The sequence below is a fragment of the Microcystis sp. M049S2 genome, assembly GCF_020245625.1.
Lineage (GTDB): Bacteria > Cyanobacteriota > Cyanobacteriia > Cyanobacteriales > Microcystaceae > Microcystis > Microcystis ichthyoblabe_A.
The window spans coordinates 1-50,097 of sequence record NZ_JADBUN010000141.1 but is presented as its reverse complement, the minus strand read 5'-3'; the positions used below and the strand labels follow the sequence as shown (position 1 = coordinate 50,097).

At 43.3% G+C, this 50,097-nt stretch carries 44 protein-coding genes and 2 pseudogenes; 30 read left to right on the top strand and 16 right to left on the bottom strand.

The window, feature by feature from the left end; all coding sequences use genetic code 11:
- Positions 1 to 401: 401 nt before the first annotated feature.
- Both IM496_RS12205 and IM496_RS12200 read right to left on the bottom strand, forming a co-directional pair.
- Entirely contained in the window at positions 402 to 1,919 is a 1,518-nt protein-coding gene (locus IM496_RS12205) for an NAD(P)H-hydrate dehydratase (protein ID WP_287662046.1), read from the bottom strand.
- 28 nt (positions 1,920 to 1,947) lie between these two features.
- Positions 1,948 to 2,181 (bottom strand): hypothetical protein, encoded by a 234-nt coding sequence (locus tag IM496_RS12200; protein WP_287662045.1) that lies wholly within the window; start codon positions 2,179 to 2,181, stop codon positions 1,948 to 1,950.
- 174 nt (positions 2,182 to 2,355) lie between these two features.
- On the opposite strand from IM496_RS12200, the gene IM496_RS12195 reads away from it, so the two are divergent.
- The 3 genes from IM496_RS12195 to IM496_RS12185 are packed head-to-tail and all read left to right on the top strand — an operon-like array spanning position 2,356 to position 4,656.
- Positions 2,356 to 2,907: an alpha/beta hydrolase gene (locus IM496_RS12195; protein ID WP_044034764.1), complete on the top strand. Its 552-nt coding sequence runs from the start codon at positions 2,356 to 2,358 to the stop codon at positions 2,905 to 2,907.
- Positions 2,904 to 4,244 carry a 16S rRNA (cytosine(967)-C(5))-methyltransferase gene (locus tag IM496_RS12190; RefSeq protein ID WP_287662044.1) on the top strand — a complete coding sequence of 447 codons (1,341 nt, stop codon included), beginning with the start codon at positions 2,904 to 2,906 and terminating at the stop codon, positions 4,242 to 4,244. The genes IM496_RS12195 and IM496_RS12190 overlap by 4 nt, the downstream gene beginning before the upstream one ends.
- Position 4,245: 1 nt before the next feature.
- On the top strand, positions 4,246 to 4,656 hold the full coding sequence (locus tag IM496_RS12185; protein ID WP_002754429.1) for a tellurite resistance TerB family protein: 411 nt from the start codon (positions 4,246 to 4,248) through the stop codon (positions 4,654 to 4,656).
- A gap of 68 nt (positions 4,657 to 4,724) precedes the next feature.
- Here IM496_RS12185 and IM496_RS12180 read toward each other — a convergent pair whose 3' ends face one another.
- Together IM496_RS12180 and pruA are read right to left on the bottom strand one after the other, a co-directional pair.
- A complete protein-coding gene (locus IM496_RS12180; protein WP_194016853.1) occupies positions 4,725 to 6,359 on the bottom strand; it encodes an alpha-D-glucose phosphate-specific phosphoglucomutase in 1,635 nt (544 codons plus the stop codon).
- Positions 6,360 to 6,839: 480 nt separating this feature from the next.
- Entirely contained in the window at positions 6,840 to 9,809 is a 2,970-nt protein-coding gene (pruA, locus tag IM496_RS12175) for an L-glutamate gamma-semialdehyde dehydrogenase (protein WP_287662043.1), read from the bottom strand.
- Between the two features lie 513 nt (positions 9,810 to 10,322).
- Between pruA and IM496_RS12170 the strand changes: the two genes are divergently transcribed.
- Positions 10,323 to 11,507: an NAD(P)H-quinone oxidoreductase subunit H gene (locus IM496_RS12170; RefSeq protein WP_002760089.1), complete on the top strand. Its 1,185-nt coding sequence runs from the start codon at positions 10,323 to 10,325 to the stop codon at positions 11,505 to 11,507.
- Positions 11,508 to 11,592: 85 nt separating this feature from the next.
- Here IM496_RS12170 and IM496_RS12165 read toward each other — a convergent pair whose 3' ends face one another.
- Positions 11,593 to 11,772, bottom strand: a complete 180-nt coding sequence (locus IM496_RS12165) for a hypothetical protein (RefSeq protein WP_045358933.1) — start codon at positions 11,770 to 11,772, stop codon at positions 11,593 to 11,595.
- 126 nt (positions 11,773 to 11,898) lie between these two features.
- Between IM496_RS12165 and IM496_RS12160 the strand changes: the two genes are divergently transcribed.
- The 20 genes and pseudogenes from IM496_RS12160 (at position 11,899) to IM496_RS12065 (ending at position 28,152) form a co-directional block, all read left to right on the top strand.
- Positions 11,899 to 13,278: a hypothetical protein gene (locus IM496_RS12160; protein WP_287662042.1), complete on the top strand. Its 1,380-nt coding sequence runs from the start codon at positions 11,899 to 11,901 to the stop codon at positions 13,276 to 13,278.
- A complete protein-coding gene (locus IM496_RS12155; RefSeq protein ID WP_287662041.1) occupies positions 13,260 to 14,231 on the top strand; it encodes an AAA family ATPase in 972 nt (323 codons plus the stop codon). The genes IM496_RS12160 and IM496_RS12155 overlap by 19 nt, the downstream gene beginning before the upstream one ends.
- Before the next feature lie 8 nt (positions 14,232 to 14,239).
- On the top strand, positions 14,240 to 16,963 hold the full coding sequence (locus IM496_RS12150; RefSeq protein ID WP_287662039.1) for a formylglycine-generating enzyme family protein: 2,724 nt from the start codon (positions 14,240 to 14,242) through the stop codon (positions 16,961 to 16,963).
- A gap of 510 nt (positions 16,964 to 17,473) precedes the next feature.
- Positions 17,474 to 17,689 carry a hypothetical protein gene (locus IM496_RS12145; RefSeq protein WP_071846534.1) on the top strand — a complete coding sequence of 72 codons (216 nt, stop codon included), beginning with the start codon at positions 17,474 to 17,476 and terminating at the stop codon, positions 17,687 to 17,689.
- Positions 17,677 to 17,892 (top strand): DUF2283 domain-containing protein, encoded by a 216-nt coding sequence (locus IM496_RS12140; RefSeq protein ID WP_046663375.1) that lies wholly within the window; start codon positions 17,677 to 17,679, stop codon positions 17,890 to 17,892. Before IM496_RS12145 ends, IM496_RS12140 begins: the two co-directional genes overlap by 13 nt.
- Before the next feature lie 137 nt (positions 17,893 to 18,029).
- Positions 18,030 to 18,209, top strand: coding sequence for a hypothetical protein (locus tag IM496_RS12135; RefSeq protein ID WP_079209363.1), 180 nt, complete (start codon positions 18,030 to 18,032; stop codon positions 18,207 to 18,209).
- Positions 18,163 to 18,606 (top strand): hypothetical protein, encoded by a 444-nt coding sequence (locus IM496_RS12130; protein ID WP_287662038.1) that lies wholly within the window; start codon positions 18,163 to 18,165, stop codon positions 18,604 to 18,606. The genes IM496_RS12135 and IM496_RS12130 overlap by 47 nt, the downstream gene beginning before the upstream one ends.
- Positions 18,607 to 18,940: 334 nt before the next feature.
- Complete coding sequence (locus IM496_RS12125; RefSeq protein ID WP_287662036.1) at positions 18,941 to 21,289, top strand: HD family phosphohydrolase; 2,349 nt, start codon at positions 18,941 to 18,943, stop codon at positions 21,287 to 21,289.
- Positions 21,286 to 21,753 (top strand): annotated as a pseudogene (locus IM496_RS12120) (DUF29 domain-containing protein). Before IM496_RS12125 ends, IM496_RS12120 begins: the two are co-directional and overlap by 4 nt.
- 38 nt (positions 21,754 to 21,791) lie before the next feature.
- Positions 21,792 to 22,439 (top strand): Uma2 family endonuclease, encoded by a 648-nt coding sequence (locus tag IM496_RS12115; RefSeq protein WP_287662035.1) that lies wholly within the window; start codon positions 21,792 to 21,794, stop codon positions 22,437 to 22,439.
- A gap of 101 nt (positions 22,440 to 22,540) precedes the next feature.
- Positions 22,541 to 23,185 carry a Uma2 family endonuclease gene (locus tag IM496_RS12110; RefSeq protein ID WP_194013333.1) on the top strand — a complete coding sequence of 215 codons (645 nt, stop codon included), beginning with the start codon at positions 22,541 to 22,543 and terminating at the stop codon, positions 23,183 to 23,185.
- A gap of 5 nt (positions 23,186 to 23,190) precedes the next feature.
- Complete coding sequence (locus IM496_RS12105; RefSeq protein WP_228009456.1) at positions 23,191 to 23,367, top strand: hypothetical protein; 177 nt, start codon at positions 23,191 to 23,193, stop codon at positions 23,365 to 23,367.
- 2 nt (positions 23,368 to 23,369) lie between these two features.
- A pseudogene (locus IM496_RS12100) lies at positions 23,370 to 24,617 on the top strand (RNA-guided endonuclease InsQ/TnpB family protein).
- A gap of 246 nt (positions 24,618 to 24,863) precedes the next feature.
- On the top strand, positions 24,864 to 25,106 hold the full coding sequence (locus IM496_RS12095; protein ID WP_016515139.1) for a type II toxin-antitoxin system HicB family antitoxin: 243 nt from the start codon (positions 24,864 to 24,866) through the stop codon (positions 25,104 to 25,106).
- Complete coding sequence (locus tag IM496_RS12090; protein ID WP_194013331.1) at positions 25,103 to 25,315, top strand: type II toxin-antitoxin system HicA family toxin; 213 nt, start codon at positions 25,103 to 25,105, stop codon at positions 25,313 to 25,315. The genes IM496_RS12095 and IM496_RS12090 overlap by 4 nt, the downstream gene beginning before the upstream one ends.
- Before the next feature lie 149 nt (positions 25,316 to 25,464).
- Positions 25,465 to 25,905 (top strand): DUF29 domain-containing protein, encoded by a 441-nt coding sequence (locus IM496_RS12085; protein ID WP_287662034.1) that lies wholly within the window; start codon positions 25,465 to 25,467, stop codon positions 25,903 to 25,905.
- A gap of 341 nt (positions 25,906 to 26,246) precedes the next feature.
- A complete protein-coding gene (locus tag IM496_RS12080; RefSeq protein ID WP_287662033.1) occupies positions 26,247 to 27,020 on the top strand; it encodes a hypothetical protein in 774 nt (257 codons plus the stop codon).
- Positions 27,021 to 27,230: 210 nt separating this feature from the next.
- Positions 27,231 to 27,506, top strand: coding sequence for a hypothetical protein (locus IM496_RS12075; protein WP_272103288.1), 276 nt, complete (start codon positions 27,231 to 27,233; stop codon positions 27,504 to 27,506).
- Positions 27,507 to 27,722: 216 nt separating this feature from the next.
- Positions 27,723 to 27,932, top strand: a complete 210-nt coding sequence (locus tag IM496_RS12070) for a type II toxin-antitoxin system HicB family antitoxin (protein ID WP_002734849.1) — start codon at positions 27,723 to 27,725, stop codon at positions 27,930 to 27,932.
- Entirely contained in the window at positions 27,925 to 28,152 is a 228-nt protein-coding gene (locus IM496_RS12065; RefSeq protein WP_159297141.1) for a type II toxin-antitoxin system HicA family toxin, read from the top strand. Before IM496_RS12070 ends, IM496_RS12065 begins: the two co-directional genes overlap by 8 nt.
- Positions 28,153 to 28,306: 154 nt before the next feature.
- Here IM496_RS12065 and IM496_RS12060 read toward each other — a convergent pair whose 3' ends face one another.
- The 4 genes from IM496_RS12060 to IM496_RS12045 form a co-directional block, all read right to left on the bottom strand.
- A complete protein-coding gene (locus IM496_RS12060; RefSeq protein WP_194013325.1) occupies positions 28,307 to 29,254 on the bottom strand; it encodes a PRC-barrel domain-containing protein in 948 nt (315 codons plus the stop codon).
- Positions 29,255 to 29,518: 264 nt separating this feature from the next.
- Positions 29,519 to 30,778 (bottom strand): dihydrolipoamide acetyltransferase family protein, encoded by a 1,260-nt coding sequence (locus IM496_RS12055; RefSeq protein WP_002777508.1) that lies wholly within the window; start codon positions 30,776 to 30,778, stop codon positions 29,519 to 29,521.
- A gap of 318 nt (positions 30,779 to 31,096) precedes the next feature.
- Positions 31,097 to 31,840, bottom strand: a complete 744-nt coding sequence (locus tag IM496_RS12050; protein WP_194018361.1) for a DUF561 domain-containing protein — start codon at positions 31,838 to 31,840, stop codon at positions 31,097 to 31,099.
- Between the two features lie 92 nt (positions 31,841 to 31,932).
- A complete protein-coding gene (locus IM496_RS12045) occupies positions 31,933 to 32,100 on the bottom strand; it encodes a hypothetical protein (protein ID WP_002801704.1) in 168 nt (55 codons plus the stop codon).
- Between the two features lie 191 nt (positions 32,101 to 32,291).
- On the opposite strand from IM496_RS12045, the gene glmU reads away from it, so the two are divergent.
- Both glmU and IM496_RS12035 read left to right on the top strand, forming a co-directional pair.
- Positions 32,292 to 33,635 (top strand): bifunctional UDP-N-acetylglucosamine diphosphorylase/glucosamine-1-phosphate N-acetyltransferase GlmU, encoded by a 1,344-nt coding sequence (glmU, locus tag IM496_RS12040; protein WP_194018362.1) that lies wholly within the window; start codon positions 32,292 to 32,294, stop codon positions 33,633 to 33,635.
- A 239-nt stretch (positions 33,636 to 33,874) separates the two neighbouring features.
- Complete coding sequence (locus IM496_RS12035; protein WP_194018327.1) at positions 33,875 to 34,456, top strand: thioredoxin family protein; 582 nt, start codon at positions 33,875 to 33,877, stop codon at positions 34,454 to 34,456.
- Positions 34,457 to 34,625: 169 nt separating this feature from the next.
- On the opposite strand, the gene IM496_RS12030 is transcribed toward IM496_RS12035, so the two are convergent.
- Positions 34,626 to 35,876: an FGGY-family carbohydrate kinase gene (locus IM496_RS12030; RefSeq protein WP_194016234.1), complete on the bottom strand. Its 1,251-nt coding sequence runs from the start codon at positions 35,874 to 35,876 to the stop codon at positions 34,626 to 34,628.
- A gap of 2 nt (positions 35,877 to 35,878) precedes the next feature.
- On the opposite strand from IM496_RS12030, the gene IM496_RS12025 reads away from it, so the two are divergent.
- Positions 35,879 to 36,937, top strand: coding sequence for a tocopherol cyclase family protein (locus IM496_RS12025; RefSeq protein WP_194016232.1), 1,059 nt, complete (start codon positions 35,879 to 35,881; stop codon positions 36,935 to 36,937).
- A gap of 96 nt (positions 36,938 to 37,033) precedes the next feature.
- Here IM496_RS12025 and IM496_RS12020 read toward each other — a convergent pair whose 3' ends face one another.
- The 3 genes from IM496_RS12020 to crtH form a co-directional block, all read right to left on the bottom strand.
- Positions 37,034 to 37,519 carry a DsrE family protein gene (locus tag IM496_RS12020; RefSeq protein WP_002777498.1) on the bottom strand — a complete coding sequence of 162 codons (486 nt, stop codon included), beginning with the start codon at positions 37,517 to 37,519 and terminating at the stop codon, positions 37,034 to 37,036.
- Between the two features lie 142 nt (positions 37,520 to 37,661).
- Entirely contained in the window at positions 37,662 to 39,341 is a 1,680-nt protein-coding gene (locus IM496_RS12015) for an ABC1 kinase family protein (RefSeq protein WP_194016230.1), read from the bottom strand.
- A 228-nt stretch (positions 39,342 to 39,569) separates the two neighbouring features.
- Positions 39,570 to 41,081: a carotenoid isomerase gene (gene crtH / locus IM496_RS12010; protein ID WP_194016228.1), complete on the bottom strand. Its 1,512-nt coding sequence runs from the start codon at positions 41,079 to 41,081 to the stop codon at positions 39,570 to 39,572.
- A 384-nt stretch (positions 41,082 to 41,465) separates the two neighbouring features.
- Here crtH and IM496_RS12005 point away from each other — a divergent pair, with 384 nt between their 5' ends.
- Positions 41,466 to 43,370 carry a polysaccharide biosynthesis protein gene (locus IM496_RS12005; protein ID WP_287662032.1) on the top strand — a complete coding sequence of 635 codons (1,905 nt, stop codon included), beginning with the start codon at positions 41,466 to 41,468 and terminating at the stop codon, positions 43,368 to 43,370.
- Between the two features lie 47 nt (positions 43,371 to 43,417).
- Here the strand turns inward: IM496_RS12005 and IM496_RS12000 are convergent, their stop codons facing one another.
- On the bottom strand, positions 43,418 to 43,606 hold the full coding sequence (locus IM496_RS12000) for a hypothetical protein (protein WP_194016225.1): 189 nt from the start codon (positions 43,604 to 43,606) through the stop codon (positions 43,418 to 43,420).
- Between the two features lie 203 nt (positions 43,607 to 43,809).
- Here IM496_RS12000 and cobW point away from each other — a divergent pair, with 203 nt between their 5' ends.
- Complete coding sequence (gene cobW / locus IM496_RS11995; RefSeq protein ID WP_194016223.1) at positions 43,810 to 44,844, top strand: cobalamin biosynthesis protein CobW; 1,035 nt, start codon at positions 43,810 to 43,812, stop codon at positions 44,842 to 44,844.
- A 1,056-nt stretch (positions 44,845 to 45,900) separates the two neighbouring features.
- Here the strand turns inward: cobW and IM496_RS11990 are convergent.
- Together IM496_RS11990 and IM496_RS11985 are read right to left on the bottom strand one after the other, a co-directional pair.
- The gene (locus IM496_RS11990; RefSeq protein WP_194016221.1) at positions 45,901 to 46,584 is read right to left on the bottom strand and encodes a YdcF family protein; all 684 of its coding nucleotides are present in this window, start codon (positions 46,582 to 46,584) and stop codon (positions 45,901 to 45,903) included.
- Between the two features lie 3 nt (positions 46,585 to 46,587).
- On the bottom strand, positions 46,588 to 49,332 hold the full coding sequence (locus IM496_RS11985) for a DNA gyrase/topoisomerase IV subunit A (protein ID WP_287662031.1): 2,745 nt from the start codon (positions 49,330 to 49,332) through the stop codon (positions 46,588 to 46,590).
- 82 nt (positions 49,333 to 49,414) lie between these two features.
- On the opposite strand from IM496_RS11985, the gene IM496_RS11980 reads away from it, so the two are divergent.
- Positions 49,415 to 49,819 carry a response regulator gene (locus IM496_RS11980; RefSeq protein ID WP_287662029.1) on the top strand — a complete coding sequence of 135 codons (405 nt, stop codon included), beginning with the start codon at positions 49,415 to 49,417 and terminating at the stop codon, positions 49,817 to 49,819.
- Positions 49,820 to 50,097 lie beyond the last annotated feature (278 nt).

Sequence of the window (50,097 nt, the reverse complement as noted above, 5' to 3'; positions counted from 1 at the left end):
GTAGTCAGTTACCTAATTTTCAGGGAAAAAGTACCTGAATTTTACCCCTGATCCCTCCAATGGTCGGCACTTTTTGAGGTCAAAAAAGTCTAAAAGCCTTATCCAACAAGGTTTTTAGATTTATTCAGCAAGCCCTAAATAAGGTTTTTGACCTGTTAAAATCCGATGTTAGTGCCAGAAAAAGGGAAAATTAATCTCTCTGGGCGAACGCCTGTTCTCATCTTGAAGAATATCTGTCCAATCCAACACACCCGACATCGTAGTATCTGGAATTTTATGGTTAACCTTTTAGGGGGGTCTGATTGCTTACACTTATCATCTTGTTAAGCCTTCTCTTGATTTAGAGTCAAAAGACTTACCTGCTCTACCTTCTGCCCTTTTTTAACTTCATCTAACTAACGTTAATTTAAACCTTTAAGGGCAGCAAATAAATAATTAGCTAAAGTCACTCCATCTACTCCTAATTCTGTCCTTTCTTTGGCCGCTAAAATGCCGGCTTGAGCGTGTAAATAAGTCGCTAATGCGGTCGCTTCTGGGGGATTATCCGGCATTTGGGTTAAGAATCCGCCGATTAATCCCGTTAAGACATCACCACTACCACCTCGCGCTAGAGCGGAGCTACTTTCGGGGATTATATACATTTTATCTTCCGGGGAGGCGATTATAGTTCTGGCTCCTTTTAATAAGACAATTGCACCACTTTGTCGAGATGCTTCTTGAGTGATATTAATCCTGTCCTGAGAACCTGATAAGTTAGGAAATAAGCGTTTAAATTCTCCCCAATGAGGCGTTAAAATTGTCTTATTCTGACGAGATGATAATTTTTCTGTACCCAGTTGAGCCAAAATATTTAAAGCATCGGCATCGAGTATAATCGCCTTATCACTGTCTAAAACCTGTTCGATAATAGCAGGATTTTCTGTGGTTAATCCAGGACCACAGGCGAGGACATGATAATTATTTAATTCGAGGGGAAGTTCGGCAATAGCTCCCGTGGCAGTTTCGGGACAATCGATAATTAATGCTTCTGGTAAATGACTAATTAATAAAGATTTAAGGGCAGCAGGAACGGCAATAGAAAGCATTCCCACACCACTACCTCGCGCTCCTAATCCTGCGAGAATTGCCCCCCCTGCATAACGACGAGAACCACAGATAATTAATAAATGTCCCTGCTGATATTTGTGGGTAAGGAGAGGACGGGGTAAAGGTAAATAAGGGCGAATTAGATCGGGATTAACCCTCAGAATTGGCGGTGAATCTTGTAAAATTGTTTCTAGGTCAAGGGGACTAATTCCTATATCAATTAACTCCACTTTACCCAGATAGGGTAAGGCCACATCTTGGAAAAAAGCTCGCTTCCAGAGTCCCAAACAAAAGGTATGAGTGGCTTTAATTGCCGTGCCTAAAACCTCTCCGGTGTCGGTGTGAATTCCCGAAGCAATATCGATACTAATTACCAGTTTTTGCCAACTATTAATTTTATCGACTAATTCGGCAATCTCTCCCGATAAAGTCCTTTCTAAACCAAAACCGAAAAGACCATCGATAATTAACTGACAATCCTCCAAAGATTCTAAAGTTTTCTGAAAAATTAAGCCTAAATGCTTGACATAATTAGCCTGTTGTGCTGTTAAATCCTTGAGTTTGGCGATCGGACAAAAAAGAGATACTTGATAACCGGCGAGATGTAATTCTCTAGCAATCACGAGAGCGTCGCCGCCATTGTGGCCAGGGCCAACGATAACGCCGATTTTGGGGAAATTAGCCAAAGAATAGGACTTTTTAAGCTGTTGTGCCGTTAACAGGGCTGCCTTTTCCATCAAAGCGGCCACAGGCATACCAGAGGCAAAAATCGCCCCTTCGATGCGACGCATCTGCTCACTATTAACCACGTTTAACCGATAATTGTAGCTCATTGCAGGGATAAATTGCCTGTTAACAGGTCTAGATAACTTTTTTGCCGAAAAATTGCCAATTAGCCCGCATTTTCACCGGCTCAAGGCTGGTTTGGGTAATAATAGCCAGATCATTCTGTCTAGTTTTAGCTTGACGGTGATTCGCCCCTACAATAATATCATTGCGCCAATGGTAGGGGCGCACTGCGTGCGCCCACAATGTCCTCACCCCCAAACCTTCTCCGAGAGAGGGAAGGGGGAGTAATCGGAGTTTTCTTTTCACTGATTACTGGTTACTGATTACTGATCACTGAAAAGACTCCCCCACAGCCATCTCACCCCGGGGAAAACCGCTATAGAATAGAGAAAAAAAGAGAATTGCGAGGAAAAAACTCTGTCTTTTAACCCGATTGTCATTCCCCCTTCCCCGGAAAATCCCGCTCGCTATCTAGTGATCATGCTGCACGGTTGGGGTGCAGATGCCATGGATCTGGCCCCCCTTGCATCGATGTTGGATCTGGCTGATTGTCAATTTTTGTTTCCTAATGCTCCCTTCGATCATCCGCAAGTGCCGGGGGGACGCGCCTGGTATGCGTTAGAAACCTCCGATTATCAAGGTTTAGTCGCTAGTCGTCAACAGTTGCACGATTGGATTATTTCCCTGGAAGCAACCACCGGCATTCCCCTAGAGCGTACTTTTTTGACTGGTTTTTCCCAAGGAGGAGCGATGACGCTGGATGTGGGTTTATCCTTACCCTTGGCGGGATTGGGTTCCCTGAGTGGTTATCTGCACGGTGAACCCCATCCCCAGGGTCCACAAAATGTCTTAATTGTTCATGGTAAGCAGGATCCCGTCGTTCCTATTGCTGCTGCTCGTCAAGCCAGAGATTTACTGCTTGGTTTGGGGGTTAACGTCGAATATCACGAGTTAAATATGGGCCACGAAATCCCCATTCCGGCGCTGACTATATTACGCCAATTCCTCCGCAATCGTCTGGAAACTGCATGAATAATGCTCGTCAGCTGGCTTTGCTGATTTTACGCGATATCGATCGCTCTTCCGCCTATCCCGATCGCGCTCTTGATCGCCATTTGTCCGCTAGTTCCTTAAATTGTCTTGACAAAGCCTTGACAACGGAGATTGTTTATGGTATAATACGCCGCCAAAGAACTTTGGATGCGCTGCTCGATCGCTTGGGGAAAAAAACCGCGGCCCAGCAACCCCCGGATTTACGGCGAATTCTCCATATTGGTCTTTATCAACTGCGTTATCTCTCCCAGATTCCCCCATCGGCGGCGGTGAATACGGCGGTAGAATTAACTAAAATCAGTCATTTAGGCAAATTAGCGGCGGTGGTTAACGGAATGCTGCGGCAATATCTCCGTTTAACTGCTAATGGCGACGATCCTTTAATTTTGCCAGAAAATACCGCTTCTAGATTGGGCATTCTCCACAGTTTCCCCGATTGGTTGGTGCAATTGTGGTTAGATCGCTTTAGTGTTACGGAAACGGAACAACTGTGTCAATGGTTTAATCGCTCTCCTGACCTCGATATTCGGATTAATCCCCTGAAAACTAGCCGAGAAGCCCTAGAAAATGAGTTAGAATCAGCCAATATAACTTTTAATCATCTTAAGTTACCTCTAGCTTGCCGTTTAACCTCTGGTTTAGGCAATATTGAGCGTTTAGAGGGATTTCGAGCCGGAAATTACACCCTACAGGATATTAGCGCCCAATTAGTCACTTATCTACTCGATCCCCAGCCCGGAGAGACAATTATCGACGCTTGTGCGGCACCGGGGGGAAAAACCACTCATATTGCCGAATTAATGGGCGATCGGGGTAGAATATTAGCCTGTGATCAAACGGCATCCCGTTTACGACAGTTAGAAGCCAATATTAAAAGATTAGACTTAAAAGCGATCGAAATACATCTAGGGGATAGTCGCGATCGTCCCCAGTGGTGCGGCATCGCTGATCGTGTACTAATTGATGCTCCCTGTTCAGGATTGGGAACCCTGCACAAGCGTCCTGATATACGTTGGCGACAAACACCAGAAAATTTACCTGTACTAGCCAAACGACAGGGGGAACTTTTAGCCTCGGCTGCCACTTGGGTAAAACCGAAGGGAATCTTAGTTTATGCCACTTGTACTTTAAATCCGTTAGAAAATGAAAGAGTGATCGAGCAGTTTTTAGCCGCTCATCCCGATTGGAAAATGGCCACTCCTGACTCTAATTCATGCGTCTCAGAATACTATACAGAAACGGGAGCGATCGAAGTGTTACCCCATCGACATAATCAAGACGGTTTTTTTATGGCTAAGTTAGTCAAGGAAGTGTGAGATGAAAAATAAACAATTACTGAAAATTCTCATCGGTGTTGCCTGGATTGATGGTGTGATTCAACCATCAGAAAGGAGTTATTTACGACAGGTAGCTGTGAGGGAAAAACTTGATGATGATCCGGAGATTAAACCACTATTATCGGAACTAAAACCGGTTAAAACCAGTGAATGTTATCGATGGTTAGAGTCCTATTTAGGCGATAATCCTAGTCCAGAAATCTATCAAGATCTACTAACATCGATCAGCACTTTAATCTATAGCGATGACGACGTGGATATACAGGAAGCAAAATTATTAACCAAAGTGCAGAGTTTTGATCCGACTCACGATAGCCATCGATCGATTTTAGATAAATTAGTGACGGGAATTCAGAAATTGTACCACAAGGCAATTACTGAAAGTAATTAAGGAGTAGCTATCAGTGATGAGCAGGTCAAAAATTTCCCCGATAAAAACTGATAGCTTCTCCCTAGATTTTAGGTAATAACCGTGGGTTGTTCCCGTCCGGTAGATTGACGAATTTGACCGATTTCTTCAGCTAAATCAATTAACGGCTGTAGGGCCTTTTGGGTGTCGATATCGTGTTTACTTGCGTCCGGTTCATAACTTTCTAGATAAACCCGAAGAGTTGCCCCTTTAGTTCCCGTACCCGATAGACGGTAAATAATCCGAGAACCATCGGTAAAACCAATGCGAATCCCTTGATTTTTACTCACACTACCATCCACGGGATCCGTATAGCTAAAATCATCGGCATATTCCACTTCATAGTTACCAAATTGTTTACCCTTAAGGTCTAAAACCAGCTTCTGGAGACGTGCCATCATCTCTTTAGCCGGTTCTAAGGCGACTTCTTCATAATCATGACGAGAATAGAAATTGCGGCCAAATTCTTGCCAATGACTGCGGACAATTTTCTCTACAGATTCCCCTTTAACTGCCAAAATATTTAACCAGAAAAGAACCGCCCATAAACCATCTTTTTCGCGAATATGATTGGAACCCGTGCCGAAACTTTCCTCACCGCAAAGGGTTGCTTTCCCCGCATCTAACAAATTACCGAAGAATTTCCAACCGGTGGGAGTTTCATAACAGTCAATTCCCAGTTTAGCCGCTACGCGATCGGCCGCCGCACTGGTGGGCATCGATCGCGCCACTCCCGTGATACCATTTTGATAGCCCGGTACTAGATGAGCGTTGGCAGTTAGTACAGCTAAACTATCACTGGGGGTAACAAAAAAATTCTGACCGAGGATCATATTGCGATCGCCATCTCCATCGGAAGCAGCCCCAAAATCCGGGGCCTCTTGACCAAAGAGAATTTCTACCAGATCATGGGCATAGACTAGGTTAGGATCGGGATGACCACCACCAAAATCCTCTAGGGGAATACCATTTAATACTGTACCTTTGGGCGCGCCTAAACGCTGTTCAAATAGAGCATAAGCGTAGGGACCCGTCACCGCATGGAGAGAATCCATGCACATTTTAAACTTACCAGAAGTGAGTAGGGCCTGAATGCGATCGAAATCAAAAATCTTTTCCATCATTTTGACGTAGGGAGTGACCGCATCGATCACTTCCACATCCATAGTTCCCAGTTTAAAGGAACCGGGGCGATCGAGATTAATATCGGCCCCTAAGAGGATTTTATAACTGCTAATCACCTTAGTCTCGGCATAAATTGCATCGGTGATATTTTCCGGGGCTGGTCCGCCGTTAGTAATATTGTACTTAATGCCAAAATCCCCCTCCGGACCGCCGGGGTTATGACTAGCAGAGAGAACAATACCGCCAAAAGCGTTATTTTCGCGAATTAACCCAGAAATAGCCGGAGTGGAGACAATACCATCGGTTCCCACGAGTATTCTACCGATACCGTTAGCGGCGGCGATTTTCAGGATAGTTTGAATAGCTTGACGGTTATAATAACGACCATCTCCACCGACGACTAGGGTTTGACCCTCGATACCGTCTAAAGTATTGAAGATAGCTTGAATAAAATTTTCCAGATAATGGGGTTGTTGAAAAACGGGAACGGATTTTCGCAATCCAGAAGTCCCCGGTTTCTGGTCACTAAAGGGTTTTGTGGCAACGGTTTCAATCGTCATAGTCTTTTCTTGATAGGCCGACGCAATTTTCAACTTAAGTATATAGCAGTAGGTTGACAGCCAAGAAATCGGGTAAGAAAGACAACAGTTGGGGAGTCCCCTGTCATACTAAATCCTGTTTAAAAAGTCTAGGAGAGTGGGGAGATGGGGGAGAGTGGGAAGATGGGGGAGATAGGGAAGTGGGGGAAAGGGAGCAGGGAGAAGGGAAAACAAATAACAATAGTCTCCTGACGACCGACTCCTGATTCCTGAGTAACGCACAGAAAACGGGTTTCTCGGAGAAACCCGTTTTCTACTCATGCAGAAGGCAAAACGGAGAATAAATAATCAGTTTTTAATAACTGGATTTATTATGACTCCTGACTCCTGACGACCGACTCCTGACTCGGAGAATACTGACTCGGAGAATACTGACTCGGAGAATACTGACTCCTAACCCCACCAACAAACTTTTTGCCGCAAACCCTAGCTATAAATCGCTTAATCGGCCCCTTCAATCGGTGCAAATCCCTGACGTTGAATATTCTCGCTGATGTGACGAGGTTCGAGGAATTGCAGCAGATAATCGGGACCCCCAGCCTTGGAACCTACCCCCGACATCTTGAAACCCCCGAAGGGTTGACGGGAGACAATCGCACCGGTGATTCCCCGGTTAATATAGAGGTTTCCCACTTCAAATTCCTGCGTAGCTCGGTTAATATGGGCAGGAGTGCGAGAATATAAGCCACCGGTTAGAGCATAGTCGGTTCCGTTAGCTACGGCTAAAGCTTCCTCAAAATTGCTCACTTTGATAATTGCCACCACTGGACCAAAAATCTCCTCCATCGCTATTACCGCATCAGGGGGAACATTTTTAAAGACGGTGGGACTGACGAAATAACCTACCTCTGGAATCGGCATTTCTAGGGCCAATTCTGCCTCTTTTTTACCAGTTTCGATATATTCCCGAATTCTTGCTTGAGCTTTCTCGTCGATAACCGGTCCTACTTCCGTACTCGGTAAATCCGTCGGCCCGATATTGAGGGACTTGGTAGCCTCGACAAAGCGATCAACAAAGCTATCATAGACGCTTTCCAGAACGATTATCCGCGAACAGGCCGAACATTTCTGGCCGGTGTAGCCAAAAGCGGACTTAACCGCACCGACAACGGCCTGATCTAAATCGGCACTCTCATCGACAATTAGGGCATTTTTGCCGCCCATTTCGGCGATAACTCGTTTTAGGTGTTTTTGACCCTTTTGCACGATAGAGGCATCTGTATAGATGCGACAGCCCACTTCTCGTGAACCGGTGAAGGCGATTAGGTGAACATCGGGATGGCTGACTAGATGCGCCCCCACCTGCGAACCTTTACCCGGGATATATTGGAAGACTCCAGCAGGAATACCCGCTTCTAGGAGAATCTCGGCAAATTTCGCCGTAATCACCGAAGAAGTCTCGGCAGGTTTCAATAGCGTGCAGTTACCGGCTACTAAAGCCGCTACTGTCATCCCCACCGCAATGGCTAGGGGGAAATTCCAGGGAGAAATCACTAAAGCAATACCCCGGGGTTGGTAGGAATAACGATTATTCTCACCTGCTACGTCGAAATTATGCCCTAAATCCAGTCTTTCCATCTCGGAGGCGTAATAACGGCAAAAATCGATCGCTTCTGACACTTCCGGATCCGCCTGTTGGATAACTTTGCCCACTTCCAAACAAATCCAGGCCGATAACTCGTGTCGTCGCGCTTCCATCAAATCCGCCGCTTTTCGCAGTATTTCGGCTCTTTTAGCCACTGGGGTGCGTTTCCAAGCGGGAAAAGCCTGTTTTGCCGCTATGATCGCTTTTTCTGCCTGTTCCACCTCAATTAAGCCTACTTTCCCCACTATTTCCTGCGGGTTACAGGGATTAACGGAATTAATTTGAACATTGGTGGCGACGTATTCGCCGTTAATTAGGGGTAAATAGGTCTTACCGAGGGAATTTTTGACAAAAGTAAGGGCTTGACTCGCTTTATTTCGTAATTGCTCGTTAGCATAATCCGTATCAGGGGCATTAGGAAAACCGGCGATAATCGGGTTATCCTTGCCTAAAACCCGGGGGGCTGCGATTAAATCTTCCACGGGACGATCCTCCAAATTTTGCCTTAGGAAAGAACTATTAGCGGTATTTTCTAATAAACGGCGGATTAGGTAGGCCATACCGGGTAAGAGTTGTCCGTAGGGGGAATAAACCCGCACCCGATGACCCCGCTTCACTAACGCTTTGGCTAATTGGTCGCCCATGCCGTACAATACCTGCATTTCAAAGCGACGACGGGGAATTTCTAAACTTTCTGCGATCGCACAGGCCAAGGCTTGCGATCGCACGTTATGACTACCGATGGCGGCGTATAAATATTGATGATTTTCCAATAATAACCGCGTCATCCGTTCATAATTGGCATCGGTGGCCGATTTTTCGTTATATACCGGCTGTGGCCAGTGATTTTGCCGAGATTTAATCGTTTCCTGATCCCAGTAAGCGCCTTTGACTAGCCGGACAGTCAGGGGATAACCGCGCTTTTTAGCCCAATTAATTAAATCTTGTAAATCTTGGGCAGAATCTCTTAAATATGCCTGTAGGGTGATGCCAATATCGGTACGACTGCGAAATTCTTCTTCTAGGAGTAATTCTTTCAGGATAGCCAGGGTGAGGTTTTTATAAACGTACTGTTCCATATCAAAATGGACTGCTACCCCTAACTCCTGAGCGCGTCGCAATAGTAGGCGAATGCGATCGCATACTTTCTCCTTACTACCAATCGGATCCATGGGATCAAACTGAGAATAAAAGGCAGTTAGCTTGACAGAAACCTGCACTCGTGGTAATAAGTCGCCGTCCGCTTCATCAATTTGGCTAACTTTATTCCATTTGGTCGCTTCTTGAGCCAAATGGGTCATTAAATCCAGATAACTTTGTAGATAAACTTGGGTTTCCGCTTCAGTAATTACCGCTTCACCGAGGAGATCTATGGTAAAAGCCATTTTTTCCTTGCGCAGACGGGTGACAGTGCGAGTAATTTGCTCTAGGTCTTCCCCGGCGATATACTTACGAGCTAAGGTTTCTACGGATTTACTGATCAGACTGGCGGCCGTTTGAGCCGGTAGGGAGTTAGGATCACTAAAGTTGAGGATACTTTTCAGCGCACTGGGCAGTTCTACGGAAGCATCACCGAGGTATTGTTGGAGATGATTAGCGATCTCGGCATTACTGCGTAAAGCGGGTAAACAGTCAATAAAACGGAATAATTGTACTCGTAAATTGGGGTTAGACATTGCCCAATCGAGTAATTTATCATCCCAACGCATTTGATCCTGTAAAGCAGACCAAAGACCTTTTTTTTCGCGAGTTTCGGCTAAAAGTTGTCTAGCGATCTCTTGGGTTTTGGTTTCGTAGTTTTGAGTTGAGTCGATTTGGATAACCACGGTGATTCAAGTAAAAAAAATTATCAACGGGATTCAGCTTTCAGCAAGCTACCGTCAGCCTTCAGCCTAAAATTCAGTTTTTGAGCTTTTTCAGCTGATTGCCGCTCTTAATGGCTCTTTTCTCTGGTTTATATTCTTACCGAAGGACTAATCAAAGCTAATAGCCGATCACTTTTGCTGAACACTCTATTGTACTCGATCGAGCGGGGAAGTGGGGGTGTGGGGTGTGGGGTGTGGGGAAGTGGGGTGTAGGGTGTGGGGTGTGGGGTGTGGGGTGTGGGGTGTAGGGTGTAGGGTGTGGGGTGTAGGGTGTAGGGTGTAGGGTGTAGGGTGTAGGGTGTAGGGTGTAGGGAAGTGGGGAGAATAAATAAAAATAATCTCCTGACTACTGACTACTGATTACTGATCACTGATTACTGATCACTGATTACTGATACCCGATAGTCCTTGTGTATTGTCGAAGCGTTTACCTATAATAACTTTAAAAAGATTTTCGGGATCATCGGTAGCCCTATGGCAAAAATTGAAACGAGAACAGAACCCATGGTTTTAAACATGGGACCCCATCACCCTTCGATGCACGGAGTTTTACGCTTAATCGTCACCCTTGACGGGGAAGACGTGATTGACTGTGAACCCGTGATCGGTTATCTTCATCGGGGCATGGAAAAAATTGCCGAAAATCGCACTAATGTCATGTACGTTCCCTACGTTAGTCGTTGGGATTACGCCGCAGGGATGTTTAACGAGGCGATTACAGTCAATGCTCCCGAAAAATTAGCCGATATCGCCGTTCCCAAACGAGCGCAATATATCCGGGTGATTATGTTGGAACTCAACCGCATCGCTAACCATTTACTCTGGTTAGGCCCTTTTATGGCGGATGTAGGCGCACAAACTCCCTTTTTCTACATTTTCCGGGAACGGGAGATGATTTATGACCTCTGGGAAGCTGCCACGGGAATGCGGTTAATTAATAATAATTATTTCCGTATTGGTGGCGTGGCGGTGGATTTACCCTACGGATGGGTGGATAAGTGCGTGGATTTCTGTGACTATTTTGACCCCAAAGTGGACGAATACGAGAAATTAATCACTAATAACCCGATTTTCCGCCGTCGTATTGAAGGGATAGGCTGCATTACCAGAGATGAAGCGATTAACTGGGGTTTATCCGGTCCGATGTTGCGCGCTTCCGGGGTGAAATGGGATTTAAGAAAAGTTGACCATTACGAGTGTTACGACGATTTTGACTGGGAAGTGCATTGGGAAACCGCCGGCGATTGTTTTGCTCGTTATCTGGTGCGGATTCGGGAAATGCGCGAATCGGTGAAAATTATCCGGCAAGCACTGAAAGGTTTACCCGGTGGTCCCTACGAAAATCTGGAAGCAAAACGGATGGCAGAAGGGAAAAAATCAGCTTGGAATGATTTTGACTATCAATATATCGCCAAAAAAGTCGCCCCCACTTTTAAGATTCCTAAAGGTGAACATTATGTGCGCTTGGAAAGTGGTAAAGGCGAATTAGGTATCTTTATCGTCGGTAATGATGATGTTTTCCCTTGGCGTTGGAAAATTCGGGCCGCCGATTTTAATAATCTTCAAATTCTGCCCCATATCCTCAAAGGGGTAAAAGTTGCCGATATTATGGCGATTTTAGGCAGTATTGATATTATTATGGGGTCGGTTGATCGCTAAATCTCCCTTAGGGTGGGTTATCTTATTAACTCACCCTCGTTTTGGTCCAGTCTTATGAAAAAAGCACATCGGCCTTTATCTTCATTTAGTGGGGGTGAGTGTTTTTCCCCGCTTCCAATTGAACCTCAGTCATAGGGGGAAGAATCTCGCTTTGGGGAATCTTTAACTCTCCCACCTGAACACCCAAACTAGCCAAGGCAGTTAAAGTGGTGATGATGCGGCAAATCACGTCAATGTCCGCTTTATGTTTTTGCCAGAAATTCATAGATTTTGCTCCTGTCGCCTTAGGGCTTGTTTTTTGAGGACAAGTTGATTAAAATGCTTTCAGCAAATGCTGGCAAAAGGGGATCAAAAAGTGGATCAGATGGTAGGTTGACGTTTGACGAGATTTATGTTAGGGTCTGGCGAAATCAGATTATCGGATGAAGATGTAGAAACCCTTCGTAAGGCTAAAGATGCTTATAAGGGAACCTATTCTTGTGCTTCGGAGAAAACAGAGCAAATATTAATAGAAGCAAGTCGATGGTTACTTGAGGCATTTCTCGAAGAATACCGTAGTCGAACAGAAACTTCCAGTTATACCATTCGATTAAATGTTTTGAAAGCTTGGATGACATCATCGCCACAATCTGGAACAACTAAAGACGTTTTAAAAGAAGATGGGAAGAAATTGTACTTACAAAAGGAATCTGATTTTAAAAGATTTGAAAATGAGAAGAAAAGCGACTACATTACTCAAAATAAAATAAATACACCCAGAATTGAAGATATTAATGATAATTCAATTCATTTAACCTTTGATGAGGTTCTGAATTTTTTATTAGATTCGTCTATTTTAAAGGTAATTGGCATATCTGGAGATAGTTTGCGGTTTTGTACTGAAAAAAAATATGGACTAGGAAAAAAAGGGCAAAGAACCTCTAAACAGTCTTATATTGTTCAAGCTTATTGCGAAGTATTAGACCTAGATTTTGAAAGCTTAGAATGTTGTAAAATTCATCATCAAAACCCAAAAAATCAACGAACAAATAATGAAAAGATTTATCGTGTTTTGACAAAATTTAATTATACTAATCTAGTAAATTTTACCAGTTCAATAGCTGCTAAACCTTTACGAGAAGGCAGTATTTATATTCCCCCTTGTCCTCATACATATCGTTTTTGGTGTTTACATCGTTTACACAAACAACTCTTTATCACTAATAATTTGAACGTTAAACATATTGTTTTTAAATTTCAAGGAGATGGTCAGGAAGAATGGGATAGCTATAGTCTTCATGAACATTTTTTAAATAATTCTGGAGGAATTAAAAATTTAAAGACTAATAATTTTTGTTTGATTTTTGAAGGAATTGATTGTGCCGACTTTTCCCGTTTACAAGACATTGATTCATTTTGGCAAAACTTAATTACCAAAGCTCGTAAAATACAAAATAGTCCCATTCCGGGCTTTTTATTAATGATTTGGTTAGATTATGGAAAAAGTAATGATTGGAGAGATAAGGACAAATTATCAGAATTTTCTATTCACCGCTTACAGATTGACTCTTGCTTTGAACAACGGTCTTTTCAGGAAATTATTCCTACTTTTGCTCAACAACTTCAGTTAGGTTGTGACTTACAGGATGAAACCACAGACTTATTTAAATCTACCTTGCAGGAATTATGGGAAAATAGCAAGCACGGCAACATAGAAGACACACTGAAAGCTTTTTATCAACAATTTCAAGGACAATTATCGAGGGAAAATAGATGGATAAACTATCCTTAACTTACACGGGAGAAATTCAACCTAAATCGGATCTTTATTATGAACCTATTCAACAGAAAATTTATCCCTATGACGCAGGTGATGAGTTAATAGAAGTTGTTAACTTGGCTATTGAATTGGGAATGCCTTTGTTACTAGAAGGTGAACCAGGATGTGGCAAAAGTCGTTTAGCTCATGCCTTAGTTTATGAATTTAATTATCGTCAGGAAAATAATCCTATAAAATATTATGAGTGGATAGTTCAATCTACAAGTAAAGCGGAAGATAGTCTCTATCAATATGATTATATTGGCCGTTTACAAGCTGCTCAAATTAGCGGAATTTTAAGCCAAAAAGAAATAGAAGAATCTTCTTCTGAGCCAAAAAATCCAGCTACTTCAAAAGATTGGGTTGATTTACAACCCTTGGGTAAAGCATTTAAACAAAGTCAAGATAAGCAAGAACAATCGGTAGTATTAATTGATGAAATAGATAAAGCAGATCGAGATTTTCCTAATGATTTACTTTTAGCCATTGAATCTCGTCGTTTTTTCATTAAAGAAACAGGAGATTTAATTCAAGCAAATGATCAAGCTTTTCCTCTGATTATTATTACCAGTAATCAAGAAAAAAACTTACCCAATGCTTTTCTGAGACGTTGCATTTATCACTATATTGAGCTACCCAACCAAGAAAGATTAAGAAAGATATTAACCGAACGGTTTACCGACGCTGAACAAGAGGTTATCATCAAAGCAGTGGACCGTTTTCTTGAAGTGAGAACATCACAAGACGAGACTAAATCTGAAGGAGAAAAAAAAGTTAGCACCAGTGAATTAATAGCCTGGTTTAAATCGTTGCTCAAGTACAAACCTGAAGAAATTATCGCCAAATTAAAAGAGGACAAATTACCCCACGCTAGTGTTTTACTAAAAAGCCGTACTGATTTACAAGATTATGGAACAAGAGGTTAAAAAAGCCAATGACATCCCCCCTACTTGACCTATTTTATCAACTCAGAGACGAAGAAGGATTTCTGCTGTCTATTGAACAATATTATCGGGTGGAAAATTACCTAATTCAAAAACTCGCCAATGATTCTGATATTGCTATTCAAGAAAATCCCAACTTAGACAATCCTAAAATTAAACTTCTTTGTCAAGCTTTATGGGTTAAATCCCCGAAAGAAAAAGAAAAGTTTGATCAGGCCTGGACAGAGATGCTACAATTCCAACCAGAAATAAATATAGAAATAGCCAAAAAAACACCTATTCGTCATCCAGAAGAATCGATTAGCAAAATCATAAACCCGATGGATGATAGGGAATCTCCCTCATTAGAAATTACTCCTTCTGGGGATACACAAATATCACCGGAGACTTCATTTCCACAAATTGCCACAGCTATTGAAAAGCGAAAAAAAATCACCTCCTTAGATAATCCTGATTATTATCCTATTGGCATCGCTAAGTTACAAGAAAGTTGGCAGCAACTGCGTCCATTACCCCTAGAAAGTCCTCGACAAACTTGGGATCTAAAAGCCACGGTGATGGCAACGGCTAAACGAGGTTTTTTTGATCAAATAATTTACCAAAAGAAACAACTTTATCGCCGAGAAATTATTATTTTTATTGATTGTTCTGACTCGATGATTCCCTTTGCAGGATTTGGGCGAATAATGAAGCAAACTTGGGCAAATGTTCCCCATTTTTACTTTGATAATCTGATTAGAGACGAGGTTTTACAACAAGAAAACGGTTGGGAAAGTCAATCTTTAAGCAAAGTTCTCTCTAACTATTCTCCGGAAGTAACCAGTTGTCTAATTCTTAGTGATGCGGGTGCCGCTAGAAAACGTTATGTAGAAGAGCGCTTGAGCGCAACAGAAACCCTTATCCGACGATTTAGCCGAAGATTTAGCCGAGTCGCATGGTTAAACCCCTTACCCTATCATCGATGGTATGGGACAACTGCCTGGGATATTGCTGATTTAGCTGAAGATATACCCAATTTTTCCATGTTTGAACTAACCACAGAGGACTGGGAAAACTTGATAACATGGCTAAAAGAAGAAGCTATCCCACCCCGTCATTTTCCATTTAATCCTAATCAGTTTCAACAAGGGGATAATTGGGATGAGGATGAAGATTTTTTTAGCGCAGAAAGCCGTTTAAGATTATTTGAAAAAGAAAACGAACCAAACACCAGAGAACTAGCGAAACGAGCGGCATTTCCCCTTGGTTTATCCCCTAATTTACTTTATTATCTGCGTCAACATCAAGATAAAAATAATCAAGCTCCTTGGTATGCGATCGCTGATATTTTACTGTCCAGTTTAGTCCGCAAAATAGATCGAGAACTTTATGAAATGTCTCCCGATGTTCGTAAACTATTATTAGAAAAATTAACCCCAGAGGAACTCAAATCTCTGGCCTATCAGTTACAAACCTATATTCAGGAACAAATCGGTGATTATTGCTCACAATCGGTTTATTGGCAAAATCAACAATGGTTAGCTCTTGCCTACCTAAAACCTAGTCAAGCGGTCAATGAAATCAGACAGCTACTAGCAGAAGCTATCAAAAATAATAACCGAGTGCGTCTTGTGAGATTGACAGCTTTATTAAAAAATCTATCCGCTGCTTTAGCCGATTATGAACCCTTGTTATTGCTTAATGAACCGATTGCCGCCTATTCTAGAGGGGATTTAAACACCGTTGGCAATGTCCTTCAACTTTCCCCAGAAGACGAAGGAACCCTACAAAAACGTTTAATAGACAAAGTAGCCGCTATTGTTCCCTACGATGAAAACCTTTTCCTTTTTACCGCAGAAACGGTATTGGTTAATAAAACAGGCCAAGTTATCGAGAGAAAACCTGTTAAAGCCTATTTTTACGATGAAAACCTTCCGGAAGTTGGCAAGCGGAAAGAAGCTCAAAACTATATCCGCATGATGTATATTCCCCAAGGAGAATTCTGGATGGGAACGGAAGATGAGGAAATCGAAAGACTGCTTAAAAAATTTGGTTGGGGCGGATATAAAAGGGAAAGACCACAACGCCTAGTCAAAGTTCCCGCTTTCCATATCAGTCAAACCCCGATTACCCAAGCTCAGTGGAGAGCTATCGCCGCAACCGCTAAAATAGACATCGACCTAGAGACAAACCCCTCTCGCTTCATAGGGGATGAGCTACCCGTAGAAAGTGTCAACTGGTATGAAGCAAGGGAATTCTGTAAACGACTATCAAGGGAAACAAAACGGGAGTATCGGCTACCGAGTGAGGCAGAATGGGAGTATGCTTGTCGTGCTGGAACCACCACCCCATTCTACTTTGGGGAAACCATTACCGGGGAATTGGCTAACTACAATGCTGGCTATACCTACGCCGGGGAAGCGAAGGGAGAATATCGACAACAAACGACTCCCGTGGGACAGTTTCCCCCAAACGCTTTTAGACTGTACGATATGCACGGCAATGTCTGGGAATGGTGCGCCGATACTTGGCATGATAACTATGATGGTGCGCCGACGGATGGCAGTGCCTGGATAGAAAATGGGAATGATAATCTTTCTCCTCTGGGGGGCGGTTCTTGGTTCAACTATCCGTCTTACTGCCGTTCTGCTTACCGCAGCGACAGCCGCCCCCGCCGCGGCAACAGCAGCAGGAACGGTTTTCGGGTGGTGTGCGGTGCTGGGAGGATCCTGTAACCCTTTTTCTCTTTTTTTCCCTTTTTACCCTCATTCCCTTTTCTGGAATTTTTTGGGGCATACTATAGAACAAGTGTATTAGTTTAGGAGTTATACTAAATCTGGTTATTAGGTGTCGATCCCCCCTGCCCCCCTTGATAAGGGGGGTGTCGATCCCCCCTGCCCCCATTGATAAGGGGGGTGTCGATCCCCCCTGCCCCCCTTGATAAGGGGGGTGTCCATGAGTAGAAAACGGGTTTCTCGGAGAAACCCGTTTTCTGTGCTGAAAAAGTACGGGCGAAGCATTCGGATAGAAAATCTACGGTTTCAGCAATAGGTTATTGCCCGAATGCTTCGCCCCTACAGGATGCGGGCCGATGAAGACGCAGGGATAGGTTATACTAAATCCGGTTATTAAAGACTGATTATTTATTCCCCTTTTTGCCTTTTGCCTCTTGCATGAGTGCCTGTCTTCATAAGTAGCCTATACTCAAAGGATTTAGGATTATCACCCAGATAAAACATCCTATAATGAAAGGACAAGAAAAATTAGTCCAAGAAACCCTTAGCCAACCTGATGAAATTCGACGTAGCCGCAGTGACCCTAATGTTTATCTTTTTTATAAACTTCAACGACCAAAACGTTGGCTCTGTGCCATTATCCGAAAACTCAATGGTGATGGCTTCCTAATTACCACTTATCCCACCGATGCAATTAAAGAAGGGGAAATTTTATGGCAGAAGTAAACGTTTATTATGATCCGATGGGCAATACCTTAACCGTGTGGTTTGGCGATCGCTCTTCAGAATATCTCTGCGAAGAAACCGGCGACGAAGTTATTTTAATGAAAAATCAAAAAGGCGAAGTTATTGGTTTTGAAAAACTTAACTATAGGATTTCTGAGAACAGGAATCTGAAAATTTCCCTAGAAACCGCCACCCCTCTTTAAACAATAAAGGCGAAAAATAACACTTAAGTAGCTGGGTTATAATTAAATTAAAAATGGATTTTAAGTTCGATCCCCCCTGCCCCCCTTGATAAGGGGGGTGTCTGATAGTTTTTAACGCCTACCTACTTAATCTCTCTATGAAAATCACTCATCAAAAAGTTAACTTAAAAGCTCCCAAAACGGAGACAGCTTATTGGCGTAGTCAATCGTACCAAACGAGACTATCGGCCTTAGAAGAAATTCGTCAAGAATATCATCAATATAAATATAATGCTGAACCAAGACTTCAAAGAGTTTATACAATTGTTAAACGATAATCAAGTGCGTTATCTCGTCTTAGTCGGCTATGCCGTTGCCTTACATGGCTATCCTCGTTATACTAAAGATATTGATATTTGGATAGAAATGAGTTCGTTAAATGCCTATAATCTAATCAAAGCCTTAGAAGGGTTCGGTTTTGGTTCTTTAGGATTAACAATTGATGACTTTTTAACGCCAGATCAAGTGATACAATTAGGTTATCCTCCTAACCGTATTGATTTAATTACAACCCCCGATGGGGTAGAGTTCCAAACTTGTTACTTATCCAGAATTGAGGTTAAAATTGACGATATTATTGTTAACTTTATTGACTTAGAAAATCTTAAAAAAAACAAAAAAGCATCAGGTAGATTACAAGATTTAGCCGATTTAGAAAATCTAGAAATAGATTAGAGCTATTGATAATTTACCTCGTACCTCGTTGCAAGGGTCTCCCTTGCAACGCATTTCTAGAGGTTCTACCTCTTGCTTAACCCATCAGGAAACGGAGAAAGACCCTCCCTTGTGTAGTTCCAAACCCTTGCCTTTTGCCTCTCTCTTCCCCGACCGGCGACCGACTCCTCACCCCACCAACAAACTTTTTCAGCCAACCCTAATCTAGATACCTTTCGAGAAAAAATTTTTTTGTACAGGGAGTCCTTAAAATAGAAGAGGGAACCCAAAACCAAGTTGCTGGTATTCTTCCTCTGGGCATGGTGGCGCAGTTTATAGAATTTAGCTGGAATTTATGAATCATTTTCTGCATTCTTTCACTGTTTTTCCTGATTCTGCCCGAAAATCTCGCTCTTACTCCCTGGGTAAACTGCGACGACCCTTAATCTTCCTGTTTACCGTCGGTTGTCTGACTAGCGTGGTCGGTTATCGTTTCTATAATCAGCCGAAATTGGCCGTCGGGACTATTTCCCCGGTTACGATTATCGCCCCCGAAGATGCCCGTTTTCAAGACCAAGAAACCACCGCCCTCAAACGCCAAAAAATTCGGGCTGGACTGCTTCCCAGGCTGAAAAGAGACCCCCAAACCACCGACCAGATCGAGCGATCGCTGCGAGACACTTTAGGGCAATTAAGTCAAATTCGCCCAATTCTGCGAAGAAATTCCATTTTAATGGGCAGGACTATTTCCAACGCCACAATGGAAACGCTGCTCACCTTTTCTGCCCCTCAATGGTCAACTCTACAAAGCCGCCTCAACTATGAAGAATCTTTTACAAACCTCTTGACAAAAGAGCAGGAATATGCTGTTAGCGAAATCCAAGCCTATCGTCAGCGCGTGACGAAGGGAAGCTTTGAGCAATTTATCGATCGATTAGGGCAATTACGGCAAATAAAGGGGCAAAACAGCCAAAATTATCGGCATTCCAGCTTAAATAAACTCAAATACGCCGATCTGATCACAGTGGCCCAAATGGGCGATCGAGAGTGGCAAAACCTAGAAACAGCCATCCTGCAAGCGAGTCGCCGGATTTTGGTGCAAGGCATTCCCCCGGGGATTTCCACCAGTCACCTAGAGGATACCATCGCCGTGCAGATTAGCAGCGATCGCCTAACCGGTCGCCAGCAGCTTTTAGCCGAAAATATCCTTCTAGCGGCCCTGGAGGGAGAAGCGAACCTGATAGAAGATCGGGAGGCAACCAAAGAACAAGCCGCTAAAGCGGTGGAAGCGGTAGATATGGTCATGTCTAGCGCTCAAACCGGTCAAATTATCGTTAAAGCAGGCGAAAAAATTACTCAAGCTCAGTTTGTTCTCATCGATGGTTTTGGTTTGAGCGAACGGGGCATTAACTGGATGGGTTTAGGGTCAACGGCAATCCTTGTCACCAGTGCGATCGGGACTTTTTGCCTCGTTGCCCAGCGTCTCCATCGGCCTCTGCGTCACCGGGATTTTCTTCTCTTGGGTTTGCTAAGTTTTACCACACCGATCCTAGCGATCGCCAATATTCCCTTTACCAATCTGGCAGCCGTGGGTTTATTAGTCAGCAGTTTCTACGGCCCGACTCTGGCCGTCACCCAGGTCCTCTTAACTGCCGGTCTTTCCCTATTCAGCATCCAAGGTATCAGCGCCGATTTAATCGCCGGGACGATAGGGGGACTATTAGCGGCCATGATAGCGGCAAAATTGCGCTCCAGGGATGAATTATCGCTCCTAGGGATGGGAATCGGAGTCAGTCAAGGGGGTGTTTATCTGCTCACTTACCTAATCGTTAGCGCCACGGCCAGCACGATCATCTATACTCTACTACCCACGGCGCTCGTCTATGGTCTATCGGGGATAGCTTGGACGGTAATCGCCCTAGGATTATCCCCCTATTTGGAACGCTGTTTCGATGTGGTCACTCCCATTCGTCTGGTGGAGTTGTCCAATCCTAATTGTAGTTTGCTCAAACGTTTGGCCACGGAAGCGCCGGGGACTTTTCAACATACCCTTTTTGTCGCCTGTTTAGCTGAAGCGGCCGCCCGAAAACTGCACTGTAATGTGGAATTAATTCGCACGGGAACCCTTTATCACGATATCGGGAAAATGCACGATCCTCTCGGTTTTATTGAAAATCAAATGGGTGGCCCGAATAAACACGATGAAATTAACGATCCCTACGTCAGCGCCGAGATTATTAAAAAGCACGTTAGCGAAGGGTTAGTCATGGCCCGCAGACACGGTTTACCGCGAGTCGTCCGCGATTTTATTCCCGAACACCAAGGCAATCTCTTAATTTCCTATTTTTATCAGCAAGCTTTGCAAAAATCCGCCCAAAATGGTCAAGAATTCGTCGATGAGGCGGCCTTTCGCTACGATGGTCCGATTCCCCAATCGCGAGAAACGGCGATCGTTATGTTAGCCGATAGTAGCGAGGCCGCTTTGCGATCGCTGAAGGAGGCATCCCCAGAACAAGCCATGGATATGATCAAAAAGATTTTTCAGGCCCGATGGCGCGATCAACAATTAGTAGATAGTGGTATTCGTCAGGAGGAATTACCAATTATTGCCGAGGTTTTTGTGCAGGTTTGGCAACAATTCCACCATCAACGCATTGCCTACCCGAAAGCAGTTTTAGAAGTCTCCTCAGCCAAAAAAATATGAAAAAAGATACTTGGCTAAATCAGTTACAATTTCTATACGAACAAGATGAACATCTCTGGTTAACTGAAACAATTAAACTTCTCAAGGAAAATCGTCTAGCTGAGTTGGATATTCAACATTTAATCGAGGAGTTGGAGGCTTTAAGCAAACGGGATAAAAATCGAGTTGAGAGTTTTTTAAGACAGATAATTATTCATCTTTTGTTATGGCAATATTGGTCAGAATAATTTGAATTAAATCATCGGCATTGGCAAGGAGAAATAGCCACTTTTAGAGTTCAGCTAAATGGATATTTAAGCACAAATCTAGAAAAATATCTCCTAGATAACCAAGAAAAAATCTATCAAGATGCCGTTTTTATTGTCGGGCAAAAAACTGAAATATCTCCTCACAATTTCCCTCTAAATTGTCCCTATTCCCTTGAACAAATGCTTGATAGGCATTGGTTGCCAGATCGAAATTAGTTAAATCCCACAGGAAAAAATCAAGGATAATTACCAAAATGCTACTAATTACTCTCAACGAAAATACTTTATCTTTATCTCCGGGCAGTCAAGTTATTTTCCCTTATCAGACTTGGGAAGATTACGAAAGATTGCTGAGTTTACGTCTCCAAAAAACCTATCCCAAACTCTGTTTTAATCGCAAAACGCAAGAAATTCGGCTTATGTCTCCCCTACCAAGTCATGGCAAACGTATCAATCTTTTAAGTGATTTAGTAAAAATTATCCTTCGTCGTCAAGGCAAAGACTGGGAATGTTTTGATCCAATTACCTTGAAAATTCCGGGAGAAGCGGGAGTAGAACCAGATACCTGTTTTTATATTGATAATAGACAGGCAATTTTAGGCAAAGAGAGAATTGATTTAACTGTTGATCCTCCTCCCGATTTAGCTATAGAAGTGGATTTTACTTCTCTGACTGATGTAGGGGCTTATCAATTGCTAAAAATACCCGAATTGTGGGTTTATCGTCGGGAAGAATTAAAAATGTATCTGTTCAGAGAAGACGGTTATCAAGAAAGCGAAAATAGTCGTCTCTTTCCCGATATAAATATCAAGAAACTTTTCCCCTATTATGTTGAATTAGGCTGGAATCAAGGTTCTAGTATTGCTTTACGTCAGTTTGAAGCTTTAGAGAATTTTAGTTAAAACACTTTTTGTATAAAAGTGAGCTTAATCCCCCCTGCCCCCCTTAATAAGGGGGGTGCCGATAGGCGGGCGGATCTGACAATCCAAAAATAATTATCAAAATGCTACTAATTACTCTCAACGAAAATACTTTATCTTTATCTCCGGGCAGTCAAGTTATTTTTCCGCATCAGACTTGGGAAGATTACGAAAGATTGCTGAGTTTACGTCTCCAGAAAACCTATCCCAAACTCTATTTTAATCGCAAAACTCAAGAAATTCGGCTTATGTCTCCCCTACCAAGTCATGGCAATCGTGTTGATACATTAAGGGATTTAGTAAAAATTATCCTCCGTCGTCAAGGTAAAGACTGGCAATGTTTTGATCCAATTACCTTGAAAATTCCGGGAGAAGCGGGAGTAGAGCCAGATACTTGTTTTTATATTGATAATAGACAGGCAATTTTAGGCAAAGAGAGAATTGATTTAACTGTTGATACTCCTCCCGATTTAGCCATAAAAGTGGACTTTACTTCTCTGACTGATGTAGAGGCTTATCAATTGCTAAAAATACCCGAATTGTGGGTTTATCGTCGGGAAGAATTAAAAATATATCTGTTCAGAGAAGACGGCTATCAAGAAAGCGAAAATAGTCGTCTCTTTCCCGATATAAATATCAAGAAACTTTTTCCCTATTATGTAGAATTAGGCTGGAACCAAGGTTCTAGTCTTGCTTTACGTCAGCCAGATTTGGGACTAATTATCTAGAAATCTTGTTAAAAGAACTAGATAAAAAACTGGAGATTGTCAATCAGAGTGAGGATAAGCAAGATGAGTTGATGTCAGATTTAATAGCCATTATAACCTCTTTTTTTTCTCGAATTTACGGATTAAGAAGGTCGAAAAGAAAGACAGAAAAGATTATAGCTGAGTTAAAAGACAACGGATAATAATGTTAGTAGCCGAAAGACACATTATCAAGAAAGGACATCGATTTTGGGCTGAGATAGATAATTTATCTTGGCAGTCTAAAAATCTTTACAACTCAGCCAATTATTTAATCCGACAAAACTTCATTTATGGCCACGGCTATTTGACCTATAATCAGATGGCCTCTCTCATGAAAGATACAGAACAGTATCAAGCTTTACCCGCTAAAGTTTCCCAACAAGTTTTAAGAGGATTAGACCGGAACTGGCAATCATTTTTTGCCGCTTCATCCGAGTTTAAAAGTCACCCCGATAAATTTCTGGGAAAACCCAAAATCCCTGGCTATAAGGAGCCAAAAAAAGGACGAAATCTCTTAGTTTACACGATTCAAGCTATAAGCAAAGTAGGTCTTAGGGAAGGATTGGTCAAACTATCCCTTCGACGTAGCTCAGGGCAAGCAGGGACTTCAATTGCCTTGCCGACGAGAGTAGCGGAGCGCATAGCAGAAGTCAGAATAGTTCCTAAATGTGATTGTTATGTAATCGAGGTAATTTATGAGAAAACCTAACAGTTCTTAGCTCCTAATGAAAAGATAGCTGCGATAGATTTAGGCATAGATAATTTGATGGCTGTAACTTCAAATCAACCGGACTTTAGCCCTTTGTTGATTAATGGCAGACCGTTAAAAAGTCTAAATCAATTTTATAACCAACGTCGAGCTAAGTTACAATCTCTGTTAAAAGGCAATCGTCAAAGTTCCCAGAGGATTCGCCGTTTAACTCGCTGTCGAAATCAGAAAGTAGATGATTATCTTCATAAGGCTAGTCGTTATTTAGTTAAGCTTTTAGTTGACCAACGAATTACTACTTTAGTTATTGGTAATAATCCAGGGTGGAAACAAGAGGTAAACTTAGGGAAAGTCAATAATAAAAAGTTGGTAACTATTCCTCACCGTCGTTTGATTGAGATGATTAGTTATCAATGTCAGTTAATAGGAATTAAAGTGATTATTCAAGAAGAATCCTATACCTCTGTTGCTAATTTTTTAAATTTAGATCCGCTACCAGTGTATGGAGAAACAACTGAAAGTCCAGTGTTTTCAGGAAAAAGAATTTCGCGAGGATTATATCGCACAGATAAGGGGATTCTGGTTCAATCTGATGTCATGGGTTCCTACAACATTTTGCGAAAAGCATTCCCAAATGCGTTTAACCGCTATGGGATAGAGAGGTGCGTAGTTCATCCAAGGAGAATTAATCTCTCGAAGTAAAAGTGAAGGGAATTTCTGAAATGGAATTCAGTCTGTCTATATTTGACTATACTTTTACTAACTATATATGTTGTTGTGGGACGGAGTGATATACAGAAAGTTGACCTATAGCGTTACTCTGGAGACTGTTATGCAGAAAGTTTCCGTACAATATGTAGTTATTCAAAGAGTCAGAGTTACATAGCTAGACTCATCCAAAGTTAATGATAAGATTGGGACATACACGGAAATGCAAGATCTACTCCTATGTTCTACAAACTTCCACTTTTGCTTACTCCTCAACCAGAAGGAGGATTTACAGTAACTTGCCCTCTTCTACCTGAACTAATCACAGAGGCGGATTCTTTGGAAGAGGTTCTGGAAAATGCAAAGGATGCCTTTGAGGCAGTTTTGGAAACTTATCAAGATTTAGGCAAAAAACTTCCAGTCAACTTGCAAGCCTTTAATCAGGAGTCACCTGCCCTAGTAGAAGCAATTATTTCTGCATGAGATACAAAGAAGTAGCTCAAAAACTTAGGAGGCTTGGCTGTGAAGAAATACAGAGAAAGTCAAAAGAATCACATAGAAAATGGCTGAATCTCTCTAATCAAAATGTAGCAGTAATTCCTGATTGGGGTAGCAAAGACTTAAAGATCGGAACACTTAAGGCAACCATAAAACAGCTAGGCATAGAGTGGAGTGCCTTTGAAGAGGCATAACAAGTCACTACATCCGATCATAAGCTAAACTACTGCTATCATCCAAAGTTAACGGTAATCAGCTATGATTAAAAAAACGCTGGATCGTTAACTTAACAGAATTAACCCCACAATCCCACCCGAAAAGCTTGAAAAACGGGGAACCGGTTATGCCAACCACCTACGATTGCGATTTAATTCTCTGGGCCCAGGATACGGCTCAACTTTTGCGGGAACAACGCTGGGATGCCATTGACTGGGAGCATTTAATCGAGGAAATCGAGGGTTTGGGGAAAAGTGAACGCAGTGCGATTGGTTCTCAAATGGAGCGAATTTTGCTTCATCTGCTCAAGTGGCAATATCAACCCCAACGGCACTCCGATAGTTGGCTGGATGCCATCAATGATGGGCGATCGCAAATTCGTCGCAAATTAGAGGATAGTCCCAGTTTACGCGGTTATCCCGCGCAAATTTTGGATAAGGAATACACCAGAGCGCGTCGAGAAGCCGCCAGACAAACAGGTTTAGTCCTCAGCATTTTTCCCGAGTTTTGTCCCTATACTATCGCGCAGGTGATCGAAGATTGGTTGCCCGGTGATAGCCTTGATTAAAGGTTAAATAATCCTAAATCCGGTTATTAAAGACTGATTATTTATTCTCCCTTTTTGCCTTTTGCATGAGCAGAAAACGGGTTTCTCCGAGAAACCCGTTTTCTGTGCGTTACTCAACCGATTTAGTATTATGTGACAGTTGAGGGTGCGGAATGTGGGATTGATCGCCCATTTTCAGACCAAAACTCGAAGTATAAGCAGATTAAATATTACTACCTATTGACAAATGAGTATATATGTTGTAAGACGGGGTGATATACAGGAAGTTGACCCCTATCGTTGCTCTGGAGACTGTTATGCAGAAAGTTTCTGTATAATATGTAGTTATACCGATTAGAGCCATGACCAGAGAAAGCCAAAAACTTTACGAGCTAAACGTAGTCAAGCTATTTCGTGATGCAGGAGGATTGAGCCACTACGCAGAACTGCACGTGCCAGATCACCTGGAAAGACCCGATATCATAGCAAGAATTGATTCTATTACGATTGGAATCGAAATCAGGAATCTATTCAATGACGAGAAAGAGGGGTCTGGCAGTCGCGAACGTAAGCGTCGTGGCATATATGAATCTGTAGTTAAAACTTGTTCCCACATTCATTCAAGGCGTAGCGACAAATGGATTGATGTCCAGGTATCCTTTAGCAGTTATCGTGATGCTGACCTGATCGCAAGGCGAGAAAGAAAAATAGCTGAGATGCTAGTGAAATTGGTTGAGAAGTATGATCCTAAAATTGGAGATTATTTCACCTTGCGTGCTGAAAAGTTGTGGGGGCCGGATTGGCCTGAAGAAATCGACTATGTTTGCGTAATGCGACTTGAAGGGGATCACCCCCCTCATTGGAGTTACACAGATAGCTTTTGGGTCGGTGAAACAACAGACGAACTAATACAGAATGCGCTTGACGACAAAGAACGGAATATTCTGAAATGGCGTGATGGATTTGATGAGGCATTGCTTTTACTTGTCTTAGATGGCAGCGTCGGCGCAAGTATGCTTCGCCCGCATGAGCAGTTGATGAATAATGAGTATCTAAGCTCTTTTGATCGAGCCTGCGTCATGGAGTTCGATGGGAAGAGTTACAGAGAACTGCGTCTGCGAAGAGCTAAGGTATAACGCACTGCGATCGCAATCTTGTAGGGTGCGTTCCCTAAGACAACTTCTGGCGCTCCAGCGATCGATTTTGGGGAACGCACCATGCACATTGATTGAAACTGTGAGTCTAAGTGCGATGCAGCCTTTGTGGTCCCAGTTGAGAAATGTTAGCGAAGATTGCCAATGTTTAGGTTAAAATAGAGGGGCAAAAGTTGCAACGGGGTCAGGACAATGACAGTTAATCAACTCCGCTACAGCAAAGAAGAATTCGCCCGACGTGGTAATGAGATTTATGAATCTCAGGTGCGCCCCCAAGTCGAGGAAGGCAATCATGGGAAGATTGTAGCCATAGATATTGAAACAGGGGCTTTTGAAGTAGCAAAAGACAGCCTCACAGCTTCCGATCAACTTTTAGCCCGATTGACCTATGCTCAAATTTGGTTCGTAAGAATCGGACATCGAGCAGTTCATCGAGTCGGTTTGATTGGGGCAAATTTATTTCAATGATTAATCAACTCTACGCTTGTTTTTGCACAATCTTCTCACTCAATTCTAGGAAGGTGGGACAATATTGGATTAATTACTAATAACTTAATATCTTATAGAGTTTTTCAAAAAGCTTGAGTTGGGTCAATGATCAGGAAACCCAACTATTTTCTAACCAAACGATTAGGAAACAGTTATGTTATGATTTTCAGAGTAAGCCGGAGATGATAAGACACCATGAAAAATCGCATCTTTACTGTTATTTTGTACAAAGAAGATAATATGTACATTGCTGAATGTCCAGAAGTTGGCACAGTAGATCAAGGAGAAACAATTGAGCAGGCGATTGCTGGATTGAAAGAAGCCACACGGCTTTACCTAGAGGAATTTACCTTACCAGAAACATCCCCTAGATTTGTGACCAGTATTGAGGTTAGTTATGCCTAAGCTGCCACGAATCTCTAGTGGGGAGGCAATTAGATCTCTTGAACGCTTAGGCTTCGAGCAAGTTCGTCAAACAGGTAGCCATGTTGTGATGAAGAAAGAAACCGAAGAGGGCAAAATCGGTTGTGTTGTCCCTGTACATCAGGAATTGAAGGTTGGTACATTAAGTGGAATTCTGAAACAAGCCCAAGTCACAGTTGAAGAGTTCATTGAAAATCTGTAGAGTCTGACAAATCACTGCACTCGACGTGATACCAAATACCAAAAGTATTTAGTCCCCCCAGAGAACCCCCTTGAGCCACATAGCACACTTTTCTTTTTTTGTCAAATTTTATGTTAAGAAAGATGTAACTAATGGATAGGGGGATGACCAAAGATTAACCGTCTTCGTATTCGGGGATTCTCTCTTTTTTCTTCTCGGTGATATTGATGCGGGGGGGATTGTAATCTGGTTCCACGTCATCATCCCACATATCATCCTCGGCCTTATCTTCGTAATCGTCGTACTGAGGACGAGAAAAGCTTTCTGCGCGTTCTGAGCGAGCTTCTCCCCAGTTATCTTCCTCTTCCTCGTATTCTTCCTCATAATAACGAGCTTCGGCCCGTTTTTGCGGTGGGGGAGTGGCGCGCAGGGGTTCTTTTTCCCATTCGTCTTCACTCCAGCGTTCCTCAACGGGTTTAGCGGCCTCAACGGGGGTGCGGAGGGGAATACCCGTACCTAACTGATTTTCTGGACGAGCAGCGGGAGTATAATAAGCTTCTTCCTCTTCTCTTTCCCAGGGGGGACGACCAATACCCAAACGTTCCAAAACCCCCACACTAACCTGCGTGAGACGTTCTTCGGCCCCTTCAAAGACAATTAAGCGATTCGGACCGCTGCTAACCACTTCTTCAATGGCAATTTCGTAGGTACTGATCAATTGTTCGGGGATCAGAGGCAATCCCAGGGAAGCAATGACAATGGAATGTAATTGACCACTAAGGGGATCAAATTGATAATCGCGGACTTTGCCTAAAGGTTCGCCGGTTTCCGTGATCACGTCACTACCGATTAAGGGAGTATAAGCATCGATATCGACGGATTCCAAGACGTTATCATCTTCAACGAGAACCACGTCTCCCGTCTGACTGATGCTCGATAAATACATATATTGAGGCATTCCCGACAGGGAGAGGATATTATCGCGGAGTCCCAGGGCAACCACTTCTCGTTGATCGATATCTACAAGAATATCTTTAACAACGCCGAGTTTTTTGCCTGTATTGCGAGTGATAACCTGTGTATTTAAAAATTCTGAACGTAAGCGACTATTCTCTGTGATCATTTTTTCCTATGGGTAGGCGTTAGGGCGTGGGAATACGAATTATTGTAGGCTTAATATATAGGGCGAAATCGAGTGTTAACTTACCGATATTAGCTTAGATCTTAAAGTTCCCTGAGATTAACACTTTTTTTGGCCTTGTTTGGGCGATAGTTTCGGGTGATAGATAAGGTTAAACCTATTTTAGCTAATTCTTTACATTTTTTTAGTAACAACAAAGCAGGAGCTAGAGAGAAACTCCCTTGACTCCTGCTGTCTAGATTCTGATTACATAGTTAAAGACTGCACCTCAGTTTCGATCAGTTTAGCTAAGTCTTGCAAGAAGGAGGCAGCATCGGCCCCGTAGATGACTCGGTGGTCACTGGTGAGATTAACCGTCATCTGTTTTTGCACTCCGAATAAACCATCTTTATTGACGACGATTTGGGGACGGGAAGCACCCACGGCTAGGATCGCGCCTTGGTTGGGGGGTAAGATAGCCGTAAAGCGATCGACTCCGAACATTCCCAGATTAGAAATGGTAAAAGTACCGCTATTGTATTCTTCCGGTTGCAGTTGTTTACTGCGGGCGCGATCGACTAAATCTTTCCAACTGCGGGAGAGGGAATAGATATCCATCTGGTTAGCAGAGCGCAAAACCGGCGTAATTAAGCCACCATCGGGCATAGCTACGGCGACAGCGACGTTAATCGCCCCGTGGTATTGAATTCCTGCGTCGCTATAGCTGGCATTAACTATAGGATGTTTAGCGAGGGTGTTGGCTACTGCTTTTGCTAACAGGGCCGTCATGGTGACACCCTTGGATTTTAGCTGTTGATAGAGTTGATCCAGTGGGTCAGTGGTGATAGTGTAGCCCACTTGGAAGGTGGGAACCTGTAGGCTAACCGACATATTCTGGGCGACGGCTTTTTGCAGAGTGGTGAGGGGAACAGTCCGACCGACCGGGGCGCTGGTTGGAATCGGGGCTTTAGGAGCCGCTACAGGCACGCTGACGGGTTGCGGAGGAGTAATGACGGGAGCGGGGGCGGTGCTGACTTTTCCTGTCGCTTTTTCTACGTCTTCGGCGGTAATTCGTCCGTGGGGACCGCTACCCACTAGGGTTTTCAGATCCACCTTTAATTCTTTAGCCAGTTTTTTGGCTCTGGGAGAGGCGACTAAACGGCCATTATCTTTAACGGCGGCGACGGGGATCGAAACGGGAGGCGGAGCGATTTCTGGGGTCTCTAGGGGCTTGCTAGGGGCGACTGCGGCGGTTTTTCCCTGAGCTTTGGCCAGTTCAATTTCCTCTTCAGTTTCGGCAATATAGGCGATCGCTTCCCCCACGGGTGCTTCCTGGCCAGCTTCGACTAAAATTACAGCGAGATAGCCATCATAAAACGATTCCACGTCCATGTCGGCTTTGTCGGATTCGACCACTAACACCGTTTCCCCTTTGCTGACTTTTTCCCCGGGGGACTTCACCCAAGAAACTATTTTTCCTTCGGTCATGGTGGAACTGAGCGCGGGCATGAAGATATCTCGAATCATGGTGGAGTGCTTCTATCTCTAATGTTTTGAGCCATAGCGCATTTTACCACAGTTGATGGGGTTGGGGGTGTGGGGAAGTGGGAAGTGGGGTGTGGGGTGTGGGGTGTGGGGTGTGGGGTGTGGGGGGTGGGGTGTGGGGTGTGGGGTGTGGGGTGTGGGGAAGTGGGAAGAATAAATAAAATAATCTACTGAATCCTGAATCCTGCCTCCTGACTCCTGACTCCTGACTCCTGAATCCCGAATACTGATAACTGGTGACAGAGGGAAAAAGAGAAGGGGCCGTTTTCCCTTCTCTGCCGTATCTAGACAAAAATTGTTCTAGTTGCCAATATGGACCGGTTGTGCTTGCAGAGATTCGACTAAACCGCGCACGGCTGCCACCATAGCCACTTCATTATCCAATTGATTGATCGCCGAACCAACACCGATACCGGCCGCTCCGGCAGCGATCGCCATAGGTGCGGTAACGCTGGATAAACCGGAAGCGCAGAGGACGGGAACTTTAACCGCATGGGAAATAGCGTGGGCTGCCGCTAAAGTCGGGGCGGCTTTTTCAATCAGTCCCAAAATACCGGCGTGACGGGGTTGACTGCTAGTGCCGCCTTCGGTTTGAATGATATCGGCACCCTGACTAACTAAAGCTTCTGCTAGTCTCACCTGTTCATCGAGGGGTAGGAAATGGGGAACTGTCACAGACAGGGTAATTTCGGGCAGTAAGTCGCGAGTTTGACGGGTTAGGGCTAAAACTTCCGCCGCCTCAAAAATGCGTCCTTGGGCATAAAAACTATCGAAATTACCGATCTCAATTAAATCGGCTCCCGCGTCCACTGCCATCACCAATAATTCTGGCTCGACGGCCGATACACATACGGGTAAATTTGTCAAGGCTTTTACCGCCCGAATTAGGTCAGCATTAGCGGCAATATCGACAAAAGTTGCTCCTCCGGCTGTAGCGGCTTTAACTACTGAGAGAACCTGCGGGCGATCGAAATTATTTAACCCACTAATCACTTTCAGGGCATGACGACGGGCGAAGGCTTGCTGTAAGGCAAAATTGATCATTAATCTACACCTATCTGGAATTCTCAAAAAACATTTTCCCACCTTCTCGCTAGTAAGAGGGTGGGATTTGAGAATTCTTAGGGAAATTTTCTTTAATTTAGGTTTTGATTCTCTTGGTTTTTGCGCTTGAGGTTTTGCAGTTGTTGCAGCAGTACCTCGATTTCCGCTTCTAGATGCAGGTATTTCACCTGTTGGTCAGCTTGGTAGGTGGTGCGAATCTGTTTCATGGCGGAGGATTCCTTAGTTAGTACAGTTGTCATAGCGGTATCTATAGAGTGCTAATTATGTTCAATTGTTTCAATTTGTATATAGTACCTTAACAATGTCTTAAAGAAAACCTTTTTATGGTAGTTTCTCAACTGGCACAGGATGAAAGAGGGAAAAAATTCTTGCACCCAAAGGGATCGGAGTGCGATATACTCGGTCGCGAACGATATTGGCAAGCATGACCATGGTAGCGGTAGCAATTTTAGCGGCGGGTAAGGGAACCCGAATGAAGTCCAGTCTTCCGAAAGTTTTACATCCCCTCGGCAGTCGATCGCTAGTGGAACGGGTGCTTAATGTCAGCGAATCCTTACATCCCAGGCGAAAACTGGTAATTATCGGTTATCAAGGGCAACAGGTGCGAAATACTCTACAGCATCTTGAGGATATCGAATTTGTCGAACAAAAGGAACAGTTAGGCACCGGCCATGCTATTAAGCAGTTAATCCCCCATTTAGAGGACTTTCAAGGGGATTTGTTGGTCTTAAATGGCGATGTTCCCCTGTTGCGTCCCGAAACGTTGCAAAATCTTCTCCAGATTCATCAAGACCATGGTAACGCCGCCACCCTATTAACTGCTAACCTTCCTAATCCGAAAGGTTACGGTCGGGTTTTTTGTGATGGCAATAATCTCGTTAAGCAGATTGTGGAAGAAAGAGACTGTAACGATGGCCAAAGACAAAACCACCAGGTTAATGGGGGTATATACTGCTTTAATTGGTCAAAATTAGCGGTGATACTGCCTAATTTAACGCCCAATAACGATCAGGGTGAGTATTATCTCACGGATGTGGTCAATTTTCTCGATCCCGTCATGGCTGTGGATGTGGAGGATTGTTTAGAAATTAGCGGCATTAATGATCGCAAACAATTGGCCGCCGCCTATGATATCCTGCAAACTAGAGTCAAAGATGATTGGATGGCCGCCGGAGTCACCATAATTGACCCCGATAGTGTCACCATTGAGGATACTGTCACCCTCAGTCCCGATGTGATTATCGAACCCCAAACCCATCTGCGCGGTGAGACGATCATCGCTTCTGGTTGTCGTATAGGTCCGGGGAGTTTAATCGAAAATAGTCGCATAGGCAGCGATGTAACCGTCTTATTTTCGGTTATTTCTGATAGTCAGGTGGATTCTGGTTGTCGCATCGGTCCCTATGCTCATTTGCGCGGAGAAGCGAAAATTGGGGCTAATTGTCGAGTCGGTAATTTTGTTGAAATTAAAAAAAGTGACATCGGCAATAAAACCAATATTGCCCATTTATCCTATCTGGGAGATGCCACTTTAGGGGAAAAAGTTAACGTTGGCGCAGGAACAATTACTGCTAATTACGATGGCGTTAAAAAACACCAAACGATGATCGGCAGTGGCACAAAAACTGGGGCAAATAGTGTTTTAGTGGCTCCTCTAGAGTTAGGAAAAAATGTCACCGTGGCTGCGGGTTCAACTATTACTAAAAATGTCCCCGATAACGCTTTAGTTATTGCTCGGGAACGTCAGCGTGTGGTCGAAAATTGGTCAAATTAGTTTCAGTAGGTTATGACAGTTATCAGTTATCAGTTACCAGTTATCAGTTATCAGTTATCAGTTATCAGTTATCAGTTATCAGTTATCAGTTATCAGTTATCAGTTATCAGTTATCAGTTATCAGTTATCAGTTCACTGATTACTGTTTGCTGATACTGATTAAGGCGTTAAATTTGCGCGATGAAGCATGAAATGCTATAAAAATCTCAGTCCTCCCTATAGAAAAGAGTAGAAACTTTATGGCACGCACCGAGTCCACAATGTTAGATTTGGGGACAAAAGCTCCCAGTTTTGCCTTACCCGATGTGGTTTCGGGTGAAACTATTTCTCTGGACAGCTTTGCGGCTAAAACCGCTCTGTTAGTCATCTTCCTCTGTGAACATTGTCCCTTTGTTAAACACATTCAAGAAGAACTTACCCGTCTAGGTCGCGATTATGCTAACACCAATCTGGGCATCCTAGCCATTAGTTCTAATGACGTGGAGAAATATCCCGATGATTCGCCCGAAAATTTGAAAAAAATGGCGATAACTCTTGACTTTAAATTCAATTTATGCTATGACGAAAGCCAAGAAGTGGCGAAAGCTTACACGGCAGCCTGTACTCCCGATTTTTTCCTCTTTGATAGTCAGCGCATTCTAGTCTATCGCGGTCAATTGGATGATAGTCGCCCCAGTAATGGAATACCAGTCACAGGCAAAGATATCCGGGCCGCTATTGACAAGGTTTTAAGCGGTCAACCGGTGCCGACGGAGCAAAAACCCAGTTTAGGCTGTAATATCAAATGGAAACCGGGTAATGAGCCACCCTATTACGGTTAATTAACGAAGGGTGTAGGGTGTGGGGAAGTGGGGAAGTGGGGAAGTGGGGAAGCTGTCTCATCACCCTATCGCCCCAAAACCGTATCACCCTATCTCCTATCTCCTAACGACCGACGACCGACTCCTAACCCCACCAACAAACTTTTTGCCGCAAACCCTACTTATGAGACTATTTCAATAGCGTAACCGATTGCTGGGCTAATAGGGCAGTACCATAGGCCGCTTGCTCCTGTTGAGATAAAAGCACAGGAACCCCTAAATGACGCTGACGAATTATTCTCCAAGTCGGATTTTTTGCCCCACCACCGGCACTATCAACTCGCTCTAATTTATTGGCTCCCAATTCCTGTAAACGCTGATAACCTAAAGCTTCAATGCGGGCAATACTTTCTAGTAAACCATGCAAAAATTCTAGAGGATTATCGGGGCGAGGAGTCAGTTTTGCGGGTAAAAAAGGATCATTAATGGGAAAGCGCTCGCCCGCTTTTAGTAGAGGATAATAATCTAAATTACTTTCTTTTTCTCCATCTATTGCTAAACTATAATTTCTCAATTCTTCATGAGAAAAAAACTTCTTTAACACCGCTCCTCCCGTATTAGATGCCCCACCAGTTAACCACAAATTTCCTAAACGATGACTATAGATGCCATAGTTACTATCATCAACTTTCTGGCTACTTAATAATTTTAAAACTAAAGTTGAACCTAAAGATGTCACTGCAGCCCCCAAAGAATTAGCACCACTGGCTAAAAATGCCGCTATACTGTCGGTGGTTCCCGTATAAATTAAACAATCTTTCGGGATAGCAAAACGAGTCACTAAATCCGGTTTAATAGTATCGATCGCTGTACCCGGGGCAAAAATTTCCGGTAGCAAATTAAACATCGGTAAATTCTCTAACCAATCGGGATAACAGAGATTTTCGAGATCATAACCTAACTTTAAGGCATTGTGATAATCACTAATTCCCAGTTTACCGTGCAGCAGAAATGCTAACCAGTCCGCTTGCGAGAGAAAATAACGCGCTTGGGAAAAAATTTCTTGCTGACTCCACCAAAGTAATTTGGCTAAACTAGAGGTGGCACTAATTACGGGATGGTGAGGGGGTGCTATAGCTTTAATTGCTTCTAAAAAGGCAATTCCTCGCCCGTCATTGTATAATATTGCCTGAGAAAGAGGATTACCCCAATTATCACATAATAACACCGTCGAGGAAGTACCATTAATCGCGATCGATTTAAGTTCTGAACGCACCGAATCCCCTAGATTATCCAATAAATAAAATAGGGCCTTTTGCCAATCCTGAAAATTGGCATTAGTGAAGGGATAATGAACCTCAGCGACGATATTTTTGCTAGAATCAATAGCAATCGCTCGCGCTCCCGACGTGCCAAAATCAATACCTAAAGATAAACCCATTGATGTCTTCACAACCCCCTCATTCTGGCTACCATTGGGATGGTATCACTCCCCGATTCTTTGAAGGTTGGTACTTCCGAGTCATGATTCCGCAATTAGCCGACGGATTCGCCTTTATGTATTCTATTCAAGACCCAAGCGGCGGTCAAGTCAATAGCGGCGGAGCGGTACAAATTTTAGCCATAGAATCTAATTATCTTTGTCGCACTTTTCCCGATACGGATAAATTTTGGGCAAGTCGTCAGGAATTAGCCATTATCCATTGGGGAAAAACTAACTTAAAAATCCGTCCCTGTCTCCTTTCCCCGTCAGATTTTTTTGAGTCTGTTCAAGAGGGTTATCAAGCAACGGCAAACCAGCAGCAAGGACGAATTTATGATCCCGTCACTGGAGAAATCTGTCAATGGGATTATCGCGTTGAAACTAGGTACAGTTGGGGAGATAACAAGCGTCCACCCCAAGCAACAGCAGGAATATTATCTTATTTACCGATTTTTGACCCGGGTTGGCAGATTTTAACTTCTCATGGTTTAGCAACGGGAATGATTACCTATGGGGGAAAAAATTACCCATTTGAGAATGTACCTTTTTATAGCGAGAAAAATTGGGGCTATTCTTTCCCCGAAAAGTGGTTTTGGATTAATTGTAATGCTTTCCCTGAAAATCCCGATTTAACCTTAACCGCAGTGGGTTCTACCCGGAAAGTTCTCCACTGGACGGAATCGGTGGGAATTATCGGTATTCACTGGCAAAATCGCTTTTATAAGTTTGATATCTGGAATTCTCAACTAACTTGGACAGTGCAACCCTGGGGATATTGGGAAATGAGGGCAACTAACGAGAATTATACCATTGTCTTAATCGGGATCAGTGATCATCCTCCCGATCGCGTGCGTGTACCCACGGAAAAAGGTCTCTGTTTTGCTTGTCAAGATACCCTCAAAGGTAAATTATCGATAAAATTGGCTGATAGTCGTGGTAAAACCCTTATAAATGCCTCTAGTCGTCTAGCTGGTCTCGAAATTGGCGGTATTTGGCCATCAGCTTGGATTAAACAGTGATTTAAATCACCATTACGAGGGGAGAATATCCAGTTATCTGGCTGCATCTCAGACAACATTGAGAGGCAGCCTCGATATTCTCTAGAAAATGCTCGATTACCAGCTAATTACTTTAACCGTTTCCTTAAATAAATTTGCTTCTAGGGAATCGGGGGAACTTGTCACCACACCGGCAATTAGATCTTCGGGTTTTATGGCTGCTTGTTTCATACAGGAGGGACAAATTAAGACTTTTCCCCCTTGACTGATGAAATCTACTAACATTGCTTGCAGGGTTTTACCGGTGATACCGTTAGTGTGTTGAGGAATGGTCGTCGCTGCCAGGTGTACCCCTGTAATATTCAAAAAAATGGTGGTTGAGTGACCTTTTTTCAGCATATTGGTGGCGACACCAATGGCCATTGCAGCTCGCCAAGGATCATCGGTGGTTAAATTAACAAATAAATCGGATTTTTGTTGACCGACAGCGATTATTGCTTCGTTAGTTTGTACTGGAGAAAGGGAAGGATTAGCCAAGACTGGGATAGATGTAACTAAGGATAATCCGACAAGGGAACCAAGGGCTAAAGATTTTAATAACATTTTCTTGTCCTCTTGCTGCTGGGTGCAATGAAAACATTTTCATTATGATAACTTCTGGAAAATCTTGTCAACAGACAGCCTGTCAAACTTTAATTTTTGTTGCGGATAACAAAAACCATCTACTAATAAAAATGATAATTATTTACTTATCTAACATTTTATCTAATCTTTCCTGAATCAATAAAGCCAGGGAAGAACGCAGAAAAAATAAACCAAATAACCCCGCTAAACTGAAGGGAATAATGGCTAGTTTGCTATAGTTACTGTCTAATAAAAATATGGCTGAGATAATGCTAAATCCCAATAAACAGACATTAATTAATACTTTAATTCCCAGATAAATTTTTTTCAGAAGTCGTTCATTTTCGCGTGACTTAACTTGAAAAACTAAATTTCCTCGCTCGATTTTTTCCTCTAATTGACGGATCATCCTTTCGTTTTTATTACTTTTTTGCCATTGTTGTTGAAGAAAAGTGCGAGCTTGATTAGCTAGGGTCAGCATTGTCTTGGTAGTTCCTCCTGATACCGCTAGACTTTTCACAAAAGGTTGACTAGCTGCTAATAAATTATACTGGGGATCTAAAGAGCGGGCAATCCCATCCAAAGTGGTGACAGATTTAATAATAAAAGTCATTTGGGGAGGTAAGCGAAAGGGTTGCTGTTTAAACATTAAATACACTTGATCGCTAATTTGTTCAAAGACCCTCACATCTACCGGTTTATCGCGAAATTCATCTAAGAGAAACTGGACGATATTTCGCACGGGCTGCAGATCTCTAACGGGTTCAATTAACCCCATATACATCAAGGTTTTTAAGACTGTTTCCGTATCCTTTCTCAAGACAGCGAAAAAGGTTTCGATCATTTGATCTTTAGCGACGGATTTTAACTCGAACATCGTGCCGAAATCGTAGAAAATTAACTCCCCTTCCTGACTAACTGCCATATTACCCGGATGGGGATCCGATTGGAAAAAACCATCCTGTAATAGTTGTTTGAGATAGGAACAGATACCCAGTTGAATAATCCCATCTACGTTAATATTATTAGCTAGTAAAGTCTCTCGATCATCCACTTTAATCCCCGGCACATACTCCAAAGTTAATACCTTGCGGGTGGTATATTGCCAGTAAACTAAAGGGACTTTTACTTGAGGATAATTCTTAAAATTTTCCCGAAAGCGATCGGCATTTTTGCCCTCATGGATATAATCAATTTCTTGAAAGAGTAGCTCAAAGAATTCTTGATAGATAGCTTCTAAATTATATTTTTTCACCACGGGGAAAATATTTAACCAACGGGTGAGACGATGCAACAATTCAAAATCGAGATTAAATAGTCCTTCTAGATTCGGTCTTTGTACCTTAATAACGACTTCTTCTCCACTTAATAACTGCGCTCGATGCACTTGTCCTAAACTGGCACAAGCGAGGGGAGAAACGCTAAAACTTGCAAATAAATTATCTAGGGGTTGTCCTAATTCTGTTTCGATAACTCGGATCGCTTCTTGATTATTAAATTCGGGAACTCGATCCTGTAATTGGGTTAATTGTTCGATATATTCGAGCGGAATTAAATCTGCTCGCGTCGATAAAGATTGTCCAATTTTAATAAAAGTTGGTCCCAAATTCATGAGGCGATCAACTAACCATTTCGCTCTCCTTTGCCTTTTTTTGCCCCTATTAGCCCCCGTTAAACGATCCCAGAGCAAAAAAGTCAAAAACTGCGTTGTAAAGCTAAATATCTCCAATTGACGAATAATTGGCGATCGCAAGCTTTGCTGCCAATGTAAAGATTTGGGGGAATCAAAGGGAGTAAGCATCAGTTATCAGTTATTAGTTATCAGTTATCAGTTATCAGTTATCAGTTATCAGTTATTAGTTATCAGCAAAACCGATCTACAGCGTTTCTCGTCAAGGTGAAGTATAAATTAAACCTTGCTGAAGTAAAAACTCCAATCGCAAAAATGCACCTCATCTATCTGAGAAATGCTGTCAAGTATCCCCTTCCCGCTTCCGAATTCGCTGGTAAAAATCCTGATTTTCAGCTTTTAATCTCTGGGACGAGGCAAACCGAGATCTACCGCTAGACGATGACTGCAAGCAAAACCGGAAAAGGCCACCGCGTTTAATCCTTGACCGGGGAAGGTACTATCTCCCACACAATAAAGATTAGGAATAGCTGTGCGATTAAAGGGCATTCCTAATAAACCTAACAGTTTTCTTCGCGGTATTGGGCCATAACTGCCATCGATTCTATTCAAAAAGCGGCGATGGGTGCGGGCCGTGCCAATTTCGATATAATCTAATCCTGTATCTAGTTTGGGAAAGAGTTTTTTCAGGCGCTCGATGAGACGATGAGCAGCGGCCTCTTTTTTCTGTTGATATTCTTGGGGGGGCAGTTTTTGCCATTGATCAATCCAGCTAGGGGTGAAAGTATGAATGATATGATGGTCCGGGGGTGCGAGGGAGGGATCGAGTAAGGTAGGAATAGAAACAAAGATAGTTCCCTGTTCTGCTTCCATATTTTCCCAATCTTCTAGTAAAATATGGTGACATTCGCTTCCTGATGGCAATACATCGGCCTTAACTCCCAGATGCAAACTCAGGAAACTGGGGGATTTTTGATAGCGTTTTTGCCATTTTTTTTCGCTACCCGGGAGAGATTCCGGGGGGAGCAGTTTCTCGAAGGTATCCCAACGGGTGGCATTAGAAACAATCTTTTTCGCGTAATATTCCTTACCATTGGTCAATTTTACCCCGATCGCCCGTCCTGCATCTAAAATAATCTTATTCACTCTCGCTTGATACTGGATTTCACCACCAGCTTTTTCCAATCCCTCGACTAACTTGAGAGCAATCTGTCCCACTCCCCCCCGGGGGTAGTTAATTCCCCCGTAATGGCGATCGCTAAAGACCATCCCCGCATTAATCATCGGAGTGCGATCGGCGGGTACTACCGACCAACAATAACACTCCATATCGATAAATTTCAATAATTTCGGGTCTTTAATATATTTTCTGGCCACATCTCCCGCATTTTGGGGTAAATACTTGACCAATCCCAAACAGGATAAAGGATGCTGGAAAAAAACCCTAGTCAGATAGCGGGGTTCTTCCAGCGATAGTAAATCCATACTATTGAGGCAATTAAACACCTGCCAGCATTCATCGTAAAAGCACCGGATACCGGCTTTTTCTGCGGGAAAATGGCTAATTAATTCCTGTAAAAATTGTTCGTAGTCGCGATGAACTTTTAAGTCTAATCCGTCCGGGAGATGATAATGGATCTGGACGGGATCAGCAATGGTTTCGATACTCATATCCACCGCTGCCAAAGCCTTGGTTAGGAGGTTAGTCGTCCCCTTTTTGCCAAAACCAAAAATCATCGAAGCACCCACATCAAAACGATAACCCTCTCGTTCAAAATAACCCGCGCTGCCCCCCGGGATCAGATAACTCTCTAGAACTAAGACTTTTGCTCCTTTTGCCACTAATTGCGTCGCTGTCACCAATCCCCCGATTCCCGACCCAATCACGATCGCATCGTACTGATTACTCATAACTTGACTCGATAAATTGTTGTATCAATTATTGATTGTAACCCTTGACTAGCGGTCATTTATCGGCTAGTTTTCGGGAGCAAAAATTTTTTGGGGAGAGATGAAAAGTTGCTAAAAGGAAAAAATTCTGGACAAATCTAGCAACTTGACATAATTGGGTTTGGGTGATATCATCTCCGGAAAGACAGGTAGCGCTACTGTTATAAAAAATATTGGCTCTTCTTGTTTCTGTGTGGAAGGGAGAAGAATAGGGGGAATTTTCCAGAAATATATTCTTCAAAGCCCTGCCTAGCAAGACTACTAGAAACGATAAACACTGATTATCACACCAAGTCGGGGAGAGCCAAACATCATTTTACCTAAAATTAATTAATCAATTGGATAATGTATAGAAAACTGGCCAACAAAATCCTTAAATTAGCTAATTCCCTATCTAGGTCATCGAAGCGATCTCTTTTAATTATCACCGATTGCCTGATTTTTTGTCTGACCATCTATCTAGCCTTCTCTCTCAGGTTTAATCTGAGCCTTGAATATCAGCAAATTAGACCTTTTTTTGGGGAAATATTGGGCTTAATTGCCGTTAAAACTCTAGTTTTCTCTCTCAAAGGCATTTACAGTCCCGTAGTACGTTATACAGGATTAGAGTTTCTTTCCTCCGTGCTGCAAGCGGTTCTCTATAGTTCAGGGGTTTTAATCAGTCTTGCCTACTTTCAAGGGGATGCCTTTTTGCCGCGTTCAGTCCTGATTATCGACGCATTGTTAACCCTAATATTGGTTATCGGGGTGAGATTATTGATTCGTTCTATCTTTCACCGTCTTAATATTTACGTCAGTAGTGTGGATAGGGAACCGACAATCGTTATCTATGGTGCGGGGGTTGTGGGTTGTCAATTAGCACGTTCCCTACAAAATGACCCCCACTATCGTTTATTGGCCTTTGTTGATGATAATCCCGATTTGCAGCAGCGAGTTATCCAAGGCATTAGGGTTTATTCCCCCTCTCAATTGACACTACTGCACCAAAAACGGGCCTTTGACTGGGTTGTTCTCGCTATTCCGAACCTAGACAAGGTCAGAAAGCGGCAAATCATCGAAAGTCTAGAAACTTTACCCATCGTCATCAAAACCGTCCCTCCCCTCTCAAAAATTTTATCGGGAGAAGCGGCCATCAATCAGATTCGCAGTGTCGATGTCTCGGAATTATTAGGACGGGAAGAAATTCTACCCCATGCCGAACTTTTGGGAAAAAATGTCACGGGTAAAGCGGTGTTAGTCACTGGGGGGGGCGGTTCCATCGGTTCGGAATTATGCCGACAAATCGCCTTCCTCAAGCCAAAATGCTTGGTAATCTACGAATTAAACGAGTTTTCCCTCTACAAAATCGATCTCGGTTTAAGTGAAAATTATGCCGATTTACGCAAGTATGCCTATCTAGGCAATGTTCTCGACCGCAATCATCTGGCCCGAGTCATCCAACAACACCAGATTGAGACAATTTATCACACGGCCGCCTATAAGCACGTTCCCCTTGTGGAAGCCAATGCTAGTCAAGGGATTTACACTAATGTTTGGGGAACCTTAAATGTCGCTCAGACCGCGATCGAGAATTCAGTTAGTAATTTAGTTCTCATTTCCACCGATAAGGCCGTCAGACCGACTAACATTATGGGGGCCAGTAAACGCTGTGCTGAGTTAGTCGTGCAAGCTTTGGCCGCTTTACCCGACACTTCCACCTGTTGCGCTATCGTCCGCTTTGGCAATGTTCTTGATAGTAGCGGTTCCGTGGTGCCGCGTTTCCGGGAACAAATCGCCCAACGTAAGAATATTACCCTCACCCATCGCGATATTATTCGCTATTTTATGTCTATTCCAGAGGCGGTGCGTTTGGTTATACAAGCAGGAGCCATGGCTAAGGGGGGTGAGGTATTCCTGTTAGATATGGGTGAACCGGTAAGAATTTACGATTTGGCCCTACAGATGATTCGTTTAAGTGGCTTGGAATTAGGACAAGATATCAATATTGAAATCACAGGATTAAGACCAGGGGAAAAACTCTACGAAGAATTATTAATCGATACCGATAAAGCTCTTCCCACCGCTCACCCAAAGATTTTTTGCGCTCATGAACACTTTCTTGCTTGGGACAAATTGCAAATCAAATTAGAGCAACTGCTTAATTATATTCAACTTAATGACCGTCAGGGCTTAGTTAAGTCTCTACAAGATTTAGTTCCCGAATACAGGCCTCCGAAGCAAATGGCAAGTAATTTGTCAAGTAAAAAGTGAAAAGTGAAAGAGAGGAGTTTTGCCTCTCCTCTTTTTGACAAAATTTATTAATCTAATTGAACCGAATGCTCTTGTTTTAATTGCTTTTGGATAGTTTTTACCGTCCGCTCAATTTTATTGATTCCGCGAGAAGAAGGGCGATTTACTCTATCAGCTACAGGAGAAGTTTGTTGAATAGCGATGCTTAAATAAAGAGGAAAAGCGAGGGTAAAGGCTAAAAAAAGACGTTGTAACATGATCCACTCCCACAAAAGTTTTTCAGCGATTATTTTAGCCGGCTGAAACTTTTACCAGAATAACGACTAACTAGGAAAATTTCAGCTAGTTTGTGACAGTCCGGCAATTGGTGGGGCAATCCTAAAGAATTAGCGCTGAAACCCCCAACCCTAGACCGAGAGTCTGATACATTGATCTAAGAATATGATCGATCGCTCTATCTATGCACAAAATTCCAGTTACTGTGATCACGGGTTTTCTGGGTGCGGGAAAAACTACCCTCATCCGTCATCTACTGCAAAATAATCAAGGCCGACGGGTGGCCGTTATGGTCAATGAATTCGGAGAAGTGGGAATTGATGGTGATTTATTGAAAAGTTGTCAGACCTGCGACGACAACCCCAACGATAATATTGTGGAATTGACCAACGGTTGTCTGTGCTGCACAGTACAGGAAGAATTTCTCCCCACCATGCAGAAATTGCTGGAGCGACGGCAACAGTTGGATTGTATGCTGATTGAAACTTCGGGATTAGCTTTACCTAAACCTCTGGTTCAAGCTTTTCGCTGGCCGGAAATCCGCAACGGTGCCACGGTGGACGGAGTAATCACGGTGGTGGATGGTTTTGCCGTCGCTAGGGGTCGTCTGGTGGCGGATTTGGAGGCTTTAACGGCACAAAGGCAAGCAGACCCCAATTTAGAACACGAAACGCCTATTGAGGAGTTATTTGAGGATCAGTTAGCCTGCGCTGACCTGGTACTCTTAACTAAAACCGATTTAATCAGCGAAATTGAATTAGAAAAAATTATTAATTGGCTGAAAACACAACTGCGATCAACGGTCAAAATAGTTACTTGTGCCGATGGACAAATTAGCCCCGATGTACTATTGGGATTTAATGCCGCCGTCGAGGATGATTTAGCTAGTCGTCCTAGTCATCATGATCACGAGGAAGAACACGATCACGATGAGGAGATCAATTCCGTGCAGTTTTGCCTCGATTCTCCTGTAGATGCCCGAATTTTGACCCAACGGCTCAAAGAATTGGTGGCCCAAGAAGAAATCTATCGGGTCAAGGGATTTGTTAACGTGGCCAATAAACCGATGCGTATGGTGTTACAGGGAGTCGGCGATCGCTTTGATTCTTTCTTCGATCGACCCTGGCAATCCACGGAAATGCGGCAAACTCGCTTGGTCTTTATCGGCCGCTCCCTCGATGGTCAGAGAATCGAGCAGGCCTTAACTAGGGTTTGCTGAAGAAGTTTTTCCTAGGGACAGGGTGTGGGGTGTGGGGTGTAGGAAGAATAAATAAAAATAATCTCCTGACTTTAAAGAGGGTGTAGGGTGTGGGGTGTGGGGTGTAGGGAAGGAAACCTCTTTCATCTGTGGGGGTGAAAATTTTTTCATCGGGACTGCCTCCTGCCCCCTGCCTGACCCCACCAACAAACTTTTTGCCGCAAACCCTATTTATTCTCCCCTCTCCCCCTCTACAATAATTACTCGCGGCCAGAAATACGTTGGGTCATACCATACTTTGTGCTTTTTGTCAAAAAAACTTTTTTTTTGCAATAAAACTACACAAAAAAAAGATCATCGTTGTGGGTGAAATTGACTGATTTAACCGTCTTAATTAGGATCACCTTCTAGGTGTGGCAAGGGTTTCAACTATTGCTGCCCAAAAAAGCACAGAACAGCCCATTATGAAATTCAGTAAAATCGCTGTAACCATGATAACATCGTTGTTAAATAAAAATCTTTCTCAATTAATTTTTAAGAATTTGTAAATATTGCGGAATGTTAATTTAAATATTCTCAAGTTTTTGCACTCAATCAATAAATTTTACTTATCTTTGTCCAACATCGGGTTAGAAGTCAGTATTCTCCGAGTCGGGAGACAGTATTTAGGAGATAGGAGAGAGGTTTTAGGTGTTGGGGTTTTGGTGGTGATTCGGTAAGCTGTTCGTAATTTAAATTGCTTGTTGAGACGAGGCAAGAGGCAGAAGGCTTTGGCCGTGAGCTCAGCGTTCGACTGAGCGTTCGACTGAGCGTTCGACTGAGCTCGCCGAACGTCCGAGGTCCGAACGGCAAAAGGCAAAGGGGAATAAATAATCAGTTTTTAATAACCAGATTTAGTATGATATTTGAGTAAGCCAGACAGGAGCCAGAAAAAGATATTTATCAGAAAAGTCATGATCAAGCTAGAGGTTTAAAGACTGATCGGGTTCCAATTATTTTTATTAATAAATATTTTACACAATTCATACTGGGTAAGTAAGAGGGCTGCGGCACTACTACCGAATCATTACCGATTGTTTAGCGGATCTTACCTTGAGATTCACATTGAAAACCTTGATCGCGCCAAGCTTGTAAATCAACGGAATTTAAGGGAATGACTTGCCAACAGGGGGGATAGATTAATTGTCCGACAAAAGCCCAAATTATACTTCTAGTCACATCTAACCCAGTTTTTAGCTTTGATTCGTGATTACCCGGAATACCAATTTCTCTGACTGCATCGATTTCTACTGCTATACCGTGGGATTGCAAGTGAATTTCTGCTAACCATTTAGCGCGAGGTAAATGAGTAGGAGAGGTGACAACTTTTACTTTATGTACTCCCCATTGTTTTAAAATTGGCACAGCAAAGAAAAAATTGCCGAAGGTAGAATCGGCACACTTTTCTAACCAGACGTTAGTTTTTGGTGCTTTTGCCTGTTCAAATAGTAATAAAATACAGGGGTCTTTCGAGCCTTGGGAAATTAAAATCGGTATATCGGGGTATTGCTGGGCTAGATTGGCTACATAAATTTCCCGACGAATGCTGCCCCCCAAAACTAAAATGGCATCAACGGGTTTTTGTTGATTAATTGGCAAGCGGACGGCTAAATTAATCGCTAAATTAAGGATAATAAACCCAAAAACTGCGACCAGAGTTAGTTTTAACCATCTTTGCCAATTTCGGTGTTTAGTAGCAACATTTTTCGGTTTTTTCGCCATTGTTTAGAGACGATGTAACAATTGTGCTTTGATAATTTTTTCTGTGGGGTTGAGTTTGACTAATTGTGAACCTGTCCCGTCTTTACCCGTGACTGCCACAGTTTCCACCTCTAAGGGTAGTTTTCGATTCTGATTGGTACTTAATAACACTATACTCCCCGCCCGCGCCGCTACCATGGCCGCTAAACTATCCTGTTTGTTAACAAATTGTAAAGCGGGTGAACCAAGATCGCCTAATTGTGATAAACGTAAATTCTCGATCGCCAGTCTTTTCGCGTAACCCAATCCCGAAATCAGGAGCAGATTTTCCCGATGGGGGAGAGAAACACAGCCAGCTAGATGTTCCCCGTAGCGCAATCGCAAAATTGCTAAACCCTGAGCGGATTTACTCATCATTGGCAATAATTCCTCGCGCACGGGATAACGCAACACCCGACCGCTACTGGTGGCGATCGCTAAGTCCAGGCCCTCATGAGTAAAAATAGCAGCATATAGGCGATCGTCTTCTTTCAATTTCATCAGGGACAAACCACGACTACCAACCCCCTCTAATTCATCGATGGGAAGCCGCTTTATTCGCCCCTGTTGACTCAGTAAAAGCAATTCTTGAGTTTTTTGAGGTTCCGTCAAGAAAAATTGATTTAACACGGCTTCTGACTCTTTTTGGGCGGTTTTGGTCAGCAGACTGGAGATTAACACTGGTTGATTCGCTTGCGGGGGGACTTCCCGGGTAGCAATCGGGTAAGCTTTAGCATTATCGAGGATAACTAGGAAATTTTCCCGTTTTTCGATCGCCTGTTGATAGATAATTAAACCCTGGTCCGGCGCTCGCTCTTCCGCTGTCGTCCAACCAATTTTATCTTCGGCATCAAGCAATAAAATCGCATTTTCTGGGGGTTCTTGGGGTGTAAATAGGCTTAAACTCGGTGTATTCTCACTCTCAGACTTTTTCTTAACTTTATTCTCCTGTTTTTTAACTTCTGACTTCAAAGAGGGTGTGGGGTGTGGGGTGTGGGGTGTGGGGTGTGGGGTGTGGGGTGTGGGGTGTGGGGTGTGGGGTGTAGGTAAGGAAACCTCTTTCGTCTCTGGTGGTGAAAATTTTTTCATCGGGACTGTCTCCTGTTTTTTAACAACAGAATCCTGTTTCTTCCCTGCTGTCTCCTGTCTCCTGTCTCCTGTCTCCTGTTTTTTCACCACAGAATCCAGTTTCTTCCCTTCTGTCTCCTGTCTCCTGTCCCCCGACTTGCCGGTGCGAATTTTTGTCCGTCTGCTATCGGCGAATTTTTTCTTTAAAGAGCGCAATTCTTTTTTCAGAGACTTGAGAAACTCCTGACGGTTATGGAGGAGGGTTTCCAACTGTTGAATTTTTGTTTGTAATTCCGTCGCTTCCGTCTCTAACTTTTGTCTTTCCAAACCGGTTAGACGACGTAGGGGCATAGCCAAGATAGAATCAGCTTGAGGGTCACTAATGCCCAATTCTGCCTGAAAACGATACTTAGCCGTCGTCCCATCGGGAGCATTTTTGAGAATATCCACCACTCGATCGATATTCTGCAAAGCTAATAATAAACCCTCCACTAGGTGTAAGCGATCGCTGGCCTGTTGCAACTCGTCGCCATACTGACGGGTGAGAGTCGTTTCTCGAAAGCGCAAGAATTCCTGTAAAACTTGTTTTAAAGATAACTGCCGGGGTTGATTATCGACCAAAGCGAGGATAATCGCCCCAAAATTAGTCTGTAGGGCCGTTTGTTGGTATAAAGCCGCCAAAACCTGCTGCGGTTGACTTTCCCGCTTTAATTCAATCACCACCCGAATGCCTTCGCGATTGCTTTCATCGCGGATATCGGCAATTCCCTCCAATTTTCCTAAATTGACTAATTCGGCGATTTTTTCAATCCATGCAGCCTTATTCACCTGAAAAGGCAACTCAGTAACCACAATTGCCGTCCTTTCCCTTCGGCGCTTGCCCTCAATGATAATTGTTTCAGTTTTGGCCACTCCGCGCACGGGAATAATCCCCCTACCGGTGCGATAGGCCTCGCGAATGCCGGTATCATCTAAAATCTCGCCTCCCGTGGGAAAATCGGGACCGGGGATAATTTCTACTAACTTTTCCTCGCTTAAATCGGGATTATCAATCAAAGCGATTAAACCTTCCACCACTTCCCCTAAATTATGGGGAGGAATATTAGTCGCCATCCCCACCGCAATACCAGAACAACCATTAAGAATGAGTATCGGTAACTGAGCGGGTAAAACAACGGGTTCCTGTTGAGAATTATCAAAATTACTGCTAAAATTAACGATAGCTTCGCTAATTCCCCCTAAAACCGCCTGATCACCGATGCCGGCCAAACGGGTTTCTGTATAACGCATGGCCGCCGGGGGGTCGTTATCGATCGAACCAAAGTTACCATGGCCCGATAAAAGTGGGTAACGACTGGAAAAATCCTGTACCATACGAACCAGTGCCTCGTACACTGACTGATCACCGTGGGGATGATATTTACCCAACACATCCCCCACCACCCGCGCACATTTGCGAAAGGGGCGATCGGGAGTTAAACCCAGTTCGTGCATAGCGTATAATATGCGACGATGTACTGGTTTTAGTCCATCGCGTACATCCGGCAAGGCTCGCCCCACGATCACACTCATGGCATATTCTAGATAGGAGCGTTCCATCTCTTGGTGTAAAGCCGTGGGTATAATTTGACCACTAGCTAAGAAATCCAGTTGTTTGGCCATGAGTCTCTCGTTTTTAATCTGTCTAGCTGTGAATCATAAGGCATTTTGCCCTTTTTAACCTTGTTTATCCCTGAGCTTCCCTATGACGACTGTTTTGATTGTAGAAGACGACCCGATTAATTTTCGCGTTTTTGCCAAAATTTTGACCAAACGAGGTGGTCTAGAGGTTAAAGGGACCGAAGACGTGGAAGAAGTGCTTCGTGTTGCTCGGGATAAGGAAGCGGACGTGATCTTAATGGATGTCTCCCTCTCCCATAGTGTCTATGAAGGGAAAGCGGTAGATGGCATTAAAATCAGCCAAATTCTCAAAGCTAACCCCGAAACTGCCGATTTACCCGTTATTCTCGTCACCGCTCACGCTATGGAGGGCGATCGAGAGAATTTTCTCAAGCAGAGTCAGGCCGATGGTTATATTTCTAAACCAGTGGTTGATCACCAAGCTTTTGTTGAGCAAATTTTGGCGATCATCGATCAGAAGCCGGTCTAAGCTTTGAGCCTTCTTTTGTTAGTATATCAGTATTTATCTAGACCAGCTGCTTTCAGTTTACTCCTAAGGGACTTGCGTAGGAATAATATCCCAGCCAGAAAATCGCTCTGCAGAAGAACCAGACCAGCCAGATGGCACATTATCAAAGCGCAAGTCCCTAACATCTCGAAGGCTCTCCCCCTACTTAGGGTGATCAGCAAACCTGATCGATCGGAGGGCGCAAGCATTGCGCCCCTACAGTAACGGATTTTGTCCACAATGTAGGGGCGAACTGCGTT

What these genes read in the sequence shown, in the direction of transcription:
- IM496_RS12145 (WP_071846534.1), top strand. Translation starts at nt 17,474, where the DNA reads ATGAAAGGACAAGAAAAATTAGTCCAAGAAACCCTTAGCCAACCTGAT.
- IM496_RS12205 (WP_287662046.1), bottom strand. Translation starts at nt 1,919, where the DNA reads ATGAGCTACAATTATCGGTTAAACGTGGTTAATAGTGAGCAGATGCGT.
- IM496_RS12045 (WP_002801704.1), bottom strand. Translation starts at nt 32,100, where the DNA reads ATGACAACTGTACTAACTAAGGAATCCTCCGCCATGAAACAGATTCGC.
- IM496_RS12180 (WP_194016853.1), bottom strand. Translation starts at nt 6,359, where the DNA reads ATGACGATTGAAACCGTTGCCACAAAACCCTTTAGTGACCAGAAACCG.
- IM496_RS12095 (WP_016515139.1), top strand. Translation starts at nt 24,864, where the DNA reads ATGTTCTACAAACTTCCACTTTTGCTTACTCCTCAACCAGAAGGAGGA.
- IM496_RS12005 (WP_287662032.1), top strand. Translation starts at nt 41,466, where the DNA reads ATGTATAGAAAACTGGCCAACAAAATCCTTAAATTAGCTAATTCCCTA.
- IM496_RS12135 (WP_079209363.1), top strand. Translation starts at nt 18,030, where the DNA reads ATGAAAATCACTCATCAAAAAGTTAACTTAAAAGCTCCCAAAACGGAG.
- IM496_RS12075 (WP_272103288.1), top strand. Translation starts at nt 27,231, where the DNA reads ATGACAGTTAATCAACTCCGCTACAGCAAAGAAGAATTCGCCCGACGT.
- crtH (WP_194016228.1), bottom strand. Translation starts at nt 41,081, where the DNA reads ATGAGTAATCAGTACGATGCGATCGTGATTGGGTCGGGAATCGGGGGA.
- IM496_RS12190 (WP_287662044.1), top strand. Translation starts at nt 2,904, where the DNA reads ATGAATAATGCTCGTCAGCTGGCTTTGCTGATTTTACGCGATATCGAT.
- IM496_RS12170 (WP_002760089.1), top strand. Translation starts at nt 10,323, where the DNA reads ATGGCAAAAATTGAAACGAGAACAGAACCCATGGTTTTAAACATGGGA.
- IM496_RS12160 (WP_287662042.1), top strand. Translation starts at nt 11,899, where the DNA reads ATGTTAGGGTCTGGCGAAATCAGATTATCGGATGAAGATGTAGAAACC.
- IM496_RS12050 (WP_194018361.1), bottom strand. Translation starts at nt 31,840, where the DNA reads ATGATCAATTTTGCCTTACAGCAAGCCTTCGCCCGTCGTCATGCCCTG.
- IM496_RS12025 (WP_194016232.1), top strand. Translation starts at nt 35,879, where the DNA reads ATGTCTTCACAACCCCCTCATTCTGGCTACCATTGGGATGGTATCACT.
- IM496_RS12195 (WP_044034764.1), top strand. Translation starts at nt 2,356, where the DNA reads ATGCTGCACGGTTGGGGTGCAGATGCCATGGATCTGGCCCCCCTTGCA.
- IM496_RS12000 (WP_194016225.1), bottom strand. Translation starts at nt 43,606, where the DNA reads ATGTTACAACGTCTTTTTTTAGCCTTTACCCTCGCTTTTCCTCTTTAT.
- IM496_RS11990 (WP_194016221.1), bottom strand. Translation starts at nt 46,584, where the DNA reads ATGGCGAAAAAACCGAAAAATGTTGCTACTAAACACCGAAATTGGCAA.
- IM496_RS12020 (WP_002777498.1), bottom strand. Translation starts at nt 37,519, where the DNA reads ATGTTATTAAAATCTTTAGCCCTTGGTTCCCTTGTCGGATTATCCTTA.
- IM496_RS12165 (WP_045358933.1), bottom strand. Translation starts at nt 11,772, where the DNA reads ATGAATTTCTGGCAAAAACATAAAGCGGACATTGACGTGATTTGCCGC.
- IM496_RS12140 (WP_046663375.1), top strand. Translation starts at nt 17,677, where the DNA reads ATGGCAGAAGTAAACGTTTATTATGATCCGATGGGCAATACCTTAACC.
- cobW (WP_194016223.1), top strand. Translation starts at nt 43,810, where the DNA reads ATGCACAAAATTCCAGTTACTGTGATCACGGGTTTTCTGGGTGCGGGA.
- IM496_RS12155 (WP_287662041.1), top strand. Translation starts at nt 13,260, where the DNA reads ATGGATAAACTATCCTTAACTTACACGGGAGAAATTCAACCTAAATCG.
- IM496_RS12030 (WP_194016234.1), bottom strand. Translation starts at nt 35,876, where the DNA reads ATGGGTTTATCTTTAGGTATTGATTTTGGCACGTCGGGAGCGCGAGCG.
- IM496_RS12035 (WP_194018327.1), top strand. Translation starts at nt 33,875, where the DNA reads ATGGCACGCACCGAGTCCACAATGTTAGATTTGGGGACAAAAGCTCCC.
- IM496_RS12150 (WP_287662039.1), top strand. Translation starts at nt 14,240, where the DNA reads ATGACATCCCCCCTACTTGACCTATTTTATCAACTCAGAGACGAAGAA.
- IM496_RS12185 (WP_002754429.1), top strand. Translation starts at nt 4,246, where the DNA reads ATGAAAAATAAACAATTACTGAAAATTCTCATCGGTGTTGCCTGGATT.
- IM496_RS11980 (WP_287662029.1), top strand. Translation starts at nt 49,415, where the DNA reads ATGACGACTGTTTTGATTGTAGAAGACGACCCGATTAATTTTCGCGTT.
- IM496_RS12065 (WP_159297141.1), top strand. Translation starts at nt 27,925, where the DNA reads ATGCCTAAGCTGCCACGAATCTCTAGTGGGGAGGCAATTAGATCTCTT.
- IM496_RS12125 (WP_287662036.1), top strand. Translation starts at nt 18,941, where the DNA reads ATGAATCATTTTCTGCATTCTTTCACTGTTTTTCCTGATTCTGCCCGA.
- IM496_RS12015 (WP_194016230.1), bottom strand. Translation starts at nt 39,341, where the DNA reads ATGCTTACTCCCTTTGATTCCCCCAAATCTTTACATTGGCAGCAAAGC.
- IM496_RS12085 (WP_287662034.1), top strand. Translation starts at nt 25,465, where the DNA reads ATGCCAACCACCTACGATTGCGATTTAATTCTCTGGGCCCAGGATACG.
- IM496_RS12070 (WP_002734849.1), top strand. Translation starts at nt 27,723, where the DNA reads ATGAAAAATCGCATCTTTACTGTTATTTTGTACAAAGAAGATAATATG.
- IM496_RS11985 (WP_287662031.1), bottom strand. Translation starts at nt 49,332, where the DNA reads ATGGCCAAACAACTGGATTTCTTAGCTAGTGGTCAAATTATACCCACG.
- glmU (WP_194018362.1), top strand. Translation starts at nt 32,292, where the DNA reads ATGGTAGCGGTAGCAATTTTAGCGGCGGGTAAGGGAACCCGAATGAAG.
- IM496_RS12060 (WP_194013325.1), bottom strand. Translation starts at nt 29,254, where the DNA reads ATGATCACAGAGAATAGTCGCTTACGTTCAGAATTTTTAAATACACAG.
- IM496_RS12115 (WP_287662035.1), top strand. Translation starts at nt 21,792, where the DNA reads ATGCTACTAATTACTCTCAACGAAAATACTTTATCTTTATCTCCGGGC.
- IM496_RS12055 (WP_002777508.1), bottom strand. Translation starts at nt 30,778, where the DNA reads ATGATTCGAGATATCTTCATGCCCGCGCTCAGTTCCACCATGACCGAA.
- IM496_RS12090 (WP_194013331.1), top strand. Translation starts at nt 25,103, where the DNA reads ATGAGATACAAAGAAGTAGCTCAAAAACTTAGGAGGCTTGGCTGTGAA.
- IM496_RS12080 (WP_287662033.1), top strand. Translation starts at nt 26,247, where the DNA reads ATGACCAGAGAAAGCCAAAAACTTTACGAGCTAAACGTAGTCAAGCTA.
- IM496_RS12130 (WP_287662038.1), top strand. Translation starts at nt 18,163, where the DNA reads ATGCTGAACCAAGACTTCAAAGAGTTTATACAATTGTTAAACGATAAT.
- IM496_RS12110 (WP_194013333.1), top strand. Translation starts at nt 22,541, where the DNA reads ATGCTACTAATTACTCTCAACGAAAATACTTTATCTTTATCTCCGGGC.